The sequence below is a fragment of the Microcoleus sp. PH2017_35_SFW_U_B genome (assembly GCF_020737865.1).
Taxonomy (GTDB): domain Bacteria; phylum Cyanobacteriota; class Cyanobacteriia; order Cyanobacteriales; family Microcoleaceae; genus Microcoleus.
In genome coordinates this window covers 1-57427 of the sequence record NZ_JAEQDE010000071.1, presented here as the reverse complement: position 1 = coordinate 57427, position 57427 = coordinate 1, and the positions used below count along the sequence as shown (strand labels likewise).

At 46.2% G+C, this 57427-nt stretch carries 56 protein-coding genes and 2 pseudogenes; 26 read left to right on the top strand and 32 right to left on the bottom strand.

What is annotated here, in order from left to right; translation table 11 throughout:
• The 7 genes from JGK36_RS20505 to JGK36_RS20475 form a co-directional block, all read right to left on the bottom strand.
• The gene (locus JGK36_RS20505) at positions 1-2253 is read right to left on the bottom strand and encodes a transglycosylase domain-containing protein (RefSeq protein WP_293175786.1); all 2253 of its coding nucleotides are present in this window, start codon (positions 2251-2253) and stop codon (positions 1-3) included.
• Positions 2254-2889: 636 nt separating this feature from the next.
• Positions 2890-3012 (bottom strand): photosystem II reaction center protein J, encoded by a 123-nt coding sequence (locus JGK36_RS20500; protein WP_293175784.1) that lies wholly within the window; start codon positions 3010-3012, stop codon positions 2890-2892.
• A gap of 69 nt (positions 3013-3081) precedes the next feature.
• On the bottom strand, positions 3082-3204 hold the full coding sequence (locus JGK36_RS20495) for a photosystem II reaction center protein L (RefSeq protein WP_293175782.1): 123 nt from the start codon (positions 3202-3204) through the stop codon (positions 3082-3084).
• Positions 3205-3213: 9 nt separating this feature from the next.
• A complete protein-coding gene (gene psbF / locus JGK36_RS20490; RefSeq protein WP_006635504.1) occupies positions 3214-3351 on the bottom strand; it encodes a cytochrome b559 subunit beta in 138 nt (45 codons plus the stop codon).
• Positions 3352-3371: 20 nt separating this feature from the next.
• Positions 3372-3620 carry a cytochrome b559 subunit alpha gene (gene psbE, locus JGK36_RS20485; protein ID WP_293144446.1) on the bottom strand — a complete coding sequence of 83 codons (249 nt, stop codon included), beginning with the start codon at positions 3618-3620 and terminating at the stop codon, positions 3372-3374.
• A gap of 56 nt (positions 3621-3676) precedes the next feature.
• A complete protein-coding gene (locus tag JGK36_RS20480; protein WP_293175780.1) occupies positions 3677-4690 on the bottom strand; it encodes a photosynthesis system II assembly factor Ycf48 in 1014 nt (337 codons plus the stop codon).
• On the bottom strand, positions 4677-5012 hold the full coding sequence (locus JGK36_RS20475) for a rubredoxin (protein ID WP_293175778.1): 336 nt from the start codon (positions 5010-5012) through the stop codon (positions 4677-4679). Before JGK36_RS20475 ends, JGK36_RS20480 begins: the two co-directional genes overlap by 14 nt.
• 522 nt (positions 5013-5534) lie before the next feature.
• Here JGK36_RS20475 and JGK36_RS20470 point away from each other — a divergent pair.
• The 8 genes from JGK36_RS20470 (at position 5535) to JGK36_RS20435 (ending at position 10688) form a co-directional block, all read left to right on the top strand.
• Complete coding sequence (locus JGK36_RS20470; protein WP_293175776.1) at positions 5535-5684, top strand: hypothetical protein; 150 nt, start codon at positions 5535-5537, stop codon at positions 5682-5684.
• A 277-nt stretch (positions 5685-5961) separates the two neighbouring features.
• The gene (ndhC, locus tag JGK36_RS20465) at positions 5962-6324 is read left to right on the top strand and encodes a photosynthetic/respiratory NAD(P)H-quinone oxidoreductase subunit C (RefSeq protein ID WP_006635500.1); all 363 of its coding nucleotides are present in this window, start codon (positions 5962-5964) and stop codon (positions 6322-6324) included.
• A complete protein-coding gene (gene ndhK, locus JGK36_RS20460; protein WP_265233759.1) occupies positions 6315-7040 on the top strand; it encodes a photosynthetic/respiratory NAD(P)H-quinone oxidoreductase subunit K in 726 nt (241 codons plus the stop codon). Before ndhC ends, ndhK begins: the two co-directional genes overlap by 10 nt.
• Positions 7033-7536: an NAD(P)H-quinone oxidoreductase subunit J gene (locus tag JGK36_RS20455; protein ID WP_293175773.1), complete on the top strand. Its 504-nt coding sequence runs from the start codon at positions 7033-7035 to the stop codon at positions 7534-7536. Before ndhK ends, JGK36_RS20455 begins: the two co-directional genes overlap by 8 nt.
• 105 nt (positions 7537-7641) lie before the next feature.
• Positions 7642-7974 (top strand): DUF6883 domain-containing protein, encoded by a 333-nt coding sequence (locus JGK36_RS20450; protein ID WP_293197849.1) that lies wholly within the window; start codon positions 7642-7644, stop codon positions 7972-7974.
• 18 nt (positions 7975-7992) lie between these two features.
• Positions 7993-8241, top strand: coding sequence for a DUF4926 domain-containing protein (locus tag JGK36_RS20445; protein WP_293197847.1), 249 nt, complete (start codon positions 7993-7995; stop codon positions 8239-8241).
• 160 nt (positions 8242-8401) lie between these two features.
• Positions 8402-9100 carry a hypothetical protein gene (locus tag JGK36_RS20440; RefSeq protein ID WP_293197844.1) on the top strand — a complete coding sequence of 233 codons (699 nt, stop codon included), beginning with the start codon at positions 8402-8404 and terminating at the stop codon, positions 9098-9100.
• A 124-nt stretch (positions 9101-9224) separates the two neighbouring features.
• On the top strand, positions 9225-10688 hold the full coding sequence (locus JGK36_RS20435) for a class I SAM-dependent methyltransferase (RefSeq protein WP_293197842.1): 1464 nt from the start codon (positions 9225-9227) through the stop codon (positions 10686-10688).
• Between the two features lie 11 nt (positions 10689-10699).
• Here JGK36_RS20435 and JGK36_RS20430 read toward each other — a convergent pair whose 3' ends face one another.
• The 5 genes from JGK36_RS20430 to JGK36_RS20410 all read right to left on the bottom strand — a co-directional run bounded on the left by JGK36_RS20430 (position 10700) and on the right by JGK36_RS20410 (position 16040).
• Positions 10700-11521 carry a methyltransferase domain-containing protein gene (locus JGK36_RS20430; protein ID WP_293201079.1) on the bottom strand — a complete coding sequence of 274 codons (822 nt, stop codon included), beginning with the start codon at positions 11519-11521 and terminating at the stop codon, positions 10700-10702.
• A gap of 98 nt (positions 11522-11619) precedes the next feature.
• Positions 11620-11886, bottom strand: coding sequence for a DUF2442 domain-containing protein (locus JGK36_RS20425; RefSeq protein WP_293175761.1), 267 nt, complete (start codon positions 11884-11886; stop codon positions 11620-11622).
• Positions 11887-11942: 56 nt separating this feature from the next.
• Positions 11943-13208: an ABC transporter permease gene (locus tag JGK36_RS20420; RefSeq protein ID WP_293197840.1), complete on the bottom strand. Its 1266-nt coding sequence runs from the start codon at positions 13206-13208 to the stop codon at positions 11943-11945.
• 286 nt (positions 13209-13494) lie between these two features.
• Positions 13495-15315: an efflux RND transporter periplasmic adaptor subunit gene (locus JGK36_RS20415; protein WP_293175757.1), complete on the bottom strand. Its 1821-nt coding sequence runs from the start codon at positions 15313-15315 to the stop codon at positions 13495-13497.
• A gap of 410 nt (positions 15316-15725) precedes the next feature.
• Positions 15726-16040: a helix-turn-helix transcriptional regulator gene (locus tag JGK36_RS20410; RefSeq protein WP_293197839.1), complete on the bottom strand. Its 315-nt coding sequence runs from the start codon at positions 16038-16040 to the stop codon at positions 15726-15728.
• Between the two features lie 84 nt (positions 16041-16124).
• Between JGK36_RS20410 and JGK36_RS20405 the strand changes: the two genes are divergently transcribed.
• Positions 16125-16505 carry a hypothetical protein gene (locus tag JGK36_RS20405; RefSeq protein ID WP_293175751.1) on the top strand — a complete coding sequence of 127 codons (381 nt, stop codon included), beginning with the start codon at positions 16125-16127 and terminating at the stop codon, positions 16503-16505.
• 35 nt (positions 16506-16540) lie between these two features.
• Positions 16541-16852, top strand: a complete 312-nt coding sequence (locus JGK36_RS20400) for a DUF1272 domain-containing protein (protein ID WP_293197838.1) — start codon at positions 16541-16543, stop codon at positions 16850-16852.
• A gap of 14 nt (positions 16853-16866) precedes the next feature.
• On the opposite strand, the gene JGK36_RS20395 is transcribed toward JGK36_RS20400, so the two are convergent.
• The 4 genes from JGK36_RS20395 to JGK36_RS20380 form a co-directional block, all read right to left on the bottom strand.
• Complete coding sequence (locus tag JGK36_RS20395; protein WP_293197837.1) at positions 16867-17493, bottom strand: Uma2 family endonuclease; 627 nt, start codon at positions 17491-17493, stop codon at positions 16867-16869.
• 96 nt (positions 17494-17589) lie between these two features.
• Entirely contained in the window at positions 17590-18858 is a 1269-nt protein-coding gene (locus JGK36_RS20390; protein ID WP_293197869.1) for a pitrilysin family protein, read from the bottom strand.
• Positions 18859-18865: 7 nt separating this feature from the next.
• The gene (locus tag JGK36_RS20385; RefSeq protein ID WP_293175745.1) at positions 18866-18997 is read right to left on the bottom strand and encodes a hypothetical protein; all 132 of its coding nucleotides are present in this window, start codon (positions 18995-18997) and stop codon (positions 18866-18868) included.
• 225 nt (positions 18998-19222) lie between these two features.
• Positions 19223-20488, bottom strand: a complete 1266-nt coding sequence (locus tag JGK36_RS20380) for a pitrilysin family protein (protein WP_293197836.1) — start codon at positions 20486-20488, stop codon at positions 19223-19225.
• Between the two features lie 319 nt (positions 20489-20807).
• Here JGK36_RS20380 and JGK36_RS20375 point away from each other — a divergent pair, with 319 nt between their 5' ends.
• A complete protein-coding gene (locus JGK36_RS20375) occupies positions 20808-21836 on the top strand; it encodes a hemerythrin domain-containing protein (RefSeq protein ID WP_293175742.1) in 1029 nt (342 codons plus the stop codon).
• Between the two features lie 582 nt (positions 21837-22418).
• On the opposite strand, the gene JGK36_RS20370 is transcribed toward JGK36_RS20375, so the two are convergent.
• Together JGK36_RS20370 and JGK36_RS20365 are read right to left on the bottom strand one after the other, a co-directional pair.
• Positions 22419-24938, bottom strand: a complete 2520-nt coding sequence (locus tag JGK36_RS20370) for an SdrD B-like domain-containing protein (protein ID WP_293197834.1) — start codon at positions 24936-24938, stop codon at positions 22419-22421.
• 1054 nt (positions 24939-25992) lie between these two features.
• Complete coding sequence (locus tag JGK36_RS20365; RefSeq protein WP_293175738.1) at positions 25993-27912, bottom strand: SdrD B-like domain-containing protein; 1920 nt, start codon at positions 27910-27912, stop codon at positions 25993-25995.
• A 126-nt stretch (positions 27913-28038) separates the two neighbouring features.
• Here JGK36_RS20365 and JGK36_RS20360 point away from each other — a divergent pair, with 126 nt between their 5' ends.
• Positions 28039-28887 carry a peptidoglycan-binding protein gene (locus JGK36_RS20360; RefSeq protein ID WP_293197832.1) on the top strand — a complete coding sequence of 283 codons (849 nt, stop codon included), beginning with the start codon at positions 28039-28041 and terminating at the stop codon, positions 28885-28887.
• A 756-nt stretch (positions 28888-29643) separates the two neighbouring features.
• Here JGK36_RS20360 and JGK36_RS20355 read toward each other — a convergent pair.
• From JGK36_RS20355 to JGK36_RS20345, 3 genes and pseudogenes are all read right to left on the bottom strand, one after another.
• Positions 29644-31539 carry a DUF1565 domain-containing protein gene (locus JGK36_RS20355; protein ID WP_293197831.1) on the bottom strand — a complete coding sequence of 632 codons (1896 nt, stop codon included), beginning with the start codon at positions 31537-31539 and terminating at the stop codon, positions 29644-29646.
• 59 nt (positions 31540-31598) lie between these two features.
• On the bottom strand, positions 31599-31733 hold the full coding sequence (locus tag JGK36_RS20350; RefSeq protein ID WP_293197830.1) for a hypothetical protein: 135 nt from the start codon (positions 31731-31733) through the stop codon (positions 31599-31601).
• A 39-nt stretch (positions 31734-31772) separates the two neighbouring features.
• Positions 31773-32956, bottom strand: a pseudogene (locus JGK36_RS20345) (RNA-guided endonuclease InsQ/TnpB family protein).
• A gap of 100 nt (positions 32957-33056) precedes the next feature.
• On the opposite strand from JGK36_RS20345, the gene JGK36_RS20340 reads away from it, so the two are divergent.
• Positions 33057-34139 carry a thiamine phosphate synthase gene (locus tag JGK36_RS20340; protein WP_293197829.1) on the top strand — a complete coding sequence of 361 codons (1083 nt, stop codon included), beginning with the start codon at positions 33057-33059 and terminating at the stop codon, positions 34137-34139.
• Positions 34140-34238: 99 nt separating this feature from the next.
• On the top strand, positions 34239-34451 hold the full coding sequence (gene thiS / locus JGK36_RS20335) for a sulfur carrier protein ThiS (RefSeq protein ID WP_293144517.1): 213 nt from the start codon (positions 34239-34241) through the stop codon (positions 34449-34451).
• A 390-nt stretch (positions 34452-34841) separates the two neighbouring features.
• On the opposite strand, the gene rpmA is transcribed toward thiS, so the two are convergent.
• Both rpmA and rplU read right to left on the bottom strand, forming a co-directional pair.
• Complete coding sequence (rpmA, locus tag JGK36_RS20330; protein WP_193973153.1) at positions 34842-35129, bottom strand: 50S ribosomal protein L27; 288 nt, start codon at positions 35127-35129, stop codon at positions 34842-34844.
• A 28-nt stretch (positions 35130-35157) separates the two neighbouring features.
• Positions 35158-35550: a 50S ribosomal protein L21 gene (rplU, locus tag JGK36_RS20325; protein WP_293175726.1), complete on the bottom strand. Its 393-nt coding sequence runs from the start codon at positions 35548-35550 to the stop codon at positions 35158-35160.
• A gap of 417 nt (positions 35551-35967) precedes the next feature.
• Between rplU and JGK36_RS20320 the strand changes: the two genes are divergently transcribed.
• On the top strand, positions 35968-38796 hold the full coding sequence (locus JGK36_RS20320; RefSeq protein WP_293201077.1) for a pentapeptide repeat-containing protein: 2829 nt from the start codon (positions 35968-35970) through the stop codon (positions 38794-38796).
• Positions 38797-38981: 185 nt separating this feature from the next.
• Here JGK36_RS20320 and JGK36_RS20315 read toward each other — a convergent pair whose 3' ends face one another.
• The 4 genes from JGK36_RS20315 to glpK form a co-directional block, all read right to left on the bottom strand.
• Positions 38982-39200 (bottom strand): hypothetical protein, encoded by a 219-nt coding sequence (locus JGK36_RS20315; protein ID WP_293175722.1) that lies wholly within the window; start codon positions 39198-39200, stop codon positions 38982-38984.
• Positions 39201-39391: 191 nt separating this feature from the next.
• Positions 39392-39892 carry a DUF3122 domain-containing protein gene (locus JGK36_RS20310; RefSeq protein WP_293175719.1) on the bottom strand — a complete coding sequence of 167 codons (501 nt, stop codon included), beginning with the start codon at positions 39890-39892 and terminating at the stop codon, positions 39392-39394.
• 51 nt (positions 39893-39943) lie between these two features.
• On the bottom strand, positions 39944-40321 hold the full coding sequence (locus JGK36_RS20305) for a c-type cytochrome (RefSeq protein WP_293175717.1): 378 nt from the start codon (positions 40319-40321) through the stop codon (positions 39944-39946).
• A 143-nt stretch (positions 40322-40464) separates the two neighbouring features.
• Positions 40465-41952 carry a glycerol kinase GlpK gene (gene glpK / locus JGK36_RS20300; protein ID WP_293197828.1) on the bottom strand — a complete coding sequence of 496 codons (1488 nt, stop codon included), beginning with the start codon at positions 41950-41952 and terminating at the stop codon, positions 40465-40467.
• A gap of 336 nt (positions 41953-42288) precedes the next feature.
• Here glpK and JGK36_RS20295 point away from each other — a divergent pair, with 336 nt between their 5' ends.
• Positions 42289-42873: a DUF99 family protein gene (locus JGK36_RS20295; protein ID WP_293175713.1), complete on the top strand. Its 585-nt coding sequence runs from the start codon at positions 42289-42291 to the stop codon at positions 42871-42873.
• 346 nt (positions 42874-43219) lie between these two features.
• On the opposite strand, the gene JGK36_RS20290 is transcribed toward JGK36_RS20295, so the two are convergent.
• Positions 43220-44428, bottom strand: a complete 1209-nt coding sequence (locus JGK36_RS20290) for a hypothetical protein (RefSeq protein WP_293197827.1) — start codon at positions 44426-44428, stop codon at positions 43220-43222.
• Between the two features lie 352 nt (positions 44429-44780).
• On the bottom strand, positions 44781-44987 hold the full coding sequence (locus tag JGK36_RS20285) for a hypothetical protein (RefSeq protein WP_293175709.1): 207 nt from the start codon (positions 44985-44987) through the stop codon (positions 44781-44783).
• 252 nt (positions 44988-45239) lie between these two features.
• Here JGK36_RS20285 and apcA point away from each other — a divergent pair, with 252 nt between their 5' ends.
• The 4 genes from apcA (at position 45240) to JGK36_RS20265 (ending at position 48571) form a co-directional block, all read left to right on the top strand.
• Positions 45240-45725, top strand: coding sequence for an allophycocyanin subunit alpha (gene apcA / locus JGK36_RS20280; RefSeq protein ID WP_265234273.1), 486 nt, complete (start codon positions 45240-45242; stop codon positions 45723-45725).
• A gap of 176 nt (positions 45726-45901) precedes the next feature.
• Complete coding sequence (gene apcB, locus JGK36_RS20275; protein WP_293144548.1) at positions 45902-46387, top strand: allophycocyanin subunit beta; 486 nt, start codon at positions 45902-45904, stop codon at positions 46385-46387.
• 320 nt (positions 46388-46707) lie between these two features.
• Positions 46708-46911 carry a phycobilisome linker polypeptide gene (locus tag JGK36_RS20270; protein ID WP_006634929.1) on the top strand — a complete coding sequence of 68 codons (204 nt, stop codon included), beginning with the start codon at positions 46708-46710 and terminating at the stop codon, positions 46909-46911.
• A 439-nt stretch (positions 46912-47350) separates the two neighbouring features.
• Positions 47351-48571 carry an FtsW/RodA/SpoVE family cell cycle protein gene (locus JGK36_RS20265; RefSeq protein ID WP_293175707.1) on the top strand — a complete coding sequence of 407 codons (1221 nt, stop codon included), beginning with the start codon at positions 47351-47353 and terminating at the stop codon, positions 48569-48571.
• Between the two features lie 73 nt (positions 48572-48644).
• Here the strand turns inward: JGK36_RS20265 and JGK36_RS20260 are convergent, their stop codons facing one another.
• Positions 48645-48863, bottom strand: a complete 219-nt coding sequence (locus tag JGK36_RS20260; RefSeq protein ID WP_293175705.1) for a hypothetical protein — start codon at positions 48861-48863, stop codon at positions 48645-48647.
• Between the two features lie 71 nt (positions 48864-48934).
• On the bottom strand, positions 48935-49588 hold the full coding sequence (locus JGK36_RS20255; RefSeq protein ID WP_293175703.1) for a Crp/Fnr family transcriptional regulator: 654 nt from the start codon (positions 49586-49588) through the stop codon (positions 48935-48937).
• Between the two features lie 535 nt (positions 49589-50123).
• Between JGK36_RS20255 and JGK36_RS20250 the strand changes: the two genes are divergently transcribed.
• The 6 genes from JGK36_RS20250 to JGK36_RS20230 all read left to right on the top strand — a co-directional run bounded on the left by JGK36_RS20250 (position 50124) and on the right by JGK36_RS20230 (position 55808).
• Entirely contained in the window at positions 50124-50282 is a 159-nt protein-coding gene (locus JGK36_RS20250; protein WP_293175701.1) for a hypothetical protein, read from the top strand.
• A gap of 167 nt (positions 50283-50449) precedes the next feature.
• A complete protein-coding gene (hslO, locus tag JGK36_RS20245) occupies positions 50450-51349 on the top strand; it encodes an Hsp33 family molecular chaperone HslO (protein WP_293175699.1) in 900 nt (299 codons plus the stop codon).
• A gap of 180 nt (positions 51350-51529) precedes the next feature.
• Complete coding sequence (locus tag JGK36_RS33935) at positions 51530-51784, top strand: helix-turn-helix domain-containing protein (protein ID WP_293175697.1); 255 nt, start codon at positions 51530-51532, stop codon at positions 51782-51784.
• Positions 51785-51804: 20 nt separating this feature from the next.
• On the top strand, positions 51805-52134 hold the full coding sequence (locus JGK36_RS33930; RefSeq protein ID WP_325314819.1) for a hypothetical protein: 330 nt from the start codon (positions 51805-51807) through the stop codon (positions 52132-52134).
• An 85-nt stretch (positions 52135-52219) separates the two neighbouring features.
• The gene (locus tag JGK36_RS20235; protein ID WP_293175695.1) at positions 52220-53407 is read left to right on the top strand and encodes a transposase; all 1188 of its coding nucleotides are present in this window, start codon (positions 52220-52222) and stop codon (positions 53405-53407) included.
• Between the two features lie 331 nt (positions 53408-53738).
• Positions 53739-55808: a hypothetical protein gene (locus tag JGK36_RS20230; protein ID WP_293175692.1), complete on the top strand. Its 2070-nt coding sequence runs from the start codon at positions 53739-53741 to the stop codon at positions 55806-55808.
• A 29-nt stretch (positions 55809-55837) separates the two neighbouring features.
• On the opposite strand, the pseudogene JGK36_RS20225 reads toward JGK36_RS20230, so the two are convergent.
• Positions 55838-57119: pseudogene (locus JGK36_RS20225) on the bottom strand (RNA-guided endonuclease InsQ/TnpB family protein).
• Positions 57120-57427 lie beyond the last annotated feature (308 nt).

The following is a 57427-nucleotide window of genomic DNA, read 5'->3' as shown; positions in this document are numbered from 1 at the left end:
TCAACGTGCTACCTGCCGCATATATTCCCCCCACAACTGAGCCGCATTTGCACTACCTCCGCCAGTCGGAGAATTATCATCATTTCCCAACCAAACTCCTGTCACCAGTTGCTGGCTGGGAATATAACCGACAAACCACAAATCTTTATTATCATTAGTCGTGCCTGTTTTTCCAGCTTCTCCCAAGCCCAAAGCAGCACTGCTACCCGTACCTCCCCGAACAACTCCTTGCAGCATATCAGTCATCGTATCCGCGACGCCTTCAGAAACTAACTGTCGATTGGCAACGCCATCTTTTTGATAGTCATAAATCACCCGACAACTTTTAAAATCATTTCGATCTTTGCAGTCGCTGCTGTCAATAATTCGCTTGATTACGTGGGGGCGATTCCCCAAACCCCGGTTCGCCAAAACCCCGAACGCACCCGTTAATTGCAATACGTTAACTTCACTTTCACCTAACACTAAACCGGGGGAAGAACGCAGGGGAGATGTAATCCCCAAACGTCTGGCCATGCCCACTACATTGTCTAAACCGACATCTTGCGCGACTCTCAAAGCAATGGGATTTTCCGACTGTGCTAAACCCCGATACATATCAGTGCTACCGCTGGTTCTGGCGCAGCCATTGTAACTTTGTCCTCCCCAAGAAAGCGGCTCGCAAGAATAAGTCTTACTGGGTGGGATTCCGCGTTCTAGGGCGGCGGCATAGGTGAAAATCTTAAATGTAGAACCGGGCTGTCTCAATGCTTGGGTAGCCCGATTAAACTGACTTTGCAAGTAATCTACACCCCCAACTAATGCTAAGACTTCCCCGGTTGTAGAATTGAGAGTTACTACAGCTCCTTGAGAAAAACCTGCATTCGCTCCGGCATTTTCTACGGCATTTTTGAGGGAAGATTCAGCTACTTTTTGCAGACCTGGATTTAAGCCTGTTTCTACAATAAAATTGCCTTCTCTGGCTAACTGCTCCCCCAACAAAAACTCCAATTCGTCAAATACATAATTGTAGAAATAAGGCGCGATCGTACTTTGCAGGTATTGGCGGGCTTTGGGATTGATGTCAATTCGCGATCGCCTCGCGCGATCGGCTTCTTCCTGAGAAACCGTCCCCATGGCTCGCATCCGTTCGATTACTCGATCGCGATACTGCACCGCCAACTGATAATTTTGAATCGGATTAAAACTGTTTGGCCCAGGCAAAATCCCCGCCAAAGTCGCCGCCTCAGACAAAGTCAAATCCTTCGCCGACTTGGCAAAATAAAATCGAGACGCATCCTCAAAACCGTAGAGGTCAATTCCCAAAAACACGCGATTTAAATAAGTCAGCAACAGCTCATCTTTGCTGTAATAACTCTCTAGTTTCAAAGCAACTACTGCTTCCCGGAATTTGCGTCCGCCCGAATCTTGAGTACCTACATAATCTCGAAACAAACTCCGCGCTAACTGCTGCGTCAGAGTGCTACCGCCTTCGCGAATTCCTCCCCCGCGCACATTGGTCAACAGCGCCCGCAAAACGCCGATCGGATCTACGCCCAAATGCCAATTGTAGCGGCTGTCTTCCGAAGCAAGTACCGCCTTGGATAAATAAGGCGAAAAATCCTGCAATTGCTTCAATTCTAAGTGAGCGTTATTCTGAGGGGGACGCAGCGGAGTTTGTCCGTCGCGGGCGTAAACAATCACAGGGCCGTTGATACTTCTCGGTAGAGGCCGCACTTGAAACTTGGTCGATTCAACACCAACCAAAATAGCTATCAGAGTGGTGATTCCGCTAACACCGTAAAAGCTGTAACGCAAAAATTCTAAATACCAAGGTGGCGGATCTACGTACTGAACTCTGACGGCGGCGGCGAGTTCCGGCGGCCCTAATGTGAACACGTCTCCGTGACGGAGGGACATACTTTTAATTCGTCTTTTCCCTCTGTAAATGCCGTTGGTAGAGTCTTCGTCTTTAATTACAAAAGGTGTTCGCCGTCGAGTATCCCGCGACAGGGATAGGTGTACGTGACTGACAACGGGATTGCGAACTACAATATCTGAAGCTTTGGACGATCGACCTAACAGATATCGATCGCCCAATAGCGGATAAACCTCAGCTTTAGCCGCACCTGCATCCTGTACCCACAGTTCGGGTACTTTGGCATTTGGTTTCAGGGCTAGCTGGTTAAAATTAACCTTGGCAATTGTCTGGACTGCTTGGGTAATCGCACCCAAGACGGTTTGAGGTTTGCGGGGCGGCTGCGGTGGGGTCATATTTCGCTATGGACTACGATCGAGCGATCGGCTCTTGAATCATTCTACTCGCAACTTTTGGCTATTTTCAGGATCTGTCCCATACTTTGGGCGATCGACCGTCGATGTTAGATTTTAGATTTTAGATTTTAGATTTTAGATTTATACCGTGTCCTGTCAATTACCTAAAATTAAAAAGGTTCGATCGTTCGGACTTTAGTCCTACTAGCGATTCCCAGCAAAATATTATAATTTTCCTAAACAATGAACTGTTTATCTAACATTTATCCTCGATTTATATCATTTATCAAAACTTTTGCTACAAAACAATTGTTCGGATTGTTTGATCGACCTCGATCGAGGCTAATTCTTAGGTACGTAGTTGCGCTCTTTGCGCTCCGATCTTAATATATATAGCCATCCTAAATCATTATCACGGGCGGCGAACATAAATGTGATTTCGCCTAAATCAATCAGGGACACGGCTTGACCTAAGTCCCTACAGGTACTCATGAAAATCCTGCGAGGATTGCGATAAGAGCGCAAAGAGCGCAACTACGTACCTTTATTTAGTGTGACGGTTGCGTCTAAGACTGAATTAATTAAAACCCCCCTTTTTCAAGGGAGGTTTTAGGCGTAAAATACGCAATATTGTCCTTACATCGAAGAACCCAAACCGGCATAAGCACCGTAGAAGAAAAGGCTCAAAATGCTCAGAGCACCGAGACCTGCGACAGTAGCTACCAGCCACAAAGGAATTCTGCCACTTTCACTAAACATAGCGATCACCTCACTAATTCACAGCTAAACAAATTGGATTGAATCACAGAGATTGAACTGAACCACCAGTTAGTTAAAGAAATAACTGGAGAACAAAATCCCCAACACAAAAATCAGCAATAAACCCAAATAAAGAGAAGTCCGGTTTAACTCGACTGGCTGCTCGTTGGGATTAGGGGCGCGTTCAGGCATTATAAACTCCTATCGTTGAATAAATTGCATTGCTGCGATCGCGCCCAAAAAGAAAATCGTTGGGACACCTAAAGTATGAACGGCCAACCAGCGTACCGTAAAAATCGGATACGAAATTGGCTCATTGTTTGGCGTTCTGCTCGTCATTTTTCCAAATCCTTGTAAAATTACTTGCCAATGAACTGATCTACTTGTTTCTTAGCTTCAAAGCGATCCGAGATAATCGGAACTTCTTCGCGCTGCTCTGTGAAATACTGGTTAGGGCGAGGAGTTCCGAAAGCATCGTAAGCCAAACCAGTTTGCACAAACAGCCATCCAGCAATAAACAAAGCTGGAATGGTGAGGCTGTGAATTACCCAATAACGGATGCTTGTAATAATGTCCCCAAACGGACGTTCTCCAGTTGTACCGGCCATTTAGAATCCTCCTTTCAACAACAAATCGACAGACAATCTCTATTACTATTCTACTATCAAGCAGCTTGCGCTGAACCTTGATATTTAAGTAGAGTACCGCTCGCACCAATCACGAATCCGCGATCGGGGCCCATAAAGACAATCCTGTAAAAATTAGCAGGAACGTCCTCAACTTCACGGTCTTTTTGCCAAGTTTTCCCGCCATCCAAACTGCACAGCAAATTGCCGCCGCCGCCGGCTACCCAAACTTCATTATCAGTCCGGTAAGCCATGTCTAGCAAACCCCAACTCGCTTTGCGATCGGGAAAAAACGGTTTTCCCCAACCTTCAGGATTGGACGGATCGCTAAACTGAATCTGACCGCCGCGGGCGAGCATCCACAAACGCCCGTCCTTGGTAAAGCCCATGTTTTGCAAGCGGCGAGAACTATTGCGGTTGTGGGGTTCCCAAGCTTGTTGTCCTGGTCTCCACACGGAGTAGAAATTACCTTTCGAGGATACCGCAACATACTGCCCGTCTTCCGAGCGGTTGATATTGCGAACTACCCCAAAAGAATCTTGCACGATCGCTTTCCAATTTTTGCCACCGTCAGAAGTCCGGTAAATCGCCCCGACATCCGTCGTCATATCAGCCGTATTTGGGCCAATAGCGGCGATCGTACTCGGAGAACCTGGTAACTGAGAGCTTAAAGCAATCCGCGTCCAAGACTTGCCCTCATCTTCTGTGTGGAGCAAAACCGAAGGCTGACCGACAATCCAGCCTTCGGAACCGGAAAAACTCACCGACGCAAAACGCGATCTCGGCTCGTCTATATCCAGTGCTACTGGCTTCCAGTTAGTCCCGCCGTCGATCGTTTCAAACAGAGTCGCCTCAGAACCAACAACCCAGCCGTGCTGGGCATTTCCCGTAAAGGCAATATCCTGTAAATTAGCTTCTGTTGGCAAGGAAATCACTTGCCAAGGGTTGTAACTCACAGAACCGATCGTGCTGCAACTCGTACAGATGAGTGCAGCCGCCAATAACATTACAATTCGTTGCCAAAATCTCACAATCGTTTTACTGCAAACCATACATACTAAGTAACAACAAGAAACCAACGACCAAGCCGCCAAAAATCAGCAAACTTTTTTGACCTTCGGTCATGCCGTTGACGCCGACACCGTAGCGCTGATTTGCTTTAAATCCCGATACTCCTTCCATCTGACCCAGATTTTGAAAGACCGACTTGCGGCCCGCGCAAACGGGACAAACCCAAGTAGCGGGCAAATCTTCAAAAGCTGTGCCAGGGGCAATGTCATTTTTAGGATTCCCTTTTTTCGGATCGTAGACGTAGCCGCAGGCGCGGCACTCGTGCCGATCGAGGGTCTTAGTCTCAGTGGCTCGATCGCTCATAGTTCCAAAAAGAGTAGGTCAGTTGACACTCTCCGGGCTTTAGCCACGGAGATTCTTAAGACCACAATTTGAGTCTTAAAGGCGCTGACAAATCGCCTCTACACGCTCAAAACAACTACTAACACCAGAAGTATTGCAATTGCGCTTACTTTGATCTTTTTATACTTTCAGAGTCCATCACGCCCGCCAGTTAGGTACGCTCAACAATTCACTATTGCTTGTTTAACTCTCGCTACGATCGAGTCGAGGCGAGCTAAATCAGGAGTTACACCTTTTGATATTGTTTCAACACGTAGATGGTTGTTCTTACTTGCCTTTCTAGATCTTCTAACGCGAAGCCGTCCTAGAAGGACGGGGCTTCAGACCGATTTTGTTGGTGAAGTACCTCAACTAAGCTTCGTTATAGTTGGGGCTGCCAACCAACACTCAGATTAGGACGGTCTTATTCGTCTTCGAGGTTTCCCGTCTCAACCGCCGATACCACGTTAGGGACACCACAAGGGTGTTCGACACAAAGCGTCGATGATGGTCTTACTCAGCGTCCACAGGCAGCCGCCCGTCTTCCACAGGCAGTTAGAATATCGTTTACCCAATCCTGAGATTGCGGTTTTATTAAAATATACATTAAAAATTATTGCAGAAGATGGACAATTAATCTCGATCGACCAGTAATTTCTGTTACCGAAAAATTGGGCCTAAAGCCCCGTGTCCCGATCAGACGGCTTTTATGATAAGTTATGTATTTATGTATTGTTGATTCGCGAGATGTAAAAATCCGGTCTCAACTGTATAAATCCAAAAAATCTCAAATAAGTTGGGGCATCAACTATCGTGCTAGGCAATATCAGACAAGCCGTGCTTGCTTTTGCTGTTTAAATCCACAATCCCCATGCCTTTAGGTTGGGGAGTATGTCAAATAACCCTTTCACAGAGGCAGTAATTATTCACCGTGTTTGCACTTAGCGGCTACGAGTATTTTTTAGGCTTCCTGTTAATTTCGAGCCTAGTGCCTATCCTCGCCCTCACGGCGTCTAAGGTACTGCGGCCCAAAAGTCGTCCCTACGACCGACGCACTACCTACGAATCTGGCGTTGAGCCGATCGGCGGAGCCTGGATTCAGTTCAACATCCGATATTATATGTTCGCCCTGGTCTTCGTCATCTTCGACGTAGAGACCGTATTCCTCTACCCTTGGGCGGTTGCTTTCAACCAGCTAGGACTCTTGGCTTTCATCGAAGCCTTGTTTTTCATCACGATCCTCGTTATTGCTCTTGTATATGCATGGCGCAAAGGAGCCTTAGAATGGTCTTAAGTTCTGATACATCACAAAAATCGCTAATTGTCAATCCGGCAGAGCGGCCGCAAGTCACATCCGAATTATCAGAGAACGTCATCCTAACCACGGTTGATGACATCTATAACTGGGCGAGACTTTCCAGCCTGTGGCCGTTGCTTTACGGCACGGCTTGCTGCTTCATCGAATTTGCAGCTTTGATTGGTTCGCGCTTTGACTTCGACAGATTCGGCTTAGTACCGCGATCGAGCCCCAGACAAGCTGACCTGTTAATCACCGCAGGTACAATTACCATGAAGTACGCCCCCATCTTGGTGCGGCTGTACGAACAAATGCCCGAACCCAAGTACGTGATCGCCATGGGCGCGTGCACGATCACCGGTGGAATGTTCAGCGTAGACTCCCCCACAGCAGTCAGAGGCGTTGACAAACTTATCCCCGTAGATGTGTACATCCCCGGCTGTCCCCCGCGTCCCGAAGCGATTATTGACGCAATTATCAAACTGCGGAAAAAAATCGCCAACGACTCAATGCAAGAAAGGGCTAACTTGTTACCGACTCACCGCTACTACACCAGACCCCACAAAATGAAAGTAGTAGACGACATTTTGGATGGCAAATATTTGTCAATTCCCGGGCGGATAGCCCCACCGAAGGAGTTGACGGAAGCAATGGGAATGCCCGTACCGCCCGCCCTGCTTGCAGGACAAAAACAGGAGGTACAACGTGGCTGAGACAGAATCTGCGATTGTTGAAGCTGGGAAGGTTTCTCAGTGGTTGACTCAGAATGGCTTCGATCACGAGGCTTTAGCTGCTGATAATTTGGGTGTGGAGATCTTAAAGGTCGATCGAGAATTCCTAATTCCGATGTCAACAGCACTGTACGCCTACGGGTTCAATTATATGCAGTACCAGTGCGCCTACGACCAAGGCCCCGGACAAGATTTAGTCAGCGTCTACCACTTGGCTAAATTGACAGATAACGCTTCCCATCCCGAAGAAGTCCGCGTCAAAGTATTTATTCCCCGCGAAGATCCGAGAGTTCCATCAGTTTACTGGATTTGGAAAGCAGCAGATTTCCAAGAGCGGGAATCCTACGATATGTACGGCATCGTCTACGAAGGACATCCAAATCTGAAACGGATTTTGATGAACGAAGATTGGGTGGGCTGGCCGCTGCGGAAAGATTATATTTCGCCTGATTTTTACGAATTGCAAGACGCTTATTAAGCGAGTTTTGCGAGGGCGGGTTTAGAGTATAAAATTTGACTTTTGCAGTCAAGTTTTATGCAAAACTCGCCCTCTGTTTTTTTCATTAACTGGTTCCTATTTTCTATGCTCATTCCAAATGCAGGAAATGCAGTTGTTGATATTCGTAAACTTCGTGACTACTGCCTAAATCCAGAACACGATGATGGTAAACACAAAGCGCGGCTGTTTTCGTCAATTCTGGGGATGATGCCTGACAATGCGGAGGAATTGCGCCAAATTTTGCTTGAAGTAATTCAAAGTCATGAAGCTCAGTTAGGGAGGCGGGATGGGTTCGGGCAACGGTACACCCTAGATTTCACGATTGAATGGCAAAATAGAAGTGCAACCCTTCGGAGTGGCTGGATTATTGAGCATGATTCGGAAATTCCGAGATTAACAACCTGCTATCCTTTGTAGTGCCGGGAGGTAATAAAAGTGGTAAATAATACAATTAAATTACTAGATGTTGTTGCCTTGACCGTTGATATTCCTGAATACAATCTCTGGCGCGGACAAGTTGGGACAGTGGTTGAACTGTTGGCTGATGGTGCAGCGTTTGAGGTTGAATTTTGCGATCGCAACGGACGCACTTATGAATCTGTCGGACTGAATCCAGAGCAAATCATGGTTTTGTACTTCGAGCCAGCATCACCTAATATCAAACCCGAAATGGTTACAGCATAAGTGGTACAACAACACCCATGGACCCGCAGTCTGGCAAATTGTCGTAGGCCATGTCAGCGCAGTGCACGAGCAGTAGCAGAGATCGCCTGCATCGGAAAGTTGTCAATAAGACATCTAGAATAGGGATAGTAGCTCAAATGAAAAATGCTTAACGAAAACAATGCTTACACTGAAGAAACAGGGAAATAAATGGCTTCCAAAGTCAGTATCGGATTTGGAAAATTATCTTAAACAATTCATGGTTCCAATACCACACTATGAAGAGAAAGAGTGTAGAGGGCTGCAAAAGAATATTGCTTACTCGCTTCAACACCTCGAATTTATACATCGCTGTGGCGAAGACTTAAATCTTACTTCCGTTCTTTGGAATCAAAACGCGAAAACGTTCATCATAGTAGCGTGTTCAATTATTGAGGCTCTATTTTTTTACCTACTTCGCGCACGCGGTAAAGCTGCAACTACTTCATGGAAATCCTATCGCAAGTTATCAGGGCAGGAGTTTGAAGATTCTGATGGGAAGAAGAAAAAAATTAATATGGAAATCTTTGAAAAGGTTAAGCCAGAAATTTACCAAGAAATGAGTTTTGATAAAATGTGCCAGCGCGTCGAGTCAAAAAAGCTTGTTGCATTGGGAAATGACGAATTCTTTAAGAACCTTCCATATCTCCGTCAGATTAGAAATCGTGTTCATGTTCACATTGTGAAAGATGACACCGACACTGATTATCTAAAAATCCAGCAAAAGGAATACAATTTAGCAAGGAAAGTTCTTTTCACCCTACTAACTTCCGAGCTTTTTCCTAATGTTAGAGAAGACTTGTTTGATTATCTTAAGGTAGATGAGACGACGAAATACTGAGAAATCCACCATTGCAAGGATTTTTGACTATTTCTAATGCGTTGCAGTGGCGACTTCAGTATGGAAGAGTCATTGAGCGCGCTGGACAACAGGAAGGCGTTATCGCAGTTTATAAATCTAACCGATGAGTTCCAACGATCGCAAAACAAGACTAGAATACGGCGATTTTCAGACACCGCCGGCATTAGCCGAGATGGTATGTCGAAAATTAGTAGAACTTAATGTCAATCCAAACACTATCATTGAGCCGACGTGCGGAGTCGGTAATTTTATTGAAGCTGCTGCACGTTCGTTTCCATCCGCAGCGAAGATTATCGGGGTTGAAATAAATCAAAATTACTTAACAGAAATCAGACTAAATAAGCAATTATTTCAGGATGAGAGATGCGATATTTTTCATGGAGATTTCTTTCGATTTAATTGGAAATCGTTAGTTGATCAATACACAAATAGACTGCTTGTACTCGGCAATTTTCCTTGGGTGACAAACTCACAACAAGGAACTTTTGGTAGCGAAAATTTACCTAAAAAAAACAACTTTCAAAATCACAAAGGCTTAGATGCTCTCACAGGTAAGAGTAACTTTGATATCTCAGAATGGATGCTGATTCAGGCGGTGCAATGGCTGCAAAAGCGCGATGCTTATCTGGCCATGCTTTGCAAGACTTCTACTGCTAGAAAGTTATTGAATTACATTCACTCTCAAAAACTCTATCTCGCTGACTGTGCAACTTACACAATAGATGCCAAAAAATATTTTGATGCAAATGTTGATGCTTGTTTGTTAGTTTGCAAATTTGACAGTTATTCGCGAAACTACTTCTGTGATGTATTTAGCAGTTTAGAAACTTCGGACTGTCACCGAATTGGATATCATAATAATCTCTTGGTTAAGGATATCGATGCTTTCAGTAAATTGAGTAATTTATATGCGGTGGATTCAGGGACAAAATGGCGATCGGGTGTAAAGCATAACTGTTCTAGTGTAATGGAATTTAAGAAAATTGACAATTATTTTGTAAATAAATTGGGAGAAGTTGCTGATATTGAGGAAACTTATCTGTTTCCCATGATCAAAGGATCTGGTGTTGCTCAAAATCGAATTAATGCTACCGATCGCTATATGCTAATTACTCAAAAAAATATCGGGGAATCAACGGAAAATATCCAAAAAATTGCCCCTAAAACGGGGCGATATCTGGAGTCTCGCGGGCAATATCTAGATAATCGAAAAAGCAAAATTTATGAAAATAACCCTAGATTTGCGATTTTTGGAGTGGGCGATTATACCTTCAAACCTTGGAAAATTGCGATCGGCGGGCTTTATAAAAAATTGGAGTTTAGGTTAATCGGCGAAATCGCTAATAAACCTGTAGTTTTTGATGATACTGTTTACTTCCTAAGTTTTGATGATGAGGGAGTTGCACGTCAAACTTTTGAGCTTTTGAATTCATCGGCTGCAATTAAGTTTTATTCTGCGATCGTATTTTGGGATGAAAAGCGTCCGATCAAATCGAGTGTCTTAAATTGTCTGAATCTGGCACTGCTGGCAGATTCGGAGTTTGTAACCGCAGATGCACGCGGATGAGTATAGTTCTGCTATTTTTGACCGAATACGTAAAAAGTGGTGATATCGTTCCAAATTCCTTGCTGGGTTTGCAATGCTTCTATTTCTGCTTCAAATTCGGCCTTGGCTTGTGCTAATTGCTCGGTTGAAAGTGTTGATAACGGCGGCGGATATTGTCCAGGGGCGGGATGAGAATTTCCGGCCCACATTGCTTTTGCTTTTTCTAAACTGATATAGCTGCCATCTTGTTCGATTTTAATTTCTATCTGTTTAAATCCTGCTTTTTCGAGCAGGTTTCGGCATTTTTCAACAGTGCCTGTGGGTTTGCTCATATTGAAGGAAATGCCGTATTTTTCGGCTACTTTCTGCGTCACAACTCCGCCTACAAAAGCGGTGTCGGCAAAGGCATGAAAGCCAATTATTCCTCCTGGTTTGAGAAATCGATGCCAGTGAGTGAGGGCTGCGTGCAGATTAGACATCCAAATGAAGGCTGAAGAGCAAAAAATGCGATCGCAAACATTACGTGGTAAGTCGATATTTTCGGCATCCCTTAGCAAAAATTCTGTATTATTAAGCTTTAATTCGAGAGCTTTTTTTCTGGCTACATCGAGCATTCCATGCGAAATATCTACGCCAATAACTAGACCTTCAGTACCGACAATTTGAGCGGCTGCGATCGCCACATGACCCGTTCCCGTTGCAATGTCTAAAACCTGCTGTCCGCGACTGACTCGCCCGTATTCAACGAGACGCTGAGCAATCTGCAAATGCCAATCGCTATTGTCATAATTTTGACTTCTGCGGGTGTACAAATCTGCGATTTCTTGCTTGTATTTGTCTAATTTAAAACACAACTATGTAAACGATTGTAAAGTGTCCAAATGCTTTCTACTGGCTGACTTAAGCCTGTTTACATACTGTTACATTGTTCGGTTTAATCCCGCCTACCTACTTACCACTCAATTTCCGCATCCGTGCAAGTAATTCCATTCTGCCAAATTTCATATTCACTGAGATCGATATCTTCATTCCAAACCAGTGCATAACCACCAGGCTCAATTTTAAAGTTTCTGAAAAACCCAGGATTACGTAACGTCGCAAACATCGGATTCTCTAATAACTTAGAGATGTCATATTTTTTGATTTCAAGATTAGCAAACTTAACCATCAAGGTATTATCGTCAATAACTTTAGCAGAAACAATGCGCTCAGGTTTCATAATGAGGATTATTGTAGTAGAAATAATAGCACAATGACAGACCATCGCCACTAACTTCAATCATTCCGCAAAGCTGCGATCGGATCTAAGCGAGCGGCATTCCGTGCCGGCAATACTCCAGCCAATAAGCCTACTGTAAAGGATAGTCCAAAACCGGCTGCGATCGACCATACTGAAATTACAAACGGAAAACTAAATGCTGTCGCGGCCCCAAAGGCGATCGCAATTCCCAACCCAATACCAGCCGTACCGCCCACAGTCGAAACTAAAATCGATTCAGCCATGAATTGAATCAAAATAGCTGCATTGGTAGCACCTACAGCTTTGCGAATCCCGATTTCCTTAGTGCGCTCCACAACTGACACCAACATAATATTAGCAATCCCGATGCCGCCAACTACCAGGGAAATTCCGGCGATTGCCACTACCATCACTGTAAACAAACCTACCACATTGCTGAAAGTATTCACAATATCAACTTGATTAATCACTCGAAAATCATCCGGTTGTGGCGGATAGATATTGTGGCGCAAACGCATGATATTTTCTACTTGAAATTGAGCATCAGCTAAATCCGATTCCCCCGTAGTTTGTAACCAAAAACCAGAGATGGCAATTCCAGCCAAAGAATTTCTACCCACAATTCGAGCCGACATATTTTTCAGGGGAATATACACGCGATCGTCCTGATCCGTACCCCCTACCGAACCCTTGGGTTCCATCACTCCTATTACCTTGTAGCGCCCTCCCTGAATGCGAACATCGGCTGATAGGGCATTAGCACCAACTCCAAAAAGCTCGTCTCGCACCTTAGAACCAAGGACAACAACTGGTTCAGCAGCATTCAATTCATCCTCATTAAAAAACCGTCCTGCTTGAGGTTGAATGTTCTTCACATCGGGGTAATTTAAATCAGTTCCTAATATAGAAGTAGATGAATTTTGTCCGCCATAAACAACTTGCACTTGGCGCTGCAAAAACGCCGAAATCGCCTTAACTGCCGGTGCTTGTTTGCCGATCGCCCTAGCGTCATCCCATGTCACAGTAGAAGCAGAACCACTACCCTGACTAACACCGCCCGATCGCGAAGCACCAGATAAAACCAACAGCACATTAGTACCCAAAGCCTTCAACTGTTCCTCAGTAGACTTTTGTACTCCCTGGCCCACCGAAGTAATCGCAATCACCGAAGATATGCCAATAATCACGCCCAGCATCGTCAAACTGGTACGCAACTTATTATTCCACAGCGCCTCAGTCGCCATGAACATAATTTGAACATTTGAGATTTTGTTAATAACTGGGGGAGTTTTTAATTTCATGTTATCGGTTATTTGTTATTTGTTATTTGTTATTGAGCGGGCAAATTTCTACTACTCAAATCTTGTACTTTTTCATGAACAGGCAAGATGCCTGTTCCACAAAAATTCAATTTTCTTGTGGGGTGGGCTTCTAGCCCGCCCAGAAAAGATTATTGCAAATAGTGCAAAATATCTCTTTTTATGAACAGGCAAGATGCCTGTTCCACAATAGATCAATTTTCTGCTTGTGGGGTGGGCTTCTAGCCCGCCCAGAAAAGATTATTCCAAATAGTGCAAAATATCCGATCTAACGCAAACGACTTCCACCACCCGGCTGCAAACCTGGAATTCCGCCCGATGATGGAGTTTGAGATTTAGGCCGCAAGCCAGGGGGGAAACTAATAAAAACCTTTTCATTTCCCTTCAAGCCCGATCGCACTTCCGTCTTATCATCAACCGTCATCCCCGTCTTAATCGGCACAAACAAAGGCTTCCCATCTTCACCACCAGTCACAAACACTCCCGTTTCCTTTTTTTGACGAACAATCGCCGCAGTCGGGACAACTAAAACATCCTTCAACTCACCCGCCTTAAACTCCACATTCACATTCATTCCCGATCGCAATAGTTTTTTAGCATCATCAAGAATTGAAGCTTTTACCTCAAAACTGGTAACATTTTGCTGGACAATTGACTGAGGTGAAATTTGATTAACTTTCCCAGTAAAAGTCTTTCCCGTATAAGCATCAGCTTGAATAGACGCATTTAAGCCGAGGCGGATTTGAGCAATATTACTTTCTGCCACATTCGCCACAACCTGATTTTTTGAAGCTAAAGACAAAATCGAAGAAGAAGTTGCCGATGTCACCGCACTACCTGCTGTTGTCGGTGTCACAAAAGCTCCTGGATCGGCATATTTGCGGGTGACAGTACCGCTGAAAGGAGCGCGAATTTTCGTATCATTAATCAACGCTTGGACTGTTTGGAGACTACCTTTAGCCGAGAGAACTTGAGCCCGGGCGATCGCAATTTCTTCCGGCCGAGCACCACCTTGAATTAGTGCCAAAGCTTGCTGTTTTTGCTCCACTGCGGCTTCGGAAGCGGCGATGTCTTCGGATCGCGCCCCCGATCGCACTCCTGCCAAAACTTGCCGTTTTTGCTCGACTGCTGCTGCGGAAGCCGCAATATCTTCCGGGCGAGCACCAGCTTGAATTAGCGCCAAAGCTTGCTGTTTTTGTTCAACTGCGGCCCGCGCAGCAGCGATGTCTTCCGGGCGCGAACCAGCTTGCAACAAAGCTACAGCTTGTTGAGCTTGTCTGACTTGAGTTTGAGCTCGATCGCGCGCGGTGCGAGAAGTATTCACAATTTGAAGAGAAATGGCCCCCGATGTGTAGAGTTCCTGATTTCTTTGAAAGTCTTCTTCTGCTTGTTTTTTGGCATATTCAGCATCCCTAAGTTTAGCTTGCGCTTGGGCAATATCTTCAGGGCGATTGCCCTTGAGCAATTTTTGAAGAGTTGCTTGTTGTTCTGCTAATTGGGCCTTTGCTGCTGCAATATCTTGACTGCGATTCCCATTGAGCAATTTTTGCAGGTTTGCTTGTTGTTCATTTACTTGGGCTTGGGCGGCGGCAATATCCTGAGTGCGATTACCGTTAAGTAATTTTTCCAAACTGGCTTGTTGTTCAGCTAATTGAGCCTTTGCTACTGCAATATCTTCGACTCGATTACCATTGAGTAATTTTTGCAAGTTGGCTTCGGCTGAGGCGAGTTGTCCGCGATTTTGAGTCAATTGTCCTTGCAGGTTGGAGTCATCCATTTGGGCGAGAATCTGCCCTGTTTTAACAGTGTCTCCTTCTTTAACCAGTAAAGTTTTGAGCACTCCTGAAGTTTTGGGGCTGACGTTAACACTCCTTTCGGGTACTATTGTGCCATTTGCGGAAATGGCGATCGGCAAATTCACTCTTTCTACAGCAACGGTTTTTTCCTTGCGTCTGCTTTCACGGCGCGATTTGACTGCGAGTTGGCTGTAAGCTGTGTAGCCGACTCCGGCGAGTAGGGAGGCAGCGAGGAGTCCGCTTAACCAGGGAGTCAGCCCTTTTTTAATCTGAAACTGCTTTAGGAAGTACATATAAATTTAGACCGATCGGGCGTCTGCTTCATTTTGACCGATCGGGAACCGAAAAGGTTCAATTTAAGTCTGGCTAATTTTTTTTGGTTGTGGTGTTGTGTCGGATTATTTTGGATAATAATGAAATCAGCTACGATCAATTGAGAATCTCGATCGATGAGGAACGCAGACATGAGCATTCAATTAGAGTTACCGCCGGAGTTAGAAAGTCAACTATCTACTGAAGCCTTACGACTAAACCTACCTTTATCTGAGTACATACTACGTGTTTTATCGATCAGAGAAGTTCTGAGTAACCCACCTAAAACTGGAGCAGAACTTGTTGCTTACTGGCAAAGTGAAGGAGTCATCAACTCACGACCTGATATTACCGATAGTCAATTATATGCTCGAAACCTGCGCCATCATTTCTATCCTGCTTGAGCAATAATTTTCCCTATATCTTGAGGCGTTGCACCTGTTGCCAGGATTGCGCGTATTAACAGTTCAATAGAAACCGAATCTTCGCCATTTTCAGCCTTGGCAATACGAGGTTGACTGGAGTTGATTTTATCGGCTAACTCTGCCTGTGTCATCAATTTTTGCCGACGTTCTTTGAGATTAAGACTGAGGGCTAACTTAATCTCAATTAAGGTCGATTCCTCTGGTGAAAGTTCTAAGAATTCCGAGGCAGATCCGATTTTCCAGCCTCGATCTTCTAGACGCTTCTTTTTCGCTTGATCCATAACATTAGTCCTCTATATCCGTGTCATATTATATCATATCTGATATAATTATGGCGAAGATCGTCATTCGAGGTAACAGTTGCTATGACTTACCCTAAGAAGAAAAAAGGTTTCCGCACCATCAATGTTGAAGGGCAAGAATTCCGTTGGCATTTCCGCCCTTCTTTTGACGACGACTACTTGACTTTGCAAGGGAGTGTTTCATCTGGCGAGCAGTTAATTGTTATCATGCGTTATCCGTGGTTGCCAATCAACGGTTTCCATTTAACCGATGGCGGTAATGTGTTCCATTTGCACAAAGCAGCCTGGATCGTCACTAGCAAATTTGCTCGGACAGCTATCTTGCATGGTATTGCTAACGGCTGGAAACCAAACGATCGCCGTCCACCCCTGTTCTGCGTTTATAGTGAAGGAACCTTTTCATCTATGACACCGCAACGCGAAACATCGGTTACATATTCCTAGAAAGAGTTATAAAGCCGTCACAAATAGGAGAAAATATGCTCGAACTCAGACCAACCTGTGAGCATTGCAACAAGGCGTTGCCACCAGACTCGCTTGATGCACGCATCTGTACCTATGAATGCACTTTTTGCGCTACCTGTGTGGAGAGCATTTTGGGTAAAAATATTTGTCCGAATTGTGGTGGTGGCTTTGTTCTGAGACCAATCAGGCCATCAAAAAACTGGAGAGACAACAACTATCTTAGCAACGATCCGGCGATCGCCAAAGTCAAATACAGGCCAGTGGATCTAGAGGCTTATGCAAAGCTTGTGGCGGTAATTGGCAGCTTAGGTCCGGAAAAGCGGTAAGGCATTTAATGATTTTACCTGCCAGCCATCAAAACCTGTTCAGCAGTCAGTTTTAAGTCTGGGAAAGTTAGAGAGACGATGGTCTGATTGCCCCGAATCTGTTGAATTTGATATTCCCCATTCACTAAAGTGCAGATAGAAAGGGTGGGTTTTTTAGGCTTTCCAATGTGTTGAGTACCACCTAATCCTGCGTAGTCCGCAATCCAATATTCAGGAATACCTAAAACTGCGTAGTCTTCGACTTTACGAGAATAGTCATTTTGCCAGTTACTACTAACAACTTCCGCCACAAATTTAATCGAACTGCCCAGTGTTAGAATCGACTCACCAGACCAAAGCAGTTCTTTAGTAAGTTCATCGCGATCGACAACTGCAACATCAGGTCGAAATGCTGTCATACCAATATTTGAAGGGCGCAATAGTCCCCGCTGAAGGACAAACCAAGGTAAGCCTGTTCCGTCGATCTGGACACATATTTTTGTGGTAATGAAGGCTGCAACCTCCTCATGGGGGCCTGTGGGTTCCAAGTCGAATACCTCTCCATCGATCAGCTCATAGCGATTATCGCCACCATAACGGGCGATAAACTCGTCAAAGCTGAGTGGTTTCTGTTGTATTGGTTGGTCGATCGCAATGGTCATAGCTCAACTTAGCCCAATCAATTCCTTTAGTCTATCAGATGGACAAACTGGTTAGATCGATCGAACTTTTCACAAGTTCGATCGCCCATTTCCTCCTTAACAAACAGCAGCCACGCCCAACTCTGTAATCGCCGCCTCCGGGCCCACCAAAGAAATATACGGTTCGACGAAGTATTTGTGAGCAGCTTCCCTAGCTTCAGCAGCAGTAACTGCCGCAATTTCTGCTTGAAACTGCTCGTCAAATTTAATTCCCAATTCCAGGATTTCGTACCAACCTAAAACTTGGGCAATTTGCGAATTGGTTTGTTTTCCTAAAGCATATTGACCGAGCATTTTATTCTTGCAAGCTTGCAATTCTTCTTCGCTTAGTTGGGTGTTGGCGAGTCGATCGACTTCTGTACGCAATCCTTCAAAAGCAGTCACCGTATTTTCGGGTGCTGTACCCATGTACGCTACAAACTGAGCCGTGTCCAGGCGCGTCGCGTAGAGTGCCGAAACATCGTAAGCTAAGCCCCGCTTTTCCCGCAATTCCACAAACAACCGACTCGACAAACCGTTACCCAAATAGGTATTCAGTAACTTAATCGCTGCATAGTCGGGATTTTTGACCGAGGGCGCGAGGTAGCCCAGCATAATCACTGATTGCTGGGTATCTTGCGCCTTAGCCACGGATTGCGGGGAGGCTTTGAGGGGGGGAACGGTTAAAGTTGGGAGGGGTGTTAAAGGCGCTTTCCAGTCACCAAATGTACGATCGATCAGGGCGATCGCATCTTCGGTAGATATTCTGCCGGCTATCGAAATAACCACATTATCGGGACGGAAATAGGTTTTGTGGAACTGTTCGAGCTCGTTTCTGGTGAGCTTTGACATCGTAGCTTCCGTGCCCAAGGTGGAGAAAGCATAGGGATGTTCCTGATACATGGCGTGTCGCAATTGCTCGAAGGCGATCGCAAATGGTTGTTCTTGTTGCGATCGAATTGCCGATATCGCAATGCGGCGTTCGAGTTCGACTTCAGCTTCCGGGAAAGTGGGCGATCGCATCAATTCCGCAGCCAACTCCAAAATGTCCTGAAAATCGGCAACAACCGTCTTCAAACTCACTAAAAAATAGTCTGTAGTCGAGTCGGTACTCAATCTCGCTCCTACCGATTCTACACGTTCGGCAATTTCTAGCGAAGACAGGCGATCGGTTCCCTTAGTCATTACCGCCGACAGCAAGTGACACAATCCTGCTTGTTCCGGCTGTACGCAGCGGCTACCGGCGCGCAGGAATATCCTAGCTGCAATAATATCTGCTGCTGGATTTTCTGATGCTAAGACAACCATACCGTTGTCTAAAACCGTGCGCTGAATTTCATTTTTCATCATTAATTTAGTTAGTAATTGGGAATCGGTAATGGGGAATCGGTAATGGGTAATTGGTAATGGGTAATTGGTAATTACCAGAAATAATTGGTTGAAAGCCGGAACCTTGATTGGGAGAAATTAAAATCAGACTATTCATTACTCCAATCTTCTTCCTTCGTCAAGTGCTGTCAACTGTCAAATCGATCGCCATTTTGCTATTTTCCATTTGCATTTTGTATGCTGTCAGACCGAGCAGAGCTTGATGCACGATCATACTAAATGTAACAAAATCTATCCGTAGGGTGCGGGCCAAACAGAGAAAACACCGGACAAACCAAGATTTATCCGGTATCAAAGATATTCATATTCTGTCCCTTTACCATCAGACTGGTTTGATCGCCACAGCCGCGTAGCGTTGGGGTGAGAGATATTGTTGAGCTAGGCGCTGGAGGTCTGATGGCTTAAATGACTGAATCCTGGTAGGATAGCTGAGCGCTAATTCGGCAGTGGCGATCGTACTGTAATATCCGTAAAGACCAGCTAACTGTCCCGGCGTTTCGAGGGAGAAAGCAAAGTCGTTGCACAGCAAACGCTTGCAGCGCATCAGTTCTGCCTCCGAAACCAGCTCAGATTGCAATTCCCAAAGCCGATCGCAAATTCGAGATTCCACCTCTTCTAGATCCTCGGCTTCCAAGACAGCACTAATCGTAAACAAACTCGATTCCCGTTGTAGCGAGAAAGAGCTTTCGATCGCGTGTACCAATTGTAATTCTTCCCGCAGTTCCCGGACTAAACGCGAACTCCGCCCATCTGCGAGCAACACAGAGATCAAATCCAAGCCGCAAGCACTTTGCAAGTGATCGACTCCCGGCCCAGTCCACGCCATCATCAGTCGCGCTTGTTCCAATCGAGGAAGACAGAGTTCCTGACGGCGAATTTCTACTAACGGCGGTTCGGCTTCGGCGACAAATTTAGGACAATCCCACCTGTCAGAAAACCGATCGAATGCTTTCCCTGTGATATCTCTGGCTTCTTCTTCCTCAATTCCCCCGACTATCACCACAGTCATATTTTCCGGCTGATAGTGCGATCGATGAAAACAGCGCATTTCGTGGGGAGTTCGCGACATCAGCAACTCTTCCGTACCGAGTACCGATCGCCTGTAGGGATGTCGCTGGTAGACTGTTTCCATCATTGCTTGGAAACCCAGCCAATCGGGATCGTCTTGAGATTGTCGGATTTCTTCGAGCACCACATCTCGTTCGCGATCGAATTCCGCATCGGGAATCCCAGCACGCAACAGCAATTCTGCCAGTGGCTGCGCCGTTTCTGCTAAATAATCTGCCCCAGCGTTGACATAAAAATGGGCGTAGTCGTGACTTGTAGCTGCGTTGGCGACACCGCCGCGATTTTCGATTACTTGGTCAAATTCTCCAGGGGCGATCGCATCCGTCCCTTTAAATATCATGTGTTCTAGAAAATGAGCCATTCCCGACCAAGAATCCGGCTCCTTCGTAGCGCCAGCCCTCACCCACACGTCTAGCGCAACCACCGGTGTGGCCGAAATCCGCTGGTGAATGACCGTTAACCCATTGTGCAGCTTCCAGACCTTGGCTGGGAACTCTAAAGCAGTGAGCAGTTGAGACAAGCTAGTTATTCTTAAACTTCAGTTAACTTCGGCTTCAACTATAGTAGCGCTTTACTGATGTGCGATCGGGATTAATTGATACAAAAGTCAGTTGTCAGTTGTCAGTGGGCTGTTGTCTGTGGGTTGTGGTCATTCAGGAAGTAATTTTTGCTTTTTTTAAAACGACCTTAGCCTTAATTACTTACCATTTCTTGGTTTAAAAGTCAATAGGTTGCGCGGGATATTAATGAATCAGTCGGGAGAAAGAGGGAGTAATCAGAATATTTCCATAAATTAAAAGATGTAAGAACACTAAAGACATCGAGAGGAGAAACGACAGATGGTAGCTACCCTTGAAGATACCAAGCGCCAAGCGATCGCGATGAAATTAGCAGACATGAAAGCACTGCAAAACCTGCTGATCGCCAACGAGCAATTGTTCATCAATTCCTGCAACGACTCCGAACTGTGCGATCGCTTCCGGGATATGCTGGAGGACGATCGCAAAAACATGGGCGTATTGGAAACCACGATCGTCCAATACGGGATTCAATCCGAACCCAAAGAAACCACCACAAAAATGATCGAAGAAATTCAGAAACTCATGGAAGGTTCTGAACTCACAATGTTTGAAAAAGTCGGTCAGCACGAACTGCTCAAACACAAACAAACAATGGCCGGCTTGTTAATTCACAAAGCCGCTCAAGTAGTTGGCGCCGACATCGAAGCCGCCATTACTCCCCTCAACACAGTTAACTTTGAAAACCGCGCCCACCAAGAACAACTCAAAGGAGTTCTCGAAATTTTAGGAGTGCGCGAACTCACCGGAAAAGACCCCGATCAAGGCGTTTGGGCCCGCGTCCAAGACGCAATGGCTGCGATGACCGGCATCATCGGCGGTGCAGTTACCCGCACCAAAGAGGAGATGAACATCACCGAAATCATCTCCATGGATCACCGCAAAGTCGATACCATATTCATGGAAATCGAAAAAACCGACAATCCTCAAAAACTGCAAGAATTCTTCGGTCAACTTTACAAAGACTTAAGCGTTCATGCAGAAGCCGAAGAACAAATTGTCTATCCCGCAGTTCGCAGCTACTACAGCGATACCCAAGAACTGTACGACGAGCAAGCAGCAATGAAGCAAATGCTCGCCCAAATCAAGGCTCTCAACCCCAGTTCTTCTGATTTCAAAGCTCAAATCCAACAGCTAAAAAAAGCGGTTCAGGATCACGTTAAGGAAGAAGAAAACGATATGTTCCCTCAAATTCGCCGCAACCTGAGCGAAGCACAAATGGAACAAATGGCTACTCAATTCAAAGAAGCCAAGAGTACAATTCAGCAAGAAATGGCTGGCATTAGCTAATTGAGCAGCGAGCTAATTTCAATTCTAGCTAAAGCTAGAAAACAGCTCAACTGCAACCTATCAATCCCGCCACCAAGATGGCGGGATTACTATTTTAAAAAGCAGGAAAAAAGAAATATGAGGACTAAAGTCCTCAGTACAAACTTAAAAACAAGGTTTGTAGTAAGGAATTTAGTCCTTCTTAAAAACAAGGTTTGTAGTAAGGAATTTAGTCCTTCCTAACCATTAACTACAGATCCGCCGTTGGGATGCAAAATTTTACCTGTGATATAAATAAAGGTTTTGTGGCGGCGGGGAATCGTTCTTTTTGCCGATCGCAGTCTACTATAGCAATCCTAAATCATTTGTGTAATTCTTGTAGGGGCAATCCGACCCCTACTCCCCGTGGTTGCCCAATCTCAGAGGGCGGGCACTCTTGGCACCGCCCCTACATATCTGTATTAATCATTTAGGATTGCTATACTAAAGACAGTTTGTGCGATCGGCAAAAAAGTAAACTGCACCCCAAAACAATGTTTGACGTGCAGTTTAAACTAGCTAATTACTAATAGTTGAGTTTCAAACTAGAAACCCAACTTCAGATTAGAACACTTGGATTGGAGCAGGAGCAGCCAACAGCCAATCCTCAGACTTATCTTGTGTAGTTGCAAAAGTCAGCGAACTCGCTGTTTTCAAGGCCTCAAGATCGTCAAAGTTGGTAACAACTCCACTCGATGCGACGAATTCAGCGATACTGCTGGCTGTCACTGTAGCATCGGCACTGCCACCGTTAGTCAAAGGATCGTTGCTAACTGTAGCATCCATATCCGTACCGCCGGTCACTAGATCCAAGCTAGAAGCAGTTCTTGCTGGAGTCGCTACTGGCGCCGAAGGCGTAGTATTGGGTCCCGGCACGTTAAAGGTAACAGGATTAGGCCCTGTCCGGATCGGGAACGGGTTGGGCACGTTCGGATCGTCGAAAACTTCCAAAACCGAGTAAGTAGCCGGGAACAAATTCGGGAATAGAGCAATCCCTTGTGCGTTCGTTCTCACCAAAGGCTCAGTGGCGGCATCGTAACGATTGTTCCGGTTCAAATCCAAAGTAAATGGAACATTAGCCAGACGAGGTTCGGTTCCGTCTTGTACGCCGTTGCGGTTGTCGTCTCGGAATTTGGGAACTAACAAATCATAGCGGCGAGAGTTACCAATCAAAGCGCAAGTAAAGGTTTGATTGGGGCCCAAAACGATATTGAGCGGTTGAGTCGTCTGGAAGAAACCAGGAGGAGGTACTTCTCGCAGGTTGTAAGTACCGGGACGCAAATTTCTGAAAGCAAAAGTACCAAACTGATCGCTAGTGGTAGTTGCTTCCCCTGCATCCAGGGCGCCGTTGTTATTGGTATCGAGAAAAACAGTAACGCCGCTAATCGCCGGTTCGTTTCCGTCTCGATAGCCATTCAAGTTAAAGTCCTCGAATTTGCAACCAGTGATGTTGCTATTCGGTGTATTGGCAAAAGTAACGTTAGCGTCCTGAGTGCCTAGAGTTACCGGAACACCAGCAGTTGTCGAAGCCGAGAAACCAGCCGGTACGACTTCCCGCACCGTGTAATTGCCCAGTTGCAAGTTGGTAAATGCTCCTCTTCCTTGAGCATTCGTCTGTATTTGTTGTTCTCCGGCCTCAGGAGTGCCATTATTGTTGGTGTCTAGGAAGACAGTGACACCGCTAATTGGTGCTTCACCCTGAATAGGCTCGAAGCGACCGTTTCCGTTCAGGTCATTGTATTTGAATACAGTGATGTTAGGTAGAGTGTTTCCCACACCAGAATTACTTCCATTCCCAGTATTAGCTCCCACAGGAGTAAAGATAACTGCTGGTGAGGGGTTAGTCGCTGGGAAAGGTAAAGGGGTGTTGGCAAAAATCGGCCGCTCGCCTGTGGCCGCGATCGATCTTTCCCCAGCCTGTTGAACGCCGTCGCGGTTGGTATCTACGAATTTAGGGTCGTTTGGTTTCAGTGTATAGGTTGAATCTGTTACCAAGATCGGTTGCTCTCTGCTGATCGTACCCTGGAACCGTGCTTGCGGGCCTGGTGCCGAAACCAGAGCGGGGTTAGGAGTAGTTGCCACTGGAGCATTGAGGTTGCCTGGGGCGCCACCACCGGGCAGTGTCGCTGGAAAAATTTCCAAGACAGAGTAATTGGCAGCTCTCAAATCCCTGAAGGTAGCAACTCCGTTTACATCGGTGATAGCGATGGGTTCTGAGGCTTGATCCCAGCGACCGTTCCCGTTCAAATCTAAAATGAAGGGTACGTTAGCAATGGGGGGTTCAAAAACTCCATTGACCACATTTCGCGTGCCACTGCGGTCATTGTCCCGAAATTTGTTAATTTCAATTTGATAGAGGGGAGTGTCGCCAACTTGAGCGCAGGCAAAGGTTTGACCGGGGGCTACCGTTACGTCGAGTACAGGGATGTTGTTGGGTGGGGTGCTTTGGGGGAAATCTCTTTCTAGGGGTTCTCCGTTGATACCGTTGACTCGTTCTTCCCGAACTCTGTATGTTCCAGGTGTTACATTAAACGACCACGAACCATTTTTGTCTGATAATGTGTTAAGTTCCCCTGCATCTAATCGGCCGTTGGGGACGCTGCCGTTGCTGCCATCAAGATATATCCTGACATTTTTAATCCCCGGTTCATTCCCGTCTCGAAAGCCGTCGGCATCTATGTCTAAGTATTTGCATCCAACAATCCGGCTGCCCACAAGCTGGGTGTTGCCAAAGAAAACGTTGGTGTTTGTGTTTCCAACAGTAACAGCGAGGGGATTCGGAGTCGTGGTACGGAAACCAGCCGGTACTGTTGTTTCTGTGACTACGTAGTTGCCGGGAACCAGATTTATGAACGAGAACCCTCCGTTAGCGTCTGTAAGGACGGAGATATCGCCTGTATCTAATCGGCCGTTGCTGCCGATCGCAGGTTCGAGGAGAATGGGAATGTTTGCCAGACCTGGTTCATTTGCCTGTCTGATCCCATCCGCGTTCAAGTCATTGAACTTGATACCTAAAATTGCCGGGCCTGTATTCCCAACCTGTAATTGCTGGGCAATCCGCTCTTCGCTAGTTAAATTTGCCATGATTTCTCTCCTTCACACCTAAATCCACGTAAATTACAGACTACTGTATGGGTTTGTCAATAGCTGAGTAGTTTTTGCTAGTCGCTGACAATTGCCACTCGATTTTACATACGTCTGTGCTTGAGGTAATGTTCCCCATCTCACACAACAATGCCTCAAGCTTTGTCGCTGGCCAGTATATCAGGTTTTGAAGAGCCCTGGCAATTTGAGGGCAACATCTTTAAGATTTGCACGCCTTCTCTCTCCGTACATACTTGCTGGTTTGAGCTCTAAAAAGGCCTTGATTGAGTGCTCCAGCCGATCGCAAGTCGGGCGGCATCGTTCAGGTTTGTCATGGTTTGCTGTAAACAGACGATCGCAGGCTCTGGGATTGCCTCTTCACAACAAGCTCTTCACAACAAGCTTTAGACCGATCGAGCTACCGGACTGGATATGATTTGCTTTCCCTGAAAATATGCCGATCGGGGTTAGGGGAACTGTCTGATAGTTTCTGACTTACGCTCAATGCTACAGATACATTTAACCCGGCAAATCCAGGACTAAGCCTGATACTACCGTGTATGGCAAGACAGAAAAAGCTGCAAGCTCTCCTGTCAAGGAGGTATCTCTCAAAGCTTTCAACAAGATATTGAAAGCGCCATTTGAATTTATGTCCACACTTTGAACGGGTTTTTGATATGTATTCTTCCGTTATGCCTACTACAAAACTGCCATATTTAACAGCTTGATGCTTCAACATTTCCTGGAAACGATAATGACTCAAAGTGACCATGCTCTTAGCTGTTTTAGTCGCTAAAGCATTTTTTTTCTCAATCTACACTACCAGCTTTTACCTAATTATTCAAGAAGTTTCTAGAAAATCATTTACTTTGTATCAACAGCCTCTGAAATATTTCACCCAATATACAACAAGCCAGCTTCGGGGTTCCCGGAACTTACGCTTGAGTCTTGGACGCTGCCAAGAATAGGGTATCACGCGATCGCCCTTTAATCTGTTCCTGATTTTTATTTGCAGTTTGGCATTCCGGGCGATCGAGCTTTATTCAAAACTAAATCACCTACCCGAACGAGTTTCCAGATCCCAATTAATTAATTCATTGGTCTTGACAAATCCGGCGATTTGTGGACTAGGCTCCCAAATGACATTTTGTTGCCCAAAGTTAGGAATATTGCCTACATTCGCGGCAGGTCGATCGAGCAAAAGATCGCTAATTTGATAACTATCGCGACCCGCGATCGCCAGCGAGGTATCCGCCCCCATATTGCCTACAGGTTCGCCCCCATAGCTAGCATCCGTCAGCGGGTCGCCTTTCAAGGATTTAGCCGATGGCTTACGCCCCGCTACGCTACGACTTTCAGGATCTCCAGTCAGCAAATCGATGCTGCTAGCCCGAACATCTGCCGAGACAACCACCAGCGCAGGCGGAGTTGTTTGAATGAAACCGGGCGGCGGAACTTCCCTAATGATGTAACTACCTACCGGAACATTGCGGAAACTGTAATTGCCCTGACTGTCGCTAAAGTTACTGGCTTCGCCCGGATCTAAACGGCTGTTGTTATTGAGGTCAATGTAAATTTGGGTATTGGCGATCGGCGGTTCCCCGGGGTCTAGGCGGCCGTTGGCATTAAAATCGTTAAATTTCACACCGCTAATCGTACCAGTCACCAACACGTTGCCAAAGCTGAGATTGGTGGCATTTGTGCCGTTACCCACGGCGATCGGAGTCGGATTTGGCGTAGTTTGTCGGAAACCGGGCTGCGGGACTTCCCTCACCGAATAAATGCCTTGGGGCAAGTTGATAAAAGAGAAATTACCTTGGGGGTTTGTTAAAGTCGAAGGTTCGTTGGGATCTCGGACATTGTTGTTGTTGGTGTCGAGGTAAATCGGCCAGTTGGCAACTCTCGGTTCAGTCGGTTCGTTGACACCGTTAGCGTTGAGGTCGTTGAACTTAAAGCCGCTGATGCTGCCGGTGGGGAAATTGTTGCCGAAATTGACCCCGACAGCGTTGGTATTGCCCGTAATGTCGATCGACCCTGGATTTGGCGTAGTCTGTATCCATCCCGGTTGCTGAACTTCCCTCACCAAATACCGGCCCGGGGAAACATTGGCAAAAGTGTAGTTGCCTTGGGGGTTTGTGATGGTATTGGGTTCCCCCGGATCTAACCTGTTGTTGGCGTTGAGGTCGAGGTAAATTTGCCAGTTAACCAGAGGCGGATCTGTCGCGTCTCGGACACTGTTGGCATTGAGGTCATTGTATTTGAGACCGCTGATGCTGCCGACAAAAAACACATTGCCAAAGTTAATATCTGTGGTGGTCACATTGGAAGTAACGTTAACCGGGCCCGGGTCGGGGGTAGTTTGGCGAAAACCCGGTTGCTGGACTTCTCTCACCAAATATGTATTTGCAGGAATATTGACAAAAGCGTAATTCCCTTGAAGGTTTGTAATAGTAGAAGGTTCGCCACCGTCTAGCCGATTGTTGCGGTTGAGGTCGAGGTAAATCTGCCAGTTAGCTAGGGGCGGTTCCCCCGGATCGAGGCGAGCATTGCTGTTGATGTCGTTGAATTTTGTACCTGCGATCGTCCCAGCGTTGAAATTATTGCCAAAATTAATATTGCTAGCATTTGTCCCGCTGGTTATTGTTATGGGTGCGGGATTCGGGGTAGTTTGGCGAAAGTTCGGCTGCTGGACTTCCCTAACTTGATAAGTTCCCGGTGGCAGGTTGGCAAAGATGTAGTTGCCTTGGGCGTTGGTGAGGGTCGAAGGTTCACCGCCGTCGATCCGGTTGTTGTTGTTGAGGTCGAGGTAGATTTGCCAGTTGGGAATTGGCACATCACTGCCGTCGGGCCGCCCGTTGGCGTTGAAGTCGTTGTATTTGTTGCCGCTGATGCTGCCGACTTGGAAGTTGCCGATGTTGACATTGCCGATGTCTATTTGGCTAGCGGTTCTGGTGGGGTTGCTGGATTCGGTCATGGTGTTGGTGGGGCCCAATGAACGCGGTTTAATCTTTGCTCTACGGCAATCTAGCAGTTTTTTTGCCAATTGCAGCTATTTTAGGGGATTAATTTTTTTATCAAAGGGAAGGACTGGGAATCAAAAATGCCCTCTGGGCCCAGAGGGCCCGATGCCCGATGCCCGATGCCCGATGCCCCATGCCCCATGCCCGATGCCCCATGCCCCATGCCCCATCCCTCCGCTTCGCTCCGCCCAATTTTTGCCAGATTTGATGTACGATCGCTACCAAGTTTTGTATCGGTCGAATTTCCCATGTCCCAAAACCTGACAGCAAGCTGGAATAAAGCCCGCGAAGTTCCGAGTTTACTCCTCGGCTGGAGTTTGTGCGGTTTATTGGCACTGGGCGCGATCGCCTCTACTCCTGCTAATGCACAGCTACCAACATCTGAACCAGGCAATAATAACAGCCCGATCGCCCAAACAGGTGCGATCGTCCGCCCCGCGCTCAAAATCGGCAGTCGCGGCTCAGATGTTACCGAACTCCAAGCTGCTCTTAAATTATTGGGATTTTATAACGGCGAGGTAGACGGGATTTTCTCGCAAAGCACCGCTAAAGCTGTGTCTCAGTTTCAGGAAGCAGCAGGCATCGCCCCAGACGGCATAGTCGGTAAAGATACTTGGAACCGGCTGTTTCCAGCGACTCCAGAGGCTAGCGTTGAAAAGCCGATCGCCAACGCTCCTGCAACCCCCGAAAACTCGGAGATTAGCCCTCAACCGCAGCCCACCAATTTTCCTGTTTTGAGAAGACGAATGCGGGGGCCGGCAGTCAGAGAGTTGCAAGAGCGACTGAGGGCCAAGGGATTTTTGCGCGCGAGTGCTGACGGCGTGTTCGGGCGCGAAACTGAAGTTGCTGTCAAGGTTGCTCAACGAAAATATCAACTACCAGCAGACGGCATTGTCGGCCGCGCTACTTGGGAAGCCCTGCTGCGTTGAGAGCAAACAAATCTTGCCGGATATGCACATTGGGAGATCTGGCGATCGTACAAATTGTTAATAATTGCTTTGGGAATTATTTCGGCGCATCAAAAACTGTCAACTTTAGTAAACAAAGTATTCTTAGGCGGGGAGTTGGTGTTAGTTTAAATACATGAGGGGCAGAAACCAAGCAGCACAAAAAACTTGGATAAAAAATTTGAATTAGAGAGTTTGTCCCGCTCGGCTCTAGTTCGCAGGCAACGCCTGAATCGTGTAGTTTATTAGCAGATAAAAGAAAGGTTGATATTGCGCTCGGAATTTGTGAAATAGCTTGAGGCGATTTGAGAAATCGACAGTTATCAAGTTAAAATTGCGATCGCACAATCAAACACAGAAGTCTGAATAGGCTCCGCTAATAGCTAGCTCGATCGCAGAGCAGTTGCCAAAAAGTCCACCTTAGTAGTAGTTGTTTGCTGAATTTCAGCAGAGCTAAAAACCCACTTGAATCAATTTAACTCACAAATGTTTTAGGGTCTGGCATCCGATATGCTAGGCCCTAAAATAGTTGACAGTTGACAGTTGACAGTTGACAGTTGGTAGTGGACAGTTGACAAACTAATAGACCTCTTGCAAAAGTTCTTTTAATAAAATTTTGGAACGGGCAAGATGCCCGTTTCACAAGAAAAAACATTTTTTTTGGAACGGGCATCTTGCCCGTCCTAGTTATTTTTGGAAGATATCAACTGACAACTGACAACTGTCAACTGTCAACTGTCATTTGATATCTTCGATCCGAGCATTCAAGCCATTAGCGGTGAGAATTTGTAGCAATTCTTCAGCTTTTTCGCGTTCTTGAAAAACACCAGCTTGAATCACCGATCGCCCGTTGGTAAAAGTCCGAAAAGCATCGGGAACCAAAGATAGCATTTTTTGTCGATCGCCCGAACTCTCGGCATCCACCACAACTCGATACCGGAAACCTAAAGCAGAAGCTCGATCGACTGACGGCGAATTTTCGGAATCGGGCAGAGAATTCCCCCCTAAACCAGCGGGTACGTAGCCACCCCTTCCTAGAGGAATGTTGCGGCCCGGAACCGGCAATTTACCCTCGGAAGTAATCGCACTCGAACTATCAAAATTGGGCGGAATCATTGGTTGTTGTACCGAACTTTCTCGAACGGATCTAGCATCTGGATCGGGTACAGGAATTGCGATCGCCCCTGTTCCTTCAGCAGCAGCATCGGCGTTTCTCGGAGGAAGCAGAGGCCGCAACTGAGTGCTGGCGGGTGCCGGTCGCCTGGAAACTGGCGCTGGTGGCGCAATTGGCGCTCTTTCAACCCTGGGAGTTAATCGCCCGGGAGTGTAAGCAGGGAGAGAAGTTTCTGGGCCGCCGATACTCGAAGGTCGATCGACCCTTAGCTGCAAAGCAGTTCCCGCAATGGGTGGAGGCGGGCTAAAAGTTCCCGCCACATCAACCGATCCCGTTGTCCGATTGCTCAACAATTGATTGCCGTAAGCGGGGATTACTTGACCTTTCGCCGCATTGTTTATATCGTACTGGCCGTTATTGCGAATCACATTCCCCCCCGGTTCCGCCGAAGTTCCCAAATCTGGCAGAGCTCTGGATATCGCCACAATTCCATCTCGGCGATTGCTTTCGATATAATTGTTGCGAAGTATCGGTCTGGCATCAGCTTGCACCACCACGCCGTCTTTATTCCGAGTAATTTTGTTGCCGATTAACAAAGGCGAAGCGTTCTGGGCGACATTCACCCCAAATCCGGTGTCTTCAAACACATTATCTCGAACTTCCGGGCGAGACTCCCCAAAAATCGTAATCCCGTTAGCTCCATTTTTCGAGAAAAAATTCCCGCCAATCGTCGGCCTTCCAGTACCAACTACCGAAATGCCGTCGTGAGTGCTACCTGAAAAAGTATTGTTAACAACCGTCGGAGAACTCGATTCGATCCACAAAGCGTAACCGCGATAGTTGGTATTTGTTACCGTCACCCCGCTGAGTCCTGCCCCGTCTGCGCCTAAAATCGCGATATTTTGACCAGCCGAAGTCGGACTGATAAACTCTCCTCCGCCTTTGATGACAATATTTTGGCCGCGAGTGTTGGGATTTCCTTGAACAGTCACGCTGGGCCTGAGCATTAATGGAAATTTTTCGCCGCTTTGAGCGCTGTAAGTACCGGGCGCTAGTAAAATCGCGGTTTTCGGCGGGGCGACGCTGAGGGCGTAGGTGAGGGTTTTGAACGGCGCTCCATCGCTGCCATTACCTGCTGTGTCGCTGCCACCGCTGGAACTCACGTAGAGTATGTTAATGTCGCTGTCTGGCGCTTGGGAAAGTAGCTGCACGGAGCCAGTCTCGACAGCGATCGCCGAGGATTGAGGGTGGCAAAAAGCCGTGCTGGCAAAGACGAGGAGCAGGCAAGAACTTAAACTCTTGCTTGGCAATCGACTTTTTTTGCACTTGCTCTGTTTGGAATTTAGGATCATAAAAAAACACAATTTATCTTTGAGCCAAATTTCGCATCCCGTGTTTCGTGTCGGGTTTGCGCGATCGCAGTTTAATGTCACCCACCTGCTGGGGTTTTCTGCTGTTAATCTTTTGTTTTGTCCTGCTAACCTAACGGCTTTCCTCCGAAGTGTGGTATGCAGCTTCACGATTCCACTCTGATCAAGTTTGCTCTATTATGCTTTGTTTTCTTGAAATGCCATAAAACTTAAAAATTTGTCAAATTTAGATCGGTTGATGGCAGAATTAGGTCGATCGCCTTCACCACAATCTTGAGGGCATGGGAGAATGTAGCAGTTTGACCGCTAGCACTTAGTTTAATCAAGGTGGTTCTGATTGACATCCTCCCCGCCTTCTTAACGGCGAGGATTCCTAAGCATCACTACTTAGGTTTCTGCTTCTTCCCTTTGAGGGGTTTCGCACCAGCCTTAACAGATTTACTCTGTTCGGGTCTGACGGTCGCTCCACAGACTGATACGGCAAGTCCTGCCGCCAAAATGTTTTTTGCCGCATTGATATCTCGATCGTGGTGCGTTTTACACTGAGGGCAATCCCACTCCCTGATATTCAACGGCAGATTTTCAACGATGTGACCGCAATTGCCACACCGTTTTGAACTCGGAAACCATCTGTCAATCTTGATTAAAGTACGACCGTACCAATCGCACTTGTATTCAAGTTGCCTGACCAATTCACCCCAACTTGCATCGCTTATAGCTAGGGCTAGTTTCCGGTTCTTGACCATATTCTTCACAGCTAAATTCTCGACGGCGATGGTTTGGTTCTCGCGCACCAACCGCGTTGTTAACTTGTGAAGGTTATCTTTTCTTGCATCGGCGATTTCTTGATGCACTCTCGCTACTTTAATCCGTGCTTTGTCTCGGTTGTTTGACCCTTTGAGCTTTCGGTTTAAAGCTTTATGCGCTCTTCTCAACTTGCGATATTTTACCTTGAATCCTTTGGGATTGGCAATCTTTTCGCCCGTACTAAGAGCAAGTAAACTTGTAATGCCCAAGTCAATACCAACTTGATTGCCTGAAGGAGGTAACGCCTCAATCTCAACATCCACCAATAGAGAAACCGACCACCTGCCAGACGGGGAAAGCTTTACGGTGATAGTTGATGGTGTCGCACTCGTCGGCAATGTTCGGCTCCAGCGAATAGGCAATGCTTGCGCGCATTTTGCTAAATAGACTTGTCCATTCTTGAACTTAAATGCCGACTTGGTGAACTCTGCACTACCACCGTTTCGTTTTTTTTTAAGTTAGGATACTTTGCCCGCCCATCAAAAAAGTTAGTGTAAGCAGTTTGTAAGTGACGCAAACACTGCTGTAACGGTACGCAACTAACTTCGTTGAGAAAATCTAGTTCTTCAGTTTTCTTCCATTCTGTTAGCATACTAGAAGTCTCAGCATACCCTACTCGTTTTTGGTCTTTGTACCATGCCTCGGTTCTTACAGCCAAGGCACGGTTATATACTAAACGAGCGCAACCCATTGTCCGTCGCAACAAACTTTCTTGTTCCGGCGTTGGGTAGAATGGATAGCTGAAGGCTTTTAGTGTCATATTTACAGTCTAGCATTTCGATTGTGATATTACGCTAGACTCAATGTAAAATCTTTGTAAAGCCGTCGTAGAACGACGGGGTTTCTACCAATTTTTCTGAATGACCGAGAAACAAAACAGAACTTTACCGGCACAGCCAGCCCTCTGCCGGATTTTAGATGCAAATCTAGATCGATCGCGCGAAGGGTTGAGAATTATTGAAGAATGGTGCAGGTTTGGTCTCAACAGCGCCGATTTAGCTGGCGAGTGCAAGCAACTGCGCCAGGAATTGGCTTTTTGGCACACCCCAGAATTACGCAGCGCTAGGGATACGCCGGCAGATCCGGGTACGGAGTTGACTCACCCGCAGGAAGAACAGCGTGGCAGCATTCAGCAGCTACTGGCGGCGAATTTTTGTCGGGTGGAGGAAGCTTTGCGGGTACTGGAAGAGTACGGTAAAGTTTACGATCCGAATATGGGCAAGGCTTTTAAGCAGATGCGCTATCGAGTGTATACTCTCGAAAGCGATTTGCTGGCTTACCGGCGCTACCAGCAGTTACTTCGATCGCAGTTATACCTTGTAACCTCCCCCAAATACAACTTTTTAACAATCGTGGAAGCTGCTTTGCAAGGCGGAGTGACGTTGGTGCAGTACCGCGACAAAGCCTCAGACGACGGGGTAAAGCTGGCGAATGTGCGGCAGCTTTGCGAACTTTGTCACCGCTACGATGCTTTGTTGATTGTGAACGATCGCGTGGATTTGGCGATCGCCGCGGATGCTGACGGCGTACACTTAGGACAGCAAGATTTGTCTGTAGCGGAAGCGCGCAAGTTGCTCGGCCCGGGACGGATCATCGGTAGTTCCACGACGAATAGCGAAGAAATGCAGCGAGCGATTGATGCGGGAGCAGATTATATTGGAGTTGGGCCAGTTTACGAAACTCCAACGAAGGCAAACAAGCCGGCGACGGGTTTGGACTACGTGCGGTATGCTGCTAGTAAGTCGCCTGTTCCTTGGTTTGCGATCGGCGGAATAGACATCAACAACCTCGATGAAGTATTGAATGCCGGAGCTCAAAGAGTTGCCACAGTGCGATCGATTATGGATGCAGAACAGCCTACTTTAGTCACGCAATTTTTCATCTCGCAGTTGATTCGGATGCAGAATTTGAAAGCTCAGAAAGCTTTGCAGGCGACAACCTAGGTTGATTGGCGATTTATCGGGCGGGTTTCGTGCACGAATTCTGTGGATAAAATATAATTTTTGTACAAAACCCGCCCTGAAACTGATAATATTTGAGTGATGACAAATCAAATTGCGCTGCAAGTTAACGGAGAAAATCGCAATTGTGCGATCGACACACCGTTACCAAAATTACTAGAACAATTAGGATTAAACCCGCGCTTAGTAGCTGTGGAGTACAACGGCGAAATCCTGCACAAACAATTTTGGGAAACCACAAAAATACAACAGGGCGACATCCTAGAAGTTGTGACAATCGTCGGAGGAGGCTAACAGGTACGTAGTTGGGCTTCAGCCCTCTTCCAGGTACGTAGTTGGGCTTCAGCCCTCTTCCAGGTACGTAGTTGGGCTTCAGCCCTCTTCCAGGTACGTAGTTGGGCTTCAGCCCTCTTCCAGGTACGTTGTTGGGCTTCAGCCCTCTTTCGACTTGTAAAAAAAAGCAAATTACTAGCCTAACAACCCCATTTCTGGCTACGTACCTTAATTTGGAGGGCTAAAGCCCAACAACGTACTTAATTTGGAGGGCTAAAGCCCAACAACGTACTTAATTTGGAGGGCTAAAGCCCAACAACGTACTTAATTTGGAGGGCTAAAGCCCAACAACGTACCTGAATTTGGAGGGCTAAATATGAATTCCCAGGCAAAACCCAGGAAGGCATAAAATTAAACTGCTACAGCTTCAGCCACAGGTGCTGCTACAACAGGATAAATACTGACTTTCTTGCGAGTCTTACCCTTTCTTTCAAAAGTCACCACACCATCAACCAAAGCAAAAAGAGTATCATCTCTGCCGATACCAACATTATTACCAGGGTGAACTTTCGTGCCGCGTTGACGAATCAAAATGTTGCCAGCTTTGACAACTTGACCGCCATACTTTTTGACACCCAGACGCTGAGAATTAGAATCGCGTCCGTTACGTGTACTGCCTGTACCTTTCTTGTGGGCCATAGTATCCTCAAACTGTATTTACTATTGTTTATTCTGATTCAATTTCGCCGGTTTGGGGAGCTTCAACAACTTCTTGAGTTAAATCTCTCGCTGCCAAAACAACACCATTGACTGTAATAGAGTCAATCATAAAACGAGTTGTTTCTTGACGGTGCCCTTTTTTCTTCCGAGTTTTCTTTTTCGGCTTCATCTTGTAGACGAGGACTTTGCGGCCCCGGAAATGCCGCAGCACAGTTCCTTCTACTGTGGCATTTTCTACCAGAGGCTGGCCGATGTGAACATCGTCTTCGTGCTGGATCAGAAATACTTTGTCGATCGTGACTTTGGATTCAGCTTCGACGTGAAGCAGTTCGATGTCGTAGAAGCGGCCTGGTTCTACCCGAAATTGTTTGCCGCCGGTTTCAATGATTGCGTAAGTCATGGGATGGTTGTTGAGATTGCCGTACAGGTAGCTGAGTAGTCAGTTGACAGTTGACAGTTGACAGTTGACAGTTGACAGTTGTCAATTGTTAATAACTTTTGGCTGTGGACTGCTCTCCAGCTTTTGGAATGTCTTAACCTGATCCGAGCCGGATTTAGACAGACAATCTACAATTATTGCTGATTCGGGTATTTTTGTCAAGTTAAAACGCACTTGATATTTTCTGATTTGGGACTTACGCATCAAAACCAAAGAAACCGGGTTTTTTCGGAGATCCTTCGTTACAGCCGACATCAAGGGCAAAAACCCGGTTTCTGACCACCTGTGCATAAGTCCTATTTTATTTATTTACGGAATGTTTAGAGAGTTGAATGTAGAATTTCTCAGACTCTCTATTCTAAAGCGCGGCGGGTAAAAATGGCAAATCGCATATTTAAACTCTTAACTACTGATATTAAAGAACTGTGTTCCGCCGAAGCAGCCGAGGGAATCGGAGAAGCAGGAAAAGCAGCCGCTGAATTGGCGAAAATGTTCAAAGAACAAGGGCTAGATAATAGCAATTTGCTGCTAGAAGTTTTGAACTCTCCCTTAGCTCAAGTTGTGGGAACTGGATTGCCATTTGTCGGGATGGCGGCGAAACTGCTAGTATTTTTCATGGAAAAAACTCAAGAGCAGCCGACTTTAGCTGAGTGCATTTTCCTCGTCAGTCAGGCGGCTTATCTCGAAAGTTTTAAGGGATTTATTGAACAAGACGCAAGCTTGTTAAATCGCATCGGGCAAACTCCAGTTTCTGATAAAGTCAAACAGTTGCTTAAGAAACTGGCGGATTTGGAATTGAGCGATAAAGCAGCTAAAGAAACTGTGATTTGCTTCCGCGATTCGATGTTAGCTCAGGAATTTAACCGTTATTTAATCGAAGCTTGGGCAGTTTCCGGCGATGCTATGAAACATCTCGGACAGCCTTCTTTCAGCGAATGGCGGGAGGAACAGCAGAAATATCACAGCATTGATAAATACCTGGAAGATCAGGTTGCTGATAAACCAAAAGAAAAAGTATTTGCTGAAGAGTTTACATTTAAAGATATCTACGTGCCGCTGAAGGCAAAGCCAATTGATAAAAATGGCGATCCTATTGAATATGCAGAAGCTTTCAATTTAGAAACTTGGGCTAAGCAATTGCTTGAGGATAAGGATAAACAAAATTTAGTGATGTTTGTCGAAGCTGGACCGGGACGAGGTAAAAGTGTTTTTTGTCGGATGTTTTCTGACTGGGTGCGGCAACATTTGCATCCAGTTTGGACGCCAGTGTTAATTCGATTGCGAGATATTCCCACATTGCAAAAGAGTTTTCGAGAAACCCTAAAAGATGCAGTTAATGCTGGTTTTGCTAGTGATGACGGCTGGTTGATGGATCGAAACACGCGATATTTTTTTTTCTTGGATGGCTTTGACGAGTTGCTGATGGAAGGGAGAAGCAGCGGCGGTTTAGAGCAATTTCTCAAGCAAGTAGGACAATTTCAACGGGATTGTGAGCAGAGTTCGGAAATGGGACACCGGGTTTTGATTACTGGCAGAACTTTAGCTTTGCAAGGGATTGAAAGGCAAATGCCAGACAACTTGGAGCGAGTCCAAATTCAGGTGATGAATGACGAACTTCAGCAACAGTGGTTGAGCAAGTGGGAAGCCCAATTTGGGGCAGAAAATACCTCAGCTTTTCAGCAGTTTTTGCAAGACGAATGCTGTCCAGAACAGGTAAAATCAGACTTGGCGCGAGAACCGCTATTGCTTTATCTGTTAGCCGCGATGCACCGGGACGGAAGGTTAAAAGTTGAGGATTTTAAAGGAACGGACAGCACTCAAGCAAAAATTTTGATTTACAACCAAGCTGTGAATTGGGTACTCACGGAACAGCGCTCTAAATGGCTCAATCGCAATTTGACAGAATTGGAAACAGAGGATTTGCGGCGCATCCTGACAGAAGCAGGGTTGTGCGTGGTGCAGTCGGGAGTGGAATCCGCTCATGTAGCGATGATTGAGGAACGATTGAAATCAGACAACTCGGTTAAAACTTTACTTGAAGAAGCACAAAAACAGATTGGCGATAATCCCCTGAGAAATGCTTTGGCGGTTTTTTATCTTCAGCAAGGCAGTAAAGACGGTTCTGTGGAGTTTGTACACAAGAGTTTTGGTGAATTTCTGTGTGCAGAACGATTGAAAGAAAGTCTGGAAGAGTGGACGGAACCGGGAAAGAAAGGTAGAGGATTTAATACTAAAGACTCTGATATGGACTGGGAGATTTATGATTTGTTGGGTTATGGAGCGCTGACGGAAGAGATTGTGGAATATTTGATGGGGTTGCTAACAACTCCGGCTGTTGCAGGGGAGGAAAGTCCGTTTCGCCCTGTGGAGTTATTCGAGCGTTTGGAAGATTTTTATCTGCGGTGGTGCGAGGGGGAATTTAGTGATGCGCCGCCGGAAAGTTTGCCTCAGAAGAAAATGCGCTTACTGCGAGAGCAATTGAAAACCCAAGATTTAGGACAACGACAAATAGATGTTTATGCTGGTTTGAATGTGATGATTTTGCTCTTTGAGTTGCACCGTTACGGTCAGGAGAAAGATGAATTAAAAGGCAAAATGGTGTTTTATCCTTGCGCTAAACTGAATGCTGAAGGTAAACTTGACGATGCAAGTCGGTTGTTTCGTATCATTGGTTATAGCTATTGTGTTGGGGATTTTGGTTTTTTCCAAACAGTTGGAAGATTCCTCAGTGGCGCAAACCTCAGCGGCGCAAACCTCAGTGGCGCAAACCTCAGCGGCGCAAACCTCAGCCGCGCAAACCTCAGCGGTGCAGACCTCAGCGGTGCAAACCTCAGCCGCGCAAACCTCAGCGGTGCAGACCTCAGCGGTGCAAACCTCAGCCGCGCAAACCTCAGTGGCACAAAGCTCGGCAACGCAGACCTCAGCCGCGCAAAGCTCAGTGGTGCAGACCTCAGCGGTGCAAACCTCAGTCGCGCATATCTCAGCCACGCATACCTCATTGGCGTAAACCTCAGTCGCGCAATCCTCAGTGGTGCAAACCTCATCGACACAATCCTCAGTGGCGCAAACCTCAGCTGCACAATCCTCAGCGATCGCACTTTTGGAGATATCCAATGGGATGAAAATACCAAGTGGGAGAATATTCGAGGTTTAGATATAACCGTTAATGTGCCAGAAGGGTTAAAGCAACAGCTAGGAATGCAGTAGAAACATTTTTCAAGGCTTGGCGGATCATTTTTATGAACAGGCAAGATGCCTGTTCCACAAAGAGTGGATTTTCTTGTAGGGTGGGCATCTTGCCCGCCCCTAAAAGGCTTATTGATATACGAAGATCGATCGCACTTAATTCTATCCAAAAGCGCGATCTACCCAAAAGCGCGATCGCACTTAACTCAAGCCACAGCAGCAGAACAGTTATTCGATCGCAATAATTCCAAAGCCTGCTGTCTTACCCTACCTTCCATCACCTCAGTTTGCAAGGTAATAAAAGCCTCAAAATCTTCTAAACCGTACTTAGTCATCTGCAACTGCTGGCGCAACAGTTCCTCGGCCTCAACCGTTAAATAACCCGTTTCCAAAGCTTTTCGGACAATTGTACTGATTAAACTCATAGTAATTTCACCCTGAAGACACGCACGTTATAAACAATGGAGTTTTATCACTTGACCAACTCTACATTGAGTTTGTTTCAAAATTACCTTGAAATACGGTTAAATCTACCTTAAGGCGTACTTGAGGGTAGTAGCTTTTGATACACACAACTCTAGGAATTTTAACTTTAGACCGGATAAAACAAGTATATTTACTTGGTATTTAACAACAGTCGCCATTCTCTGACACCAAAAGGAGGAACCAGCAACCCAGTTTCTTTTTCACCTTTCACAGGCAAACTCAACCTTAAAGGTTGATTGCTTTCCAGTTGTATAATTATTGATTTAAAATCATATTCTCCGACATTGATCGGCAAATCCGACTCGCTCCAAATATCCTTGGCTTTACCAATTTTGCGATCGCCCGCAGCAACAGTTAGCGCTACAGGATGCTGCAATTCTGTTCCGGGAAATCCTACTAATCTCAGGTTAAAGGAGTTTACCAATCCCGACTGTACTCGCTTATACAAAACCACTTGCCATGCTCTATCATGAGTGTCGCGCAGGCTTTGTACGGAGCGGAACATTACTCTGTCTGCTCTTTCTGGATATTTGTGAATTGAGGCGAAGGCGGGCGGGCTAATAGCTAGGATTAGATACAAGCACAAGCTAATAATAGTTATAATCTGGCGCCAAAAATCATTTTTTTTCATATTTAATACTTCCAACGAAGGTTCGGTTCGTAGTGAGGACTTTAGTCCTTCTTATTTCCAATCAGTTTCGGCTTGAGATAACACGTAGGCGGAAACATCAATAATTTGTTGTTCCGACAAACGATCTTTGTAAGCGGGCATAATGCCTTTACCGTTGGTTACTAAATTTGAAATATTGGCGATTGAATCCATGCCGTATTTTTTTAAGGCTTTTTGTTTCAAGTTTTTGCCGCGCCTGATAATGTTGCTACCGTTGATGTGACAGCCTGCACAGTTGGTGCTGAAGACTTCGGGGGCGGTTGCGGTTGGCGGAGTTGTCGCTGTATCTGCGATCGCACTTTGGGAATTAGTGGCAATTTCTGCAAATGCCAGTGTCAGTATTAATAGGATGAGGGTGAGAATTTTTTTTAAGTTATTTGGCGAAATCATTTATTTGCAATTTTCTAATTACTGCTAGATTTGATGATAGCACTAAATCCATAACCGGAACAGGCAAGATGCCTGTTCCACAAAGAGTTAATTTTTATTCTATTTGTGGGTAGGGCTTCTAGCCCGCCCGAAAGGCTATATATTCATTCTTCCCAGTCGAAGGTGCGGGTAACTGCTTTTTTCCAAAACCGATATTTTTGCTCCCGAAGTGCGATCGACATTTGGGGTTCCCAAATACAATCCACCGCCCAATTATCCCGCAATTCGGCTAGTTGGCTCCAAAAACCCACCGCCAAACCAGCCGCATAAGCCGCACCCAGGGCAGTAGTTTCCGCTACCACAGGCCGCACCACAGGCACTCCCAAAACATCGCTTTGAAACTGCATTAGCGTGTGATTTCCCACCATCCCACCGTCTACTTTTAAAGATAAAAGCTGCACCCCAGAATCCTGATTCATCGCATCCAATACTTCCCGCGTTTGCCAAGCTGTCGCTTCCAATACTGCGCGCGCAATATGTGCCTTAGTTGCGTAGCGAGTTAAACCTGCAATTACTCCCCGCGCGCTGTCTTGCCAATAGGGCGCGTAGAGTCCAGAAAAAGCAGGTACAATGTAAACTCCGCCACTATCTTCGACGGTATTTGCTAATGTTTCTACTTCCGCAGATGTGTTGATGATGCCCAAGTTGTCGCGCAGCCACTGGACTAATGCTCCGGCGATCGCAATACTGCCTTCTAAAGCATACACAGCGGGCGATTCTCCCATCTTGTAGGCGACTGTTGTCAGCAATCCGTGGTTTGAAGGGACGATCGCCTCACCAGTATTCAGCAGCATAAAACAGCCCGTACCGTAGGTATTTTTCGCCTCCCCAACACTGAAACAAGTTTGCCCAACCAAAGCTGCCTGCTGATCTCCCAAAGCAGCAGCAATCGGAACATTTTCGAGCAATCCTTTTGCAAGTCCAAAAACTTGACTGGAAGGGCGAATTTCTGGCAACATCCGGCGGGGAATTCCCATGATTTCCAAAGTTTCCGCATCCCAATCGAGGGTTTGCAAATCCATCAGCATTGTGCGGCTGGCGTTGGTAACATCGGTAATGTGCGTGCCTCCTGTCATATGCCAAATTATAAAAGAATCGACATTGCCAAAAATCGCATCACCTCGATTCGCCGCTTCCCGCAATCCAGCGATATTGTCCAGCATCCACTTAATTTTGGGGCCGCTGAAATAAGTTGCTAGCGGTAAACCGCAGCGCGATCTAAATCGATCTTTGCCGTCAACTTCTGCTAAGCTAGTACAAATTTGGTGAGTGCGGGTATCTTGCCAAACAATCGCATTTCCGTAGGATTTTCCCGTATTCTTATCCCAAACAATAGCAGTCTCGCGCTGGTTGGTAATGCCGAGGGCTGCAATATCTTTCGCATCGATATTACCGATTTCCAGGGTATTTTTAATTACGCTTTGGGTTCGCCGCCAAATTTCCTCGGGATTGTGTTCCACCCATCCCGGTTGTGGATAGATTTGCTGGTGTTCTTGTTGGTTGCTGCAAATTATCTGTCCCAGGCGATCGAATATGATAAATCTGGTGCTGGTGGTTCCTTGATCTATTGCTGCTACGTATTTTTGAGACAAGAGTTTAAAACCTTTTTAAGTAGAAGAGAGGGTTGACAGTTGACAGTTTAGGTACGTAGTTGTGCTTGGGCGCTCTTTATAATATTAGGCAAGAGTGCTAATATCGAAATTACGTGCCTTGCCCCAAACGCGAGCCGACCTTTGAGCGCTACTTTTGGTGGTTTTATATTTTATATATCCTATCTAATAATAAAACCACCCTACTTAATTAAAGTGGGAGCGAATTCAGGAGCAGCTTCATATAAAATTGATATTAGCGTTCGAGTCTTTAAAGTCTATGATAATATGTAAAAGTCAAATTAATGTCAAAATTTTTAGTTTAGGGAAGTCCCTGCTTTGAAACTAGCAGAATTGCTCAGACTCGATCGCACAATTAAGGTTATTGGCTTTGACGACGCTCCGTTTTCTCGTACCAGCAGTAGTTTGGTGTCGATCGCAGGCGTGGTCTGCGGGGGGACTAGATTTGAAGGAATGGTCTGGGGACAAGTCCTCCCAGACGGATTAGATGCCACCGACGTAATTTGTCAGCTACTGCTAGGAGGGAAATTTTTACCGCAATTGCATCTCGTTTTGTTGGACGGAATTGCTTTCGGCGGCTTCAATATTATTGACCTTCCCAAGTTAGCATCGCGGCTGCAAATTCCTTGCGTTGCTGTCATGCGCCGCCAACCAGATTTAGCTGCTGTTGAAAAAGCCCTCGGTCATTTCTCAGATTCGGAATACCGTTTAGAATTGTTGCGCCGCGCTGGCAAAATTTACGCTTTTGAACCTTTCTTTTTTCAAGTGTGCGGCGAACAACCGGAAGTAATTGCACTGGTACTCCAGCGTTTGACTGATACTGGTAAGGTTCCTGAAGCTTTGCGTTTGGCTCATTTGATTGGGGCGGCTGTGATTACTGGTGTTAGCGGTAGTTCGGCTTGAATTTATTATCGGCAATTTAATTTACCGCCATAAAAAAGGTTCGTAGTGAGGACTTTAGTCCGCATCATTTATTATAAAACAAAAAGGTTCGTAGTGAGGACTTTAGTCCGCATCATTTCTTAGAGGACAAAAAGGTTCGTAGTTAGGACTTTAGTCCGCATCATTTCTTAGGAATGAGAATTAAATAACTTACAATTTTAATTATTGTGGTATGGGCGTCCCGCCCGTCTATAAAGGACGGGCGGGACGCCCATACCACTTTTAAGAGTGTAAATTATTTAATTCGCGATCCTTAGAGGACTAAAGTCCTCACTACGAACCTATGGGGATACGGATTTAAGATTATTTAGCTTCCGACAATCTCGCCCTCAAGTTCACCAAATTCGATTTTAGTTCCCAAGGCCAAAGTCACGGTACTTTCAGGTTCAATCATTTTCATGTCGCCTTGACTGTCTGTGGCCCACCAAGAGCGATCGCTCAAATTGATCAATCCTAAGGATAGCTCGTTTGGCGATCGAGAATTCACCAGCGCTACCACGCCGCTAGACGCCGTAGCCGTTAAACTCGGGATGTCAGAGGTGAATAGCTGAGTACCCGCAGTCAGAGGGATAACTCGACTTCCCAATGTCAGCAAAAATTGACCGTTGGCAAAAGCATTGGCTGGCGATGCTTGTGATAAAATAGTCGGCGTAACCCGAGCGGAAGTTGCAGTAGGCAAGTCAGAGTTTCCAACTGTAATTGTACAGTTACCGATTCTCTTTTGGTCGCCCGATCGCAAATAACTCACCGCCCCGCTATCAAAATTCTCGCAAACAATTTGACCCCCTTCCAATTGAAACCGCATCGCTAAAGGCGAAACATGAGGAATGTAGATAATAGACAAATTTTCATCGCTACCAAAAGTCACCGGTTCCGCACCAATAGTCAGAGTGCGATTGGTTCCGCTATCGTAACTAATTACCAGCCAAGCTTTGTTAAACAAAGTTTCGGCCACAACTAGCATAATTCCAATCCAAAAGCCGATCGCACCACAGCCAGCTAAACGGCCCGCCGTACCCGATAAAGTATAAGCAAACAGAATAAACAAACAACCGCCCAAAAGACCCCCCACACCGCCACCACCCGCGCCGCGCAGCATTCCTAAATTAGGAATTCGTTTAGAAAGTCCAAGCCCTAACAAACCGCCAGCTATTCCCCAGCAAATCACTCGCAATATTTCGTTTTCGCCATCGCCAATCCCGCTAAAAATACCTTCAGCGATTGCTCCAGAAATAGCCCCCGCAATTACACCAAACAATCCGCCATTTTTTAAAGATTGTTTGATTTGGGGCTTGCCTTTGATATAGTAATAGTAGCCGAACATAATTGCAGTAGCAATTCCGCCGCCTACCAATCCAAACCAGCGAGATGTGGACAATACACTGTCAAAAACAGATGTTGAATCATTGAGATGGTGCATGAAAGGTTCAGTGATGAGATTGCCGGCGAAACCGCCGACAGCACCGCTAATCCCAAACTGCAAAGCTTTTTTAAGGGCTGATAGATTTCTTTTCACGGCGCACCTGGTTAAAAGTGAGAGTCGATCGATTTTGGATTTTAGATTTTGGATTTTAGATTTCACCGATGAGTCTGGAAAATTGCACCTTAATCTAAAATTTGGGTTGCTCCGCGTCCGAGTGTGGGAAACTTGTATCCGTTTTTGGACGAGAGTCAAATTTAGCTACAAGCTTAAAAGTCGCCATTTCCGATCGACACCTGTCACCCCTCAGTCTTCCGCACCTCTGTTTGACACAGAAGTTTTTTAGCCTCGCGCCGTCGCCTTCGGGACAAGCCGCTGAAGGTTCGATGGCTGTAATCCTTGCTGATATAAGATTTTAGCGATTTCTTGACTTTGAATTTTTAACGAATTAGACGCCACCGAGGGCCCAAAAATGAAAAGGAATGTTACAAACTATTACGGTAACACTCAGAATGTGAACATAATGCCTCAAAATACTTGCGAGAGGTAGTTGCGTTAGAGAAGCAATATCCTGACTAACTGCCGAACAGTCACTCGATCGCCACTTACGGATCTGCTGCAATCTCGATCGTAGATTAAAGATCGCATCAATCATTTGTGGTATTCTAAGCGACAGGCTCAGTGCGGCCACAAAAAAACGCACCGGCGTGAAGAACGAGCGTCGTCAAACAGCGAAGGCAGACACCCGGTAACAACTTCAGCAGTTGCAGGCTGTGGAAAGTCCACCCTTCCCCGTCAAAGCTCCAGCCACCAGCGAAGCGAAAGGTACGGGATGAAAGCGCCCGAACGTCGCTAGTTCAACGCGGAGCAGTTCGCAATTGCAAAATATCCAGCGGGTACACACAAGATGAGTATCGTCACCAAATCAATCGTCAACGCAGACGCTGAAGCTCGTTACCTGAGCCCAGGCGAATTAGACCGCATCAAGAGCTTCGTCACCTCTGGTGAACGCCGCGTCCGCATCGCCCAAATTTTGAGCGAATCCCGCGAACGTATCGTCAAAACAGCCGGCGACCAACTTTTCCAAAAGCGCCCTGATGTTGTTTCTCCCGGCGGCAACGCTTACGGCGAAGAAATGACCGCAACTTGCTTGCGCGACTTGGATTACTACCTGCGTTTGATCACCTACGGAATCGTAGCTGGCGACATTACTCCGATCGAAGAAATCGGTATTGTCGGCGTCCGCGAAATGTACAACTCTCTCGGAACCCCGATTGCAGCAGTTGCCGAAGGCGTCCGCGCTATGAAAAATGCAGCTTCTTCGCTGCTCTCTGGAGAAGATGCTTCCGAAGCTTCCTCTTACTTCGACTACGTTATCGGTGCGATGCAGTAAGGAATTTAGGTTTTTGATTATAGATTTTTGATTGAACAATCGAGGGTTACTGATAACAAGCCAAAAGCTTTTGCAGATAATCAACTACTTGTAAATCTCAAATCCCCAATCCCAAATCTAAAATTCTAGCTCCAAAATTGGACTGACTCAGCCACTTTCTAGGAAACAAGACAACCATGCAAGACGCAATTACCGCCGTTATCAATACCTCTGACGTTCAAGGTAAGTACCTGGACAGCAGCGCATTAGACAAGCTCAAGAACTACTTCGCTTCTGGTGAACTGCGCGTCCGCGCCGCTACCGCCATCAGCGCCAATGCAGCCACAATCGTCAAAGAAGCAGTTGCTAAGTCTCTGTTGTACTCTGACGTAACTCGTCCCGGTGGCAATATGTACACCACTCGTCGTTATGCAGCTTGCATTCGCGACTTGGACTACTACCTCCGCTACGCCACCTACGCCATGCTAGCTGGCGACCCTTCCATCCTTGACGAGCGCGTGCTCAACGGTTTGAAAGAAACCTACAACTCCTTGGGCGTGCCCATCGGTTCTACCGTACAAGCAATCCAAGCAATGAAAGAAGTCACCGCCGGTTTGGTCGGTTCTGACGCTGGTAAAGAAATGGGCGTCTATTTCGACTACATCTGCTCTGGCTTGAGCTAAATCTAAGGAAGAAGGAAGAAGGAAGAAGGAAGAAGGAAGAAGGAAGAAGGAAGAAGGAAGAAGGAAGAAGGAAGAAGATTTATTTCTTACCTCCTTTAACTCTTAACTTTTAACTTTTAACTTTTAACTTTTAACTTTGGACTTATTACCTTTAGCTTTGAAAGAAGTCAGGGAAATTGAGAGTGATTGCTAGACCGTCAAAGGCCAGTCGAGAACGCCCGACGAGTTTTAACGAGCTAGTTTTGACTCCTAACTCCCTGACTTCAATCTTTTTAAAATCCATCTAAAAATCTGTAAACCTACTCAGGAGTTTGTTTCCCATGAGAATGTTTAAAGTGACTGCTTGCGTCCCCAGCCAAACTCGCATCCGCACTCAGCGCGAATTGCAAAATACCTATTTTACTAAGCTCGTTCCCTATGACAACTGGTTCCGGGAACAGCAAAGAATTATGAAAATGGGCGGCAGAATTATTAAAGTGCAACTGGCTACCGGTAAGCCCGGAGCTAATACTGGCTTACTTTAAAATCCGAGAATGGATTGATAGAGGGGAAGAGGTCGCGATCGACCTCTTTTTTTGTTTGTTATGATTTTAGCTAGGCTGTTCCACATTAAAATTGGATATTTGAGGCGGGCTAGAAGCCCACCCCACAAGAGGTTGATTATTTCTTGACGTGCAATTTAAATGCTAATTAGCTGATAAGACTTATGCACTCGCCCACAAATAAACCGGGTTTTTAAATCGACATTGAGGGTTTTAAGCAAATATTTGGCTAAAAAACCCGGTTTTTGACCACCGCGAATTAAGCTGGCGTGCATCTGATGTTTACAATCTTGTTTCTTGAAATTCTTGTGGGGTGGGCTTCTAGCCCGCCCCCAAATTAAATTCAAATGCACAACAGCTTAACTAATGATAAAGTTCGCGAGCTCTTAAGCTCGCACTCATAACTCATAACTCATAACTAATGACTAATGATATTCGACGCTTCATTCCATTTTTTGACCCCAGCGCGTCGCAATGGGCTGCGGAGGCCCGATGGCTGCGGTGGCTGACTTTTTTGTGGCTGTTTGTAGGGCTGACAGCATTGTTTTCAGCTTCCTATCCCATTGCCAATTCCGAATTGGGAGACGGCCTTTACTATTTTAAGCGGCAACTAATCGCAGTGGCGATCGGGCTGGCGGGCTTTAACTTAATGGTTTACTCCCCCCTGCGTTACCTGATGAAAACAGCTCAGTTGGGAATTCTGGTGCTGCTGGGAGTGCTGTGGTTGACCTTAATTCCGGGAGTGGGAACCACAGTCAACGGCGCAACTCGCTGGATATCTTTGGGCCCGGTGCCGATTATTCAACCTTCTGAGTTGATTAAACCGTTTTTCGTTCTGCAAAGCGCCCGCATTTTCGGCAACTGGCCTCGATTGACAAACAAAGTTCGGTTTACTTGGTTGTTAATTTTTGGTGCGATGCTGTTGGGCATTTTGTTGCAGCCGAATTTGAGTACCACGGCTTTGTGCGGGATGACTTTGTGGTTGGTGGCTTTGGCGGCGGGCTTACCTTACTTGCAGTTGGGTGGAACGGCTATAGGGGGAATGCTGTTGGCGGTTTTAAGTATTAGTTTTAAGGAATATCAGCGCCGCCGGATTATGTCTTTTCTCAATCCTTGGGCTGATGCGATGCAGGATGGTTATCAGTTGGTTCAAAGTCTGCTGGCTGTGGGTTCTGGCGGGATTTGGGGCGTTGGTTTGGGGATGTCTCAGCAAAAGTTATTTTATTTGCCGATTCAGTACAGCGATTTTATTTTTGCTGTGTTTGCTGAGGAGTTTGGTTTGGTGGGAGGTTTCTCGCTGTTACTGATGTTGGCGGCTTACGCTACTGTGGCTTTGAGGGTGGCGATGCGGGCGCGGAATGCTGAGTCTCAGTTGGTGGCGATTGGGGTGATGGTGGTGATGGTGGGACAGTCGCTGCTGAATATTGGGGTGGCGACGGGGGTTTTGCCGACTACGGGTTTGCCGCTGCCGTTTTTTAGTTATGGCGGTTCTTCGATGGTGGCGAGTTTGTTGTTGTCGGGGTTGCTGATTCGGGTGGCTAGGGAGAGTTCTGAGGCTGAGGTGGTTTCTCTGGATGGACGGCGGGGACAGCCGTCCAAGCCGAAGTTGCGATCGACCAACGGCAATACACAAGCTGAGTAATTTGTCAAGTTATTTCCGCTAAAACAAGCCCATGAATAAGACGGTATAGACGCGGTTTCAACCGCCGTTTTATCTATTGCCGCCCGTCACCCTTATTTGGCGGTTCTTCTTGTTTTTCTTGAGGTTTAGCTGTGATATCAGTTAATTCTTTTTTGTCTGGTTTTGGTGTTTCTGGAGTTGAGTTAGCCATTGGTTTATTGTTTAAGTAGATGCACCGTTTAATTATATCTTTTTTGACTGCAAAGGTATTGCTGTAGATCGCGGGAGCAATATCGAGACCAACAATTCTCATGCAGTGGGGTTTGATAGCCAATACTCGAAGACTTTATGTAGAGTGTAGATGCGAATAGATAGATGTCGGTTCTAGACTGCTTGAGGGTTGCAGCCAAACAAATCGGAGGTGGACGCAAAAACACCTTTATTAAGTATTAAATGCCGATCGCCATCTCGACTGATTAACCCTTGCTGCTGCAATTTTCCCAACATTCGCGTTACCGTTACGCGAGTCGTGCAAATAGTATTAGCAATATCTTGATGTGTCAAGCGGATGCTCAAACGAGTTCCCTCAACCACAGGCTGACCGAAGTCCTGTTGCAATAATAGCAGAAGTTGATACAAACGGTCTTCTACTCGGCGCTGTCCGGCGATCGCCAAAATTGATTCCATTTGTCGCAGCCGCCGCACCATTTGAGGCAACAACTCGTGAGCCAATTGAGGAGAAGCTTCAATTTCCACCATAGAATACCACATCAAATAAACGTCTGATGTTGCCGTAGCTCGGTAAGTCTGCAAGGAAGTCAACCACAAACCGAAACACATCGAAGGCCCCACCCAACCCAAAAGTCCTTCTTCTCCGGTGGGATAAAGGGTACTCAGTTGTGCTAAACCTTGACAGACGCGCCAAAGGCCTTGGGACATTAAAGGAATGGTTTCGCCCTTTGCATAAAAATGCAAGTTTCGAGTTGCTCCTGTGTTATGCTGGACTTCCGCTAAAAGTGCTTTCGATGTTGGTGGCATATCCGTTATTTCCAGCTAAAAAACATTAGTGTGAGACCTAGCGATCTCACTCTAACCGACCCAGGTAAAGGTTAGGTGATCGTTAGGTTAGCGGGAGTATAAGCTTTATCTACATTCAAATTCTGTATCAACAATTACTCAAGCTATGAGTGTGACATTGCTCAGAGTATCGTCGGAATATGTAATTTAAATGCTCAATAGCTTAAATTTTAAACATTATTTGAATCCCAATACGGTTCAGTTAAGACTTTCAATATAGATAAAATAACGATCTATAAAATAGACTTTGCGATTGCTTTCCTACGGCTCAAGTTCATAAGATTGTTCCTTGCAACGACCAAAAAATACTAACCAAGCGTATTGAGTTAAATGCAAATTTGATATCACATACTCTTAAACTTTCAAGGTGATTAATTGAGCAATTTATTCAGTCTAAAAATCTAAAGCCATCTGCTTTCGACTTCGGGAATTACTTGCACATCATCAAGTTCGGTGACTGCTTCTTCAAATCTGAGCCAGCGAACAACAGCGGTAAATGCGTGACAGCGTGCAGGAATGTCCCGCGCGATCGAATATTCGCCAAAAACCAGGCGTTGCTGATTTACGGTATGAAAGGCTAAATATGCCAGTCATAGAAACCAGTATCGACAAAGCTTGGGGATTTTCAACTTATTTTTTTTCATACCCTGATTAAGCAACGCAATTTTTATATGATGAGAATAAAACGGCATTGCGTCGCAGCCCCCGCACCCTGAGGAGTCGTGAAGCTCGATCGCCCTTCCGAACTGACCATTTGCTGCGACAACCTTCAAGAACTTCTAAAATAGTTCCAGCAGTATCAAAAGACAAGTCAGGTTTTTCATGGCCGATCAATTAATTCGCGCTACAGCCGCAGATGGTGGAATTCGCGCTGTAGCCGTCATTACCACCCGCCTCACCGAAGAAGCAAGAGGGCGGCACAAGCTCTCCTACGTCGCTACAGCAGCCCTCGGACGCACAATGTCAGCAGGGCTGTTACTCGCTTCCAGCATGAAGCGGCCCGAATCGAGAGTCAACATTCGCATCAAAGGAGATGGGCCCCTAGGCGGACTTCTGGTTGATGCGGGACTTGATGGGACGGTTCGAGGTTATGTCAGCAATCCCTCAGTGGAATTGCCGCCCAATGCTAAAGGCAAACTTGATGTCGGCGGCGCCATCGGTGACGGCTATTTGTATGTGGTGCGCGACGCTGGATACGGCTTCCCTTACTCAAGTACGGTAGAATTGGTTTCCGGCGAAATTGGGGACGATCTGACTCACTATTTGGCAACCTCGGAACAGACTCCTTCGGCTCTGGTTTTGGGGGTGTTTGTGGGGGCGGCGGGGGTGCAAGCTTCTGGGGGCGTGCTGTTGCAGGTTATGCCGAAGGCGGCGACGGATGAAGAACTTGTGCAAACTCTAGAATCTAGGGTGACTGCACTGTCGGGCTTTACGCCGTTGCTACAATCGGGCAAAACGCTGCACCAGATTCTGGAAGAGTTGCTGGGTGATATGGGCCTGGAAATTTTCCCGGAAACTCAGATGGTGCGCTTTCACTGTGGCTGTTCGTTCGATCGAGTTTTGGGAGCTCTGAAAATGTTGGGCGAAGCCGAACTCCAAGACATGATCGAAAAAGATGGCGGGGCTGAGGCTACTTGCCATTTCTGCAATGAGGTTTACAAGGCTAACAGCGACGAACTTGCCGAACTAATTGGCGATTTGCGATCGAATTCCGGTTCTTGAGACCATAATGTGTAATTGGCTCTATTGAGTGCGAGTTGGGGATGACCGAAAAACCAGGAGCAAGCCCCTGGCGACCGACTTGGGGATAAGCCGGAGGCGACTTCAGTCGCCTAGAACTCTACGTCGAGGAATTTGAATAAACGGAATATTATTTATTCAGGCTGGTTGTAAAATGGTGCAATGTTGAATCTCACCTACGAATACAAACTCATTCCCACCGACGCACAACGCGAAACTATCGACCAGTGGCTGACTATCTGCCGCAAGGTCTACAACTTTGCATTGCGAGAACGGAAGGATTGGGTGAACTCCCGTAAGTGTGATGTCAACTCATGCAGCATCCGGCAGGAATACATTATCCCCGCTGATGCACCCCGTCCAACCTTTGCGCGGAGCGTGCAAAACGCTTTCCCAGGCAAAGCAGTTGATTCCTGAACTGAAGCTACCTCATACCCATGTCTTGCAACAGGTGTTGCGCTTTCTTAGAGGCAGCGTTTGTGGCGATGTGCGATCGGGGGCACGGGTTTCCTAGGTTTAAAAAGCCGATGCGCTCATTTGTGTTTCCGCAATTAAACCTAGAATCCGTTCAACGTTTTGAGGGTGCAGACTGGGTTAATTTGCCTAAGATTGGCCCCGTCAAGATACATCTATCGCGCCCGATTTTAGAGGGGTTTGAAGTTAAGCAAATTCGTATTGTGAAGCGAGCATCTGGTTACTATGCCATGCTCACTTTGCAATGTGATGTTGAAGTTCCTCAAGCATTGCTATCGGGACAATGGGTCTAAAGCCCCGTCCTTATAGGACGGCTTTAATTATTCCTGACTTTTTTGGCAAAACCTAGTATAATAGAGCAAGAACAAAAGTAAAAAAATGAAAGCAAGGTATCAATACAGATTTTATCCAACCGACCAACAAAAACAGAGCTTGGCTCAATTATTTGGTTGTGTTCGAGTGGTCTGGAATGATGCACTTGCACTTTGCAAGCAATCTGAAAAGAAACCCAAATCAGCAGAACTTCAGAAACTAATAATCACTCAGGGTAAGCAAACAGAAAAGAGGGCATGGCTGAGTGAAGTATCGGCAATCCCCTTACAACAGTCAATAGCAGACTTAGAGACAGCGTTTAAAAACTTCTTTGAGTCTTGCAAGGGACAAAGAAAAGGGCGCTCAAGCGGCTATCCCAATTTCAAAAAGCGCGCAAACAGTCAGTCTGCAAGATTAACTCGCGGGGGGTTTTCAATCAAGGGAGATGGGGTTTATTTAGCCAAGATTGGAGTTGTTAATCCAGTCTGGTCTAGGAAATTGCCGTCAGTTCCTAGTTCTGTAACCGTTATCAAAGACTGTGCCAATCGCTATTTCTTAAGCTTTGTTGTAGAGATTAATCCCGATCTAGTCGAAGCCAAAAACCACAGCATCGGCATCGATCTGGGCATTAAAACCTTTGCAGTAATGAGTGATGGAACATCAGCTCAAAGCCCAATCTACAAGCAGCTAGACCGAAGAATTCGCTCTCTTCAACGCAAGCTAGCAAGGCAACTCAAAGACTCAAAACGCCGAAATAAAACCCGGCTTCAAATTGCCAAACTGCATAACCAAATTGCAGACACGCGCAAAGACTTCCTGCACAAACTGTCAAGCAAAATAGTTAACGAAAACCAAGTAATTGTTTTAGAAGATTTGAACGTGTCTGGCATGGTCAAGAATCGCAAACTTGCGCTTAGCATTAGTCAGCAAGGATGGTATGAGTTTAGGGTACTGTGTGAGGCTAAATCTGAACAGCTAGGCAGGGAATTTAGGGTAATTAGTCGCTGGGAACCTACCAGTCAGGTGTGTGCAGATTGCGGGTTTAAGTGGGGCAAATTAGACCTCTCTATTCGTTCGCTGTTGTGCCTTAATTGTGGCACTCAGCAAGACAGGGATTTGAATGCTGCGAGAAATATAGAAAAAGTCGGGATAGGGCATTGCCACGACTCTAAACGGGCGCAGAGGGGACGTAAGACTACTTCGGTAGCAGACCCCTGTGAAGCGTCAAGAATCACCGCACTTTTAGGGCGGTGAGTATGTCAACTAATCACGAAATTTTGTTTGGGGCGTTGTGGGCGATGGCGTCGGGCCCCGCAAGCTACGGCTCTTGCAGTGTTCCGCCTGCAGGAGTATTTCATTCAGTTGACAGTTGACAGTTGACAGTTGACAGTTGACCTCTACCTAGAAGGAAGTGGATTGGAGTAATGAATAATCTTCTTTTAAATTATCCCCATAAGGGATAGGCTTGAAACCAATTCTTTCTGGTAAAAGTGATGGATACATTCTATAGAGCAGTGGATATCAGCGATCGCAGTTTTAAAATAACTAACACTGGCTGGTTGCTGTTTGTGGTGAGCGGAGATTTATGAGTCAAGATCGCAAAACACCAGGCCGTTGGTCTGCATCAGAATCCTTGGAGTCAAAAAAGGATACTTCCTCGCTAGTGCCAATTCCAGCCAGGAAAAATCGCGCTGAGCGACTTAAAGAAATCCGAGATTTGGTTACTTCAGGAAAACTGCCGGGAGGGCATCTGGAACAGCAGCCGAAAGAGTCTGGAGAAAACTCGCAACCGCCACGTGACCCCTATCGGCTGTGGCGCTTCTGGTCGAAAAAATGGCAGTTTTGGCTGGCGGTGAGTTTGCTGATGTCGGTGGGTATGGGGTTTGTGGCAATTTCGTCTTTGCTAAACCTAACCTCGCAGTCGAATTGCTCGAAGATTTTTTGGCCGACGGCTTCTGCTAACGATCGCTTTTTTTGCGCTCAAGAAGCAGCCAGCAAGCGGACGGCGGATGATTTGCTGCGGGCGATCGAATTAGTGAACGCTTTGCCCCAAGATCACCCGCTACGATCGAGAATTAACGGTCAGATCGATCGCTGGTCGCAGGATATTCTCAGGTTGGGAAATTCTAGTTTCCAAGAAGGAAAGCTGGATGAGGCGATCGCGATCGCCCGCAAGGTTCCTCAAGACGTTCCCGCTTACGCGACGGTGCGACAGCAGATTGAAAAGTGGCAGTCAACATGGAGCGATGCAGAGAAACTTTACCGCACGGCAGAAGACCACTTGCGTCAGGAAGAGTGGGGGCTGGCTTTCCGCCAAGCTACTCTGCTGTTGGATACGGGAAATACTTTCTGGGAATCGACGAAGTATGAGGAACTCACTAAGGTAATTCAGACGACAAAGGCTGAGGGCAATAAGTTGGTAAAAGCCAGAAATACAGCCTCGGAGGGAGGGCTGGACAATCTGGTGACGGGGATTAAACTGGCTCAGGGCATCGATCAAAAGAGTTATTTGTATCAAGCTGCCAATAAGCTGATCGCGGAATTTAGCAAGAAAGTGATGGCGATCGCCCAAAAACGCTTGCAAGCAGGGGATTGGCAGCAGGCGATCTCGATCGCTAACAAGATTCCAGAGGCTGCAAATTTAAAGGAACAAGTACAGGATTTTAACGAATTGGCTCAGGCTACGGCTCAGGCTTTGACCGGCTCTGTTGATGGTTTGTCTAAGGCGATCGATCTGGCTCAAAAGTTGAAAGACGGCCGCCCTTTGTACAAACAAGCTCAAGATTTAGTCGGCCGCTGGCAGCAAGAAATGGCTGATGTGAAAATTTTGGATTTGGCAAGTAGGCTGGCAGCGCCGGGAGGGGTCAAGGACTTGAGGGCTGCGATCAGCCAATTGCAAACAGTCCCGGAATCAAATCCCCGCTCTAAGGAAGCTCGGACTCAAATCGATCGCTTGAGCCGTCAAATCGAACTGCTAGAAGACAGTCCGTACCTGCAAAGAGCTAACGATTTAGCGACTACCGGCGATCCAAATTCTCTGGAAGCAGCCGTAGCTCAAGCTTCTCGGATCGGCCAAGGAAGAGCGCTTTACGGGGAAGCTCAAACCAAAATTCAAGCTTGGATCGAGAGAAGACAGCGCCTTCAAGACCAGCCGTTTTTGGAGAGAGCTCAGCAACTAGCGGCTAGGGGTAATTTGGCCGAGGCCATTGAGATGGCACGCCGGATTCGATCGGGACGGGTGCTATATGAGGAAGCTCGATCGAACATTCGGACTTGGGAAGCTCAATTGCAGGGCGAGCAAGGCTTGCAGAGCGCCCGTCAGGCCGCCCAAGCGGGAACTGCTGACTCCTTGCAAGCAGCAATTACGCTAGCCCTTCAGGTACCCGATACGAGTTCGCTCCGCTGGCAGGCTAGTGAGGCGATCGAGGAGTGGAGCCAGCGAATTTTGGCGATGGGTGTGGAACAATCGTCGTCGGATCTGGCTGGGGCGATCGCGACTTTAAAGAAAATTCCCTCCGGTTCTCGGGCTTTTGAGCAAGCGCGATCGCAAATCAAAATTTGGGAGGAATCGCTGAATCCTCCGGCTGCTGAGTCACCGACTGTGGCTCCCGAACCCCCGGAAACCGAGCCACCAAGCCGGTCTCCGAGCCGTTAGGCTATAGCTGGTAAAAGTATAGTCATCTATTACATGACATGGGAGGCATTGAGTCCCTCCCCTTTCGCTTTCACTTTGAGCGGATTAACCCGCCTCGGCTGAGCTACACAGCTCCCTATCAAGAGTGCTAAAAGCATTTGGGATTGCTTTTCTTAAGATATTATAAGACCCATTAACATCGGCATTAATCAATCGACCCAACGACGTTTTGTACAATCCTCTCTTAATTCGCGAACCGCTAAATGTGACATCCTGAGATCCAATATTTCCGTAGACAGGAATTGGATCTAAATTCAGAAAATTCGATTTGGAAGTATAGGATTCCTCTTGCTCTATTACCTTTATTCCAACCAATTCAGCTTTGTATTTCAACATTTCAATTAGCCGAGCATGAGGAATATTGACAAAGTTTTGATTGGTTCTCTTGCCTAAATTAATCTCATTTTTCCATTGTAAGTTTTTGCCAATTACTAGCATCCCTATCTTTTGTGATGCGAGCAGATTGATTATCTGGCGACTGGTATGATGCAAGTAATTATCAACTTTTTGATGGCGGCAACGAGTTAGGCGCCCAAGACGTGATGACGAGCAGCGGTTTCCTTTTAATTGAGATTGCAGTTGTGCTTTACGTTTGTTGTAGAATTGATTAATTGATTTGAGTGGTCGCCCGTTTATCAGTAAAGGGACAAACCCCGGCTGATTTGAAGTTAGCGCTACTAAATTATTCAATCCTAAATCGATACTACCTACTAATTCTTTTTTGTTTTCGATGGTGGGCTCCGGCTGAGTACAGGCATTGTAAATTACCTCAATTACATAGGAATCACATTTTGGCACTAATCTAATTTGACAAATTTTCTCTGGTTTGACCTGGGTTTTAATTAAAATATTAGTACCGGAAAGCTTGATAATTCCTTTCTTGAGTTCCTTGCTACTAATGGCTTGAATCGTATAGACTAGAATATTCCGACCCTTGACTTTATCTTTGTACTTCGGTAATTTCGGGCGACCGCTAAATTTTGTGGGGTTATTTTTGTAAGCTTTGACTGCTTCAAAAAAAGACTTCCAATTTTTGTCTAATATCATTAATATTTGTTGACTTACCTTGGCTGGCAATTCTTTGTATGCTTGATGAGATTTCATCAAACGATTCATTTCGTTGTAATTGATATAACCCCATCCGTAAACAAAACTTTGACGGATAATGTAGTTAGCGGCGTTATACAAATTTTTGGATTTAAAGGCTAGTACATCAATTTCAATAAAACGGTGTTCGGTGGATTTAATGATGTGTCTCTCTGCTAGTTGCATTTAGACTCTCCATTTTTTAACGATCGCTATAATTCTCGCTTGTTGACCTTCTGACTATATGATACTACCATTGCTTACTATTGCTTGCAAACTTAATGAAGTTTTATAATACCATTTTGGATTTGGGATTTTTAAGTTTTCCGTAAGGTGTGTCGCCATAGCCAATCTTCAAAAAAGACCGACAATCTAATAGCGACGCACCAGGGAGCCAGGGCGAACGCATCTAAACTTTATATTAACAGAATATGGTATATTGGACAAGAATTATTGAGTAACTACAAAACATTTAATTAGGGTTCACCTGTATG

Bases quoted from the DNA above. Each gene is read 5' to 3' on its own strand.
- JGK36_RS20505 (WP_293175786.1), bottom strand. From the start codon at position 2,253: ATGACCCCACCGCAGCCGCCCCGCAAACCTCAAACCGTCTTGGGTGCG.
- JGK36_RS20500 (WP_293175784.1), bottom strand. From the start codon at position 3,012: ATGTTTAGTGAAAGTGGCAGAATTCCTTTGTGGCTGGTAGCTACTGTC.
- JGK36_RS20495 (WP_293175782.1), bottom strand. From the start codon at position 3,204: ATGCCTGAACGCGCCCCTAATCCCAACGAGCAGCCAGTCGAGTTAAAC.
- psbF (WP_006635504.1), bottom strand. From the start codon at position 3,351: ATGACGAGCAGAACGCCAAACAATGAGCCAATTTCGTATCCGATTTTT.
- psbE (WP_293144446.1), bottom strand. From the start codon at position 3,620: ATGGCCGGTACAACTGGAGAACGTCCGTTTGGGGACATTATTACAAGC.
- JGK36_RS20480 (WP_293175780.1), bottom strand. From the start codon at position 4,690: ATGGTTTGCAGTAAAACGATTGTGAGATTTTGGCAACGAATTGTAATG.
- JGK36_RS20475 (WP_293175778.1), bottom strand. From the start codon at position 5,012: ATGAGCGATCGAGCCACTGAGACTAAGACCCTCGATCGGCACGAGTGC.
- JGK36_RS20470 (WP_293175776.1), top strand. From the start codon at position 5,535: ATGATGGTCTTACTCAGCGTCCACAGGCAGCCGCCCGTCTTCCACAGG.
- ndhK (WP_265233759.1), top strand. From the start codon at position 6,315: ATGGTCTTAAGTTCTGATACATCACAAAAATCGCTAATTGTCAATCCG.
- JGK36_RS20450 (WP_293197849.1), top strand. From the start codon at position 7,642: ATGCTCATTCCAAATGCAGGAAATGCAGTTGTTGATATTCGTAAACTT.
- JGK36_RS20440 (WP_293197844.1), top strand. From the start codon at position 8,402: ATGCTTACACTGAAGAAACAGGGAAATAAATGGCTTCCAAAGTCAGTA.
- JGK36_RS20435 (WP_293197842.1), top strand. From the start codon at position 9,225: ATGAGTTCCAACGATCGCAAAACAAGACTAGAATACGGCGATTTTCAG.
- JGK36_RS20425 (WP_293175761.1), bottom strand. From the start codon at position 11,886: ATGAAACCTGAGCGCATTGTTTCTGCTAAAGTTATTGACGATAATACC.
- JGK36_RS20420 (WP_293197840.1), bottom strand. From the start codon at position 13,208: ATGAAATTAAAAACTCCCCCAGTTATTAACAAAATCTCAAATGTTCAA.
- JGK36_RS20415 (WP_293175757.1), bottom strand. From the start codon at position 15,315: ATGTACTTCCTAAAGCAGTTTCAGATTAAAAAAGGGCTGACTCCCTGG.
- JGK36_RS20410 (WP_293197839.1), bottom strand. From the start codon at position 16,040: ATGGATCAAGCGAAAAAGAAGCGTCTAGAAGATCGAGGCTGGAAAATC.
- JGK36_RS20405 (WP_293175751.1), top strand. From the start codon at position 16,125: ATGACTTACCCTAAGAAGAAAAAAGGTTTCCGCACCATCAATGTTGAA.
- JGK36_RS20400 (WP_293197838.1), top strand. From the start codon at position 16,541: ATGCTCGAACTCAGACCAACCTGTGAGCATTGCAACAAGGCGTTGCCA.
- JGK36_RS20395 (WP_293197837.1), bottom strand. From the start codon at position 17,493: ATGACCATTGCGATCGACCAACCAATACAACAGAAACCACTCAGCTTT.
- JGK36_RS20390 (WP_293197869.1), bottom strand. From the start codon at position 18,858: ATGAAAAATGAAATTCAGCGCACGGTTTTAGACAACGGTATGGTTGTC.
- JGK36_RS20385 (WP_293175745.1), bottom strand. From the start codon at position 18,997: ATGAATAGTCTGATTTTAATTTCTCCCAATCAAGGTTCCGGCTTTCAA.
- JGK36_RS20375 (WP_293175742.1), top strand. From the start codon at position 20,808: ATGGTAGCTACCCTTGAAGATACCAAGCGCCAAGCGATCGCGATGAAA.
- JGK36_RS20370 (WP_293197834.1), bottom strand. From the start codon at position 24,938: ATGGCAAATTTAACTAGCGAAGAGCGGATTGCCCAGCAATTACAGGTT.
- JGK36_RS20365 (WP_293175738.1), bottom strand. From the start codon at position 27,912: ATGACCGAATCCAGCAACCCCACCAGAACCGCTAGCCAAATAGACATC.
- JGK36_RS20360 (WP_293197832.1), top strand. From the start codon at position 28,039: ATGCCCTCTGGGCCCAGAGGGCCCGATGCCCGATGCCCGATGCCCGAT.
- JGK36_RS20350 (WP_293197830.1), bottom strand. From the start codon at position 31,733: ATGTCAATCAGAACCACCTTGATTAAACTAAGTGCTAGCGGTCAAACT.
- JGK36_RS20340 (WP_293197829.1), top strand. From the start codon at position 33,057: ATGACCGAGAAACAAAACAGAACTTTACCGGCACAGCCAGCCCTCTGC.
- thiS (WP_293144517.1), top strand. From the start codon at position 34,239: ATGACAAATCAAATTGCGCTGCAAGTTAACGGAGAAAATCGCAATTGT.
- rpmA (WP_193973153.1), bottom strand. From the start codon at position 35,129: ATGGCCCACAAGAAAGGTACAGGCAGTACACGTAACGGACGCGATTCT.
- rplU (WP_293175726.1), bottom strand. From the start codon at position 35,550: ATGACTTACGCAATCATTGAAACCGGCGGCAAACAATTTCGGGTAGAA.
- JGK36_RS20320 (WP_293201077.1), top strand. From the start codon at position 35,968: ATGGCAAATCGCATATTTAAACTCTTAACTACTGATATTAAAGAACTG.
- JGK36_RS20315 (WP_293175722.1), bottom strand. From the start codon at position 39,200: ATGAGTTTAATCAGTACAATTGTCCGAAAAGCTTTGGAAACGGGTTAT.
- JGK36_RS20310 (WP_293175719.1), bottom strand. From the start codon at position 39,892: ATGAAAAAAAATGATTTTTGGCGCCAGATTATAACTATTATTAGCTTG.
- JGK36_RS20305 (WP_293175717.1), bottom strand. From the start codon at position 40,321: ATGATTTCGCCAAATAACTTAAAAAAAATTCTCACCCTCATCCTATTA.
- JGK36_RS20285 (WP_293175709.1), bottom strand. From the start codon at position 44,987: ATGATTGATGCGATCTTTAATCTACGATCGAGATTGCAGCAGATCCGT.
- apcA (WP_265234273.1), top strand. From the start codon at position 45,240: ATGAGTATCGTCACCAAATCAATCGTCAACGCAGACGCTGAAGCTCGT.
- apcB (WP_293144548.1), top strand. From the start codon at position 45,902: ATGCAAGACGCAATTACCGCCGTTATCAATACCTCTGACGTTCAAGGT.
- JGK36_RS20270 (WP_006634929.1), top strand. From the start codon at position 46,708: ATGAGAATGTTTAAAGTGACTGCTTGCGTCCCCAGCCAAACTCGCATC.
- JGK36_RS20265 (WP_293175707.1), top strand. From the start codon at position 47,351: ATGACTAATGATATTCGACGCTTCATTCCATTTTTTGACCCCAGCGCG.
- JGK36_RS20260 (WP_293175705.1), bottom strand. From the start codon at position 48,863: ATGAGAATTGTTGGTCTCGATATTGCTCCCGCGATCTACAGCAATACC.
- JGK36_RS20255 (WP_293175703.1), bottom strand. From the start codon at position 49,588: ATGCCACCAACATCGAAAGCACTTTTAGCGGAAGTCCAGCATAACACA.
- JGK36_RS20250 (WP_293175701.1), top strand. From the start codon at position 50,124: ATGCGTGACAGCGTGCAGGAATGTCCCGCGCGATCGAATATTCGCCAA.
- hslO (WP_293175699.1), top strand. From the start codon at position 50,450: ATGGCCGATCAATTAATTCGCGCTACAGCCGCAGATGGTGGAATTCGC.
- JGK36_RS33935 (WP_293175697.1), top strand. From the start codon at position 51,530: ATGTTGAATCTCACCTACGAATACAAACTCATTCCCACCGACGCACAA.
- JGK36_RS33930 (WP_325314819.1), top strand. From the start codon at position 51,805: ATGTCTTGCAACAGGTGTTGCGCTTTCTTAGAGGCAGCGTTTGTGGCG.
- JGK36_RS20235 (WP_293175695.1), top strand. From the start codon at position 52,220: ATGAAAGCAAGGTATCAATACAGATTTTATCCAACCGACCAACAAAAA.
- JGK36_RS20230 (WP_293175692.1), top strand. From the start codon at position 53,739: ATGAGTCAAGATCGCAAAACACCAGGCCGTTGGTCTGCATCAGAATCC.